Below are 44,874 nucleotides of genomic sequence, written 5' to 3' on the forward strand. Positions count from 1 at the left end.
TTTTTTTTTTGCTAAGAAAGATTAATTAACTACATTTGCGGTCAGTATGGGCACATTATACATCGTTCCGACTCCAGTTGGTAACATGGAGGACATGACAATGCGAGCCATTCGCATACTGAAAGAAGCGGATTTGGTACTCGCTGAGGACACTCGAACATCGAGTGTTCTGCTGAAGCATTTCGATATCAGAAATCGATTAGTGGCTCACCACAAGTTTAACGAACATGGCACATCTTCTGCCATCGTAGAGCGACTGAAGGGTGGCGAAACCATCGCCTTGATTAGCGATGCCGGAACACCGGGTATCAGCGATCCCGGTTTTTACCTCGCCCGCGAGGCAGCCAAGGCAGGCATCACGGTGCAGACTTTGCCTGGACCTACGGCATGTATTCCTGCCATCGTTTCATCGGGCTTGCCATGCGACCGTTTCTGTTTCGAAGGATTCATTCCGCAGAAAAAGGGCAGACAGACCTATCTTGAATCATTGAAGGATGAGGTGCGCACCATGATTTTCTATGAGTCACCTTATCGCGTGGTGAAAACCTTGCAGCAGTTTGCCGAGGTTTTCGGTGATGACAGACAGGTGAGCTGTTGTCGTGAAATATCCAAACTCCACGAGGAGAGTGTGAGGGGTACGCTTGCCGAGGTTATCGCTCATTTTGAGGAGACAGAACCAAGGGGCGAATTTGTCATCGTATTGGCAGGAAAAGATCCCAAACAGCTCAAGGAGGAGATGAAGGAAAAGAAGCGTGAAGAGCGCCGGCAGAAGAAAAACGGGGCTCGCAGGGATGAAGAAAGTAACTGAACTTTCGCATGTGAGGAAGTTAAGGGAAGTTAGGGAAGTTAGAGAGAAGTTAAGGGACAAATGTTCTACGTTTTACGCAAGATGACTATTGTCTCTTAACTTCCCGAACGACCGCAGGGAGTGATAACTTCTTTAACTTCAATCAATTCCCTCACTTGAGAAACTTCAATGAATAATAAATAGGAAGCGACGCGTTTTACGCGAAAAGATAATTTTTTAAATCAAACATTAAAAAGGAAAATGATTATGAAAAAGCTATTATTTGCGGCATGTTTAGCTGCTTTTTGCTTGACCAGTTGCAACAACGGCAAGAACAACACCCAGGATTTGGCAAATCAGCAGAATGATTCGCTAAACAGTATCATCGCTCAGAAAGATAGCGAAATTAATGATATGATGGGTACATTGAATGAAATCCAGGATGGTCTGAACCAGATCAGTGAGGCTGAACACAGAGTAACTCTCCTGAAGAACGGTGAGGGTGCCAATAAGAGACAGCAGCTCAAGGAGGATGTTCAGTTCATCGCTACCCGTATGCAGCAGAACCGCGAACTCCTGGCTAAACTGCAGAAGCAGATGGCTAACAGCTCTTTGCAGGCTGACCAGCTGAAGAAGGCCATCGCAAACCTTCAGGAGCAGATTGCACAGAAGGATAAGGAACTCCAGGTGCTTCGCGAGGAGTTGGACAAGAAGGATATTCATATTGCAGCGCTCGATGAGACAATCAACAATCTGAATACCAAGACCTCTCGTCTTACTACTGAAAGCAACCAGAAGACTGAGACCATCAATGAACAGGACAAGCAGATCAACACTGCCTGGTATGTATTCGGTACCAAGAAGGAGTTGAAGGAGCAGCATATCATGGAAGATGGTAAGGTAATGACCGGCAATTTCAACAAGAGTTATTTCACCAAGGTTGATATCCGCAACATTTCTGAAATCAAGTTGATGTCAAAGTCTGCTAAGTTGCTCACTACCCACCCATCCAGCTCTTATGCATTGGTACGCGATGCTAACAAGCAGTATACACTCCGCATCACCAATCCACAGATCTTCTGGAGCACCAGCAAGTATCTTGTAGTGCTCGTTAAGTAAATTAACAGAACTTTCGCATGTGGGGAAGTTAAGGGAAGTTAGGGAAGTTAGAGGGAAGTTAAGGGACAAATGTCCTAAGTTTAAGCTAGAAGACTATTGTCTCTTAACTTCCCGAACGACCGTAGGGAGTGATAACTTCTTTAACTTCTTTAACTTCAAAACTTGCGAAGCTTGAATAATTATCTCTTTCTCTGAAAGAAATCCTGCATGAGTGCGCGGCACTCATCTTCCAATACGCCCGATGTAACTGTCGTCTTAGGATGCAGTGCATCGGGCGCATATTTTGTATACCCCCTTTTCTCGTCGCTGGCACCATATACCACGCGGCTGATCTGTGTCCATCCCAGTGCTCCGGCACACATCACGCAGGGTTCTACCGTAACGTAGAGGGTGCAGTCTTTCAGATATTTCCCTCCCAGCATGTTGGCTCCCGAAGTGATTGCCTGCATTTCGGCATGAGCCGTAACGTCGGTCAGCATCTCCGTAAGATTATGGGCACGCGATATGATCCGGTCTTTACAAACGATGACGGCGCCTACCGGAATCTCGTCTTCATCGAATGCTGCCTGAGCCTCCATCAGGGCACGGCGCATGTATACTTCGTCTTTATTCTTATTATCTTCCATTGTTTTTCGTGCAAAATTACATAAAAAAGTTTGAAGTGTGGACTTTTTTTGTTATTTTTGCAAGGTAAAAGCATCTTTTGGTGCAAAATAAAGGAAATGGACTATGGCAGAGCATAATGAATTAGGCAAATGGGGAGAAGACGAGGCTACGCTCTATCTCGAGAATGAAGGCTATGTCGTCATCGACAGAGACTGGAGAGACGGCAAGCGGGATCTGGATATCCTTGCCGTTTCGCCGGATGGAAAGACTTTGGTTGTGGTAGAGGTAAAGACCCGCTCGGGTGAAGAATACCAGCAGCCCGAGGAAGCCGTTGATGCCAAGAAGATGCGTAATTTGGCAATGGCCGCCAATACTTACGTCAAGGAACATCAGGTAGACAGGGAGGTGCGCTTTGATGTTGTTACCGTGGTAGGGGTAGGGCATCAGGTGAAGCGCATCGAACATCTTGTGGATGCCTTCAACCCGTTGCTGATTTGATAATCCGTTGCTGATTTGATAATCCGTTGTGTATCGCTATACATTATTATATAGACATGGAAAAGAAGATTATACGTTTAAAGGAAGTGGATTCCACGAATGCCTTCCTGAAGAATTTGGGTACTTACGATGAAGATGCGCTGACCATTGCCATTGCTGACTATCAGACGGCGGGTAGGGGACAGGGCGTGCATACCTGGGAGAGCGAGCCGGGCAAGAACCTCCTCTTCAGTATGATGATGTGTCCTAAGTGGGTACCTTTGCGCCAGCAGTTCCTCCTTTCCGAGGCTGGTGCGCTCGCCGTGAAGGATGCACTGGATTCCTATACGGATGGCATTACGCTGAAATGGCCGAACGATGTGTACTGGTATGACAAGAAAATCAGTGGCACGCTGATAGAGACTGCCATCGACTCCAAGGGCATCAAGCGCTGCATCTTCGGTATCGGCATTAATGTCAATCAGACTGAGTTCCACAGCGATGCGCCCAACCCTGTATCTCTGGCTCAGATTCTGGGTCATGAGGTGGATAGGGAAGAGGTGCTGCAGAAGGTGATTGATGCTTTCTGCAGATACTACGAACTTCTGCGTCGTGCCGACTATATGGATGTGTCGGGACTCTATCATCTTTCGCTCTACCGTCGCAAGGGTTATCACTGGTATGAGGATAAGGACGGTAAGTTCGAGGGTGCCTTTGTAGAGGTGGAGGACGATGGTCATCTCATCCTTCATGACAAGAAGGGAGTGATACGATCTTATGCCTTCGGGGAAATCAAGTTTATAGTTAATAGTTAATAGTTAATAGTTTATAGGGGGCTACGCCTATAAACTGTTAACTGTAAATTGTAAATTAAAATAAAATGGCAAAGTTTAAAAGAATTCTTTTGAAATTGAGCGGCGAGAGTCTGATGGGCAAGCAGAGCTTCGGCATCGACCCAGAGCGCCTGAGTGATTATGCTAAGCAGATTAAGGAGGTCCATGAGATGGGCGTTCAGATAGGCATTGTGATTGGTGGCGGTAACATCTTCCGCGGTTTGAGTGGTAGCCAGAAGGGTTTCGACCGTGTCAAGGGCGACCAGATGGGCATGTGTGCTACTGTTATCAATTCCCTGGCATTGAGCAGCGCGCTCGGAGCCTTGGGCGTAAAGAACAAGGTACTTACTGCCATCCGCATGGAGCCTATCGGCGAATTCTACACCAAGTGGAAGGCGATTGAGGCAATGGAGGCAGGTTATATCTGCATCTTCTCTGCAGGTACAGGCAGTCCATACTTCACTACCGATACCGGTTCTTCTCTCCGTGGTATTGAAATCGAGGCTGATGTGATGCTCAAGGGTACCCGTGTAGATGGTATCTATACCGCCGACCCAGAGAAGGATCCTACAGCTACCAAGTTCAAGGATATTACCTATGATGAGATTTACACCAAGGGCTTGAAGGTGATGGATTTGACAGCTACCACCATGTGTAAGGAAAACAACCTTCCTATCTACGTGTTCAATATGGATGTAGTAGGCAACCTCAAGAAGGTGATGGATGGTGAGGAGATCGGTACGCTCGTACACAACTAACCCTCTCTCAGCAGGTAGAAAAAGCAAATGCGACTGGATTCACATCTAGCCGCATTTTTTTAAGTTAAAAACTAAATATCCCAATAAAGGAGAATTTCTTCTTATTTCTTCTTCAGATAAATAATCGCCGAGAGGATGACGTATGCCACGATGACAAGCCACCAGCCGGTGAGGAAGCCGGTCAGACCATCGAGTGCTACCGAAGTAGCGAGGATGATGAGGGTGAGAGCGGCAAAGCCATATTTCACCTCATTGCCCTTGAAACCCCACTGCTTGAACTTCAAGGCGAAAAGAGGCATCTCGCAAACCAGCAGGTAGCTGGTGATGAGAATCAGAGCCAGAATGATGAATACCGACCAGGCATAACCTTCGAGCCAGCTAGGATTGAAAACAATCAGCGAACCCCAGAACAGGGCGTTGGCTGGTGTAGGAACACCGATGAAAGAGGTAGTCTGGCGCTCATCAAGATTAAACTTAGCCAGGCGCAATGCCGAGAAGGCTGCGATGATGAAGGCTGCGTAAGGCAGCCATGGGCGCAAAGGCTCCAGAAAACCCGGATATTCCATCACAAAGAGCTGTGAGAATACGATGGTGGCAGGTGCCACACCGAAGGTTACGTCATCTGCCAGCGAATCGAGCTCCTTGCCTATTGGCGATGAAACGTGCAGCAGGCGGGCGCTCATGCCGTCAAAGAAGTCGAATACGGCTCCGATGATAATCCATAACAATGCCATCTTTGGGTTTCCGCCGAAGGCAAACGATGTTGCGATGCAGCCCGAAACCAGGTTGCAGCAGGTTACCGTGTTTGGAATATGTTTCTTGATACTCATTTCTTTACTGTATATTATGATAGAGTGAAAGCCGAAAGTAAGTTCCGGCTTGCCTTCTATCTGTCAATATGTTATTTCAATTTAGCGATGATGGTCTGGTCGCCCGTAGTTGACTGTCCCATCTTTACGCATACTTCTGTACCTACAGGCAGGTAGACATCCACGCGTGAACCCAGCTTGATGAATCCCAGATGCTCGTCGATGAAGCATTCTTCCCCTTCCTTGGCATAGGTTACGATGCGGCGTGCTACTGCACCGGCAATCTGTCGGCACAGTACATCCACTCCCTCAGGTGTGGTAATCATCACGTCGGCATGCTCGTTTTCCTCGCTAGCCTTAGGCAGCCATGCCTTGTGGTAGTTGCCGTCTACATGCTTCACGAATTTCACCTTGCCGTCTACCGGGAACCAGTTGGCATGAACATTCCAGAGGCTCATGAAGATGGAAATCATCAGGCGGCGGTCACCGAAGTAGGGAGCATTCTCCACCTCTTCTATCACCACAATCTTTCCGTCGGCTGGTGCTACTACCAGTTTCGAAGTATCCTCTACGTTGAGGTATCTGATAGGACTACGGTAGAAGTTGAGCACGATACCATATACCGTGCCGAACACAACAACAAAAGCCCAGAACGGAATCTTGTTGTCTAAGGTTGTCCACAATATAGCCGCAATGGCTACTAACGCTATCGCTCCGGTAACCAACTGATCGGTACCTTCGCGGTGCAATCTTATCTTTTTTAATTTCTTTATTTTCTGTCCCATATAGTAGGATTAAGTTTTTATTGGTGCAAAGGTACGTCATTTTTATCACTTTTGCAAATTTTTTGTGGGTTTCTTTTACCTTTTTCAATATTTTCGCATATTTCTTTTGGCTTTTTCAATATTTCGCCGTAACTTTGTTGTCAAAATTCGAATTTTAAACAGATAATGGAAGATTTTGTTCATTTGCATGTACACACCCAATACTCCATCCTCGACGGCCAGTCGAAGATACCGCATCTGGTAGATAAGGCCATCAAGGACGGCATGAAGGGTATGGCGGTAACCGACCACGGTGTGATGTTCGGCATCAAGGAACTTACCGACTATTGCGGCAAGATTAATAAAGACCGCAAGAAGGAGGGACTCGAACCTTTCAAGCCTATCATCGGCTGCGAGATGTATGTGGCACGCCGAACCAAAGCCGACCGAGAGAAGGATAAGGGCGATATGAGCGGTTATCACCTCATTGTACTTGCCAAGAATTATAATGGATACAAGAACCTCATCAAGCTGGTGAGCAATTCGTGGGTGGATGGTTACTACATGCGCCCACGAACCGACCGTGCCGATCTGGAGAAGTATCACGAAGACCTCATCGTCTGTTCGGCATGTATTGCAGGCGAGGTGCCATCCAAGATTCTGCATGGTGACCTGGAAGGAGCCCGCGAGGCTTGCCAGTGGTACCACAACCTCTTTGGCGATGATTACTATCTCGAGCTCCAGCGCCATAAAGTGCCCGATGATCCAAGTCTGCTTGCCAACCGCGAGGCTTACGAGTTGCAGCAGCGTGCCAACAAGGAACTTATCAAGATGGCAAGGGAGTTTAACATCAAACTGGTGTGCACCAACGACTGCCACTTCGAGGATAAGGAGACTGCCGAGGCTCACGACCATCTGCTCTGTATCGCTACCGGCAAGGATCTCGACGACCCTAACCGTCTGCGCTATTCCAAGCAGGAATGGTTCAAGACCCGCCAGGAGATGAACGAGGTGTTCTCGGATATCCCCGAAGCACTTTCCAATACCCTCGAAGTATTAGATAAGGTGGAGATTTACAGCATCGACCATGGTCCTATCATGCCTTTCTTCCCGATTCCGGAGAGTTTCGGTACCGAGGAGCAGTTGCGACAGAAGGTATCAGAAGAAGACCTCTACAAGGAGTTTACCACTGATGAGAACGGCAAGAATCCGCTGCCACCAGAGGAAGGACAGAAGGTTATCGACCGATTGGGCGGCTACGATAAGATATACCGTATCAAGTTTGAGGCAGAATATCTTCGCCACCTTGCCTACGAGGGAGCCAAAAAGCTTTATGGCGACCCGCTGCCCGAGAATGTTGACGAGCATGTAAACTTCGAGCTCCACGTGATGAAGACCATGGGTTTCCCGGGCTACTTCCTCATCGTATCAGACTTCATCAGGGCGGCGCGCGAGGAACTCGGCGTGATGGTGGGCCCGGGACGTGGATCTGCGGCAGGTTCGGTGGTGGCTTACTGCTTGGGCATTACCAAGATTGACCCATTGAAGTACGACCTCCTGTTTGAGCGTTTCCTGAACCCAGACCGTGTGAACCTTCCGGATATTGATACCGACTTTGATGATGACGGCCGAGGCAAGGTGCTGAGATGGGTAATGGATAAGTACGGTCATGAGAACTGTGCCCATATCATAACCTATGGTTCCATGGCGACGAAGAACTCCATCAAGGACGTGGCGCGTGTAGAGAAGTTGCCGTTGGATAAGGCGAATGCACTCTGCAAGGCTATCCCAGACCGTTTGCCTGACGGTGCCAAGATGAACCTGCCCAATGCCATCAAATATACCCCAGAGCTGCGCGAGGCAGAGTTCTCCAACGATCCCCGCGAGAGCAATACCATCAAGTATGCCAAGATGCTCGAGGGAACCATCCGAGGCACGGGTATCCATGCCTGCGGATTCATCATCTGCCGCGACCCTATCAGCAACTGGGTGCCTGTATCTACTGCCGATGACCCTGATTTCCCGGGACTGAAGACGGCGGTAACGCAGTACGACGGCCATGTCATCGAGACCACCGGTCTGATTAAGATGGACTTCCTGGGCTTGAAGACCCTCTCCGAGATGAAGGAGGCATGCAAGGTTATCAAGCAGACTACAGGCGATGTCGTTGACCTCGATACCATCCCTATCGATGACGAACTGACCTATCAGCTCTATCAGCGCGGTCAGACCATCGGAACCTTCCAGTTCGAGTCGCCGGGTATGCAGAAGTATCTCCGTGAGCTGAAGCCTACGGTATTCGAGGACCTCATCGCCATGAACGCCCTCTACCGTCCGGGACCTATGGATTATATCCCTGATTTCATTGCCCGCAAGAACGGAAAGCAGGCGATTACCTACGATATCCCGTGTATGGAGAAGTATCTGAAGGATACCTACGGCATCACGGTCTATCAGGAGCAGGTGATGCTTCTTTCCCGTCAGTTGGCGAGCTTCACCCGAGGCGAGTCTGATGCGCTGCGTAAGGCGATGGGTAAGAAGAAAAAGGCTATCGTAGATGCGATGAAGCCTAAGTTTATCAAGCAGGGACAGGAGAACGGCCACGACCCGAAGGTGCTGGAGAAGATATGGGGCGACTGGGAGAAGTTTGCTTCCTACGCCTTCAACAAGTCTCATGCCACCTGTTATTCGTGGGTAGCCTACCAGACTGCCTATCTCAAGGCGCACTATCCTGCCGAATACATGGCGGCGCTGATGACCCGACGCTTTGCACAGATTACCGAAATCACCAAGCTGATGGAGGAGTGCCAGTCGATGGGCATCAAGACCTTGGGGCCGGATGTGAACGAGAGTTACCGCGTGTTCGGTGTGAACGAGCATGGAGAGATACGTTTCGGTCTTTCAGCCATCAAGGGTATGGGTGCTCCGGCAGCCGATGCCATCGTGGCAGAGCGACTGAAGAACGGACCTTATAAAACCATCTTCGATTTTGCCGAGCGTGTAGATTACTCCAGCGTGAACCGCAAGGCTTTCGAAACCTTGGCGCTGAGTGGCGGTTTCGACAGCTTTGGCATCCGTCGCGAGCAGTTCTTCGGCAAGAACAACAAGGGCGAAACCTTCCTCGATACGCTGGTGCGCTACGGTCAGCTCTTCCAGCAGGAGCAGCACGAGGCTGCCAACTCACTCTTTGGCGGTACCGAGGCGATAGAGATAGCTACGCCGCCTATTCCTGATGCAGAGAGCTGGAGCACCATCGAACGTCTGAACCGTGAGCGCGAGCTTGTGGGCATCTATCTTTCTGCCCATCCGCTCGATGAGTACAGCATTATCCTCAATTCCCTCTGCAATACCCATTGCTCTGAACTGGGCGACAAGCAGGAGCTGGCAAAGAAGGAGGATGTGGTGCTGGGCGGCATCATCACGAGTGTGAAGTCGAAGTTTACCAAGACGGGCAAGCCGTGCGGTTTCGTTACGCTCGAAGACTTTGAGGGTTCAGGCGAGCTGGCTCTCTTTGGCGAGGACTGGGGCAAGTGGCGCGGCATCATGGTTGAAGGCAGCACCATCTACATCACCGCCAAGTGCGTTTCCCGTTACGGCAATGCCAACTATCTCGATTTCCAGATAGGCAATGTAGAGTATCTGCAGACGGTCAAGGAGAACCGCATCGACCGCTTCACCATCAATGTGGAGAGCGATGCGATAGATGAAACGATGGTCAGCGACCTGCAGACCATTCTGGAGAATGACGAGGGCAAGGCGCAGCTCTTTTTCCAGATACATGATGTAGACAGCAATACCTATCTGCTGATGCGTGCCCGTGAGCATACGGTAGGCGTGGGCCATGCCCTCATCCAGTATATCGAGCAGCATCCTAAGATGAGCTATCAGATCAATTAGAGATAATTTTAGTTTAATATTTAAAAGTTTAGAAAAATGGAAGTAACAATTACAACCGAGAATTTCGAGAGCTACAAGAATGGCGAACTGCCATTGGTAGTAGATTTGTGGGCAACATGGTGCGGTCCTTGCCGCCAGATTGCTCCTATCGTATCAGAACTTGCTGAGGAGTTTGACGGCAAGTTGGTAGTAGGCAAGTGTGATGTAGAGGAGAACGACGACATCGCTATGGAGTTTGGTGTTCGTAATATCCCTACCATCCTCTTCTTCAAGGGTGGCCAGCTGGTAGATAAGTTTGTTGGCGCAGCCTCTAAGGCAACCCTCACCGAGAAGTTCCAGGCTCTCCTGTAATCAGCCTGGATAGGAAATGATAAAAGCATCTGGCTTGAGAAAACATGCTCTCAGCCAGATGCTTTTTTTTGTTCGAGGCTGTCGGAGGCTTACCATTCTACGCTTCTGGTTCCGTCTTCTTCGGCGGTGATAGTCACTTTTGTGCAGTCTTCCGGCAGCAGGTCTTCTATCAGTTCCGGCCACTCCAGGAAACAGAGGTTGCCGCTGTAGAAATAATCTTCGTAGCCCATATCGTATACCTCATCGAGTTTCTTGATGCGGTAGAAATCGAAGTGGTAGACAGGTGAGCCGTCGCCCGCTGTATATTCGTTTACGAGGGCGAAGGTAGGAGATGTGATGACATCTTCTACGCCCAGTTCTTCGCAAATAGCTTTTACAAATGTTGTCTTTCCGGCTCCCATCTTGCCATAGAAGGCAAAGACCTTGCCGTCGCCCATGTTCTGCAGAAATTCCTTGGCTGCTTCATGGATCGTGTCTAATGAGTCAATTTTTATCTTCATATATGTTTACTATAAACTGTTAACTATCAACTATTAACTGACATTACCTTTTTCTCGGTGTCAGTGTGATGAGCGGTATGAGCATTTCCTCCATCGAGATGCCGCCGTGCTGGAAGGTATCCTTGTAGTATTGCACATAATAGTTGTAATTATTCGGATAGGCGAAGAAACTGTCGCCCGTGGCAAATACATACGAGGTACTCAGGTTAGGTGCCGGCAACTGGGCACGCTGAGGCTCCTTGATGGTGAACACTTCCTTGCTCTGGTAAGCCAGATTCTTGCCCAGCTTGTAGCGCAGGTTGGTGTTCGTATTGCGGTCGCCTACAATCTTGATTGGTTTCGATGCCCTGATGCTGCCGTGGTCGGTGGTGAGCACTACCTGGTAATCGCTCTGCGAAAGGAGCTTGAAGAGCTCGGAGAGAACCGAATGGCGGAGCCAGCTCTGCGTGATGCTGCGGTAGGCACTCTCGTTGTTGGCAAGCTCGCGCACCATCTTAGATTCGGTACGCGCGTGAGAGAGCATGTCGATGAAGTTAATCACTAGCACGTTCAGGTCGTTGTTCCGGCATTCGTTATAATGCTCCAGGAAACGGTCGGCACCCTGCGAATCGTTCACCTTGTGATAACTGAAGGTATAGTGCTTTCTGAATCGCTCTATCTGGGTCTGTATCAGCGGCGCCTCGTTGAGGTTCTTGCCTTCCTCCTCGTCCTCATCTACCCAGAGGTCAGGGAACATTTCGGCTATCTTGTTCGGCATCAGACCGCTGAAGATGGCGTTGCGTGCATATTGCGTGGCGGTAGGAAGAATGCTCATGTAGAGCTGCTCATCGATGTCGAACAGGTCGCCGATGTCTTCAGCCAGCATGCGCCACTGGTCATAGCGGAAGTTATCTATCACAATCAGGAACACCTTCTTGCCCTCATCGAGCAGCGGGAATATCTTGCGCTTGAAGATGTCGGGACTCATCAGATGGCGGTCTCTGTTGTCGGGACTCACCCAGTCGAGATAGTTCTTGGCTATGTATTTGGCGAAACCCTGGTTAGCCTCTTCCTTCTGCATGCCCAGCATCTCTGCCATCGGACTTGCCGTATCGCTCAGCTTCAGTTCCCAGCTTACCAGTCGCCTGTAAATCTCCATCCAGTCTTCCGCACTTCTGCATTCCATCATCTGCATGGCTATCTGCTGGTAGTCCTGCTGGTATCCGCTCTGCGTCACCTCCGCCACGATGTCTTTGCGGTGGATGTTCTTCTTGAGCGAGAGCAGAATCTGGTTCGGGTTTACGGGTTTGATCAGATAGTCGGCTATCTTTGAACCGATTGCCTGGTCCATGATGTTTTCTTCTTCGCTCTTGGTGCACATCACTACCGGTGTGGCTGGCTGGATGTCCTTGATGCGTAGCAGGGTTTCCAGTCCGCTGAGTCCCGGCATCATCTCATCGAGCAGGATGAGGTCGAAGGTCTGTTGGCGGCAAAGTTCAATGGCATCAGGGCCGTTGCTTACCGTCTGCACTTCGTATCCTTTCTTTTCCAGAAAGATGATGTGTGCCTTGAGAAGTTCTATCTCGTCGTCTATCCAAAGTAATAATCCGTTGCTCATATTTTATATCCTTTTTCTTTTCGGGGTGCTAAAGTACAAAGAAAAATGGAATGAGGAATACGACTTCGTGTTAAAGAGAGTTAATGATAAAGATTCTTTGGTACTTTTTATGAAAACGTTTGTATTACCTTGTGACAAAACCTAAAAACATAGGTTAAGTAAAACTTATTTGTATAACTAAACGTAAACATTATGATCAGACGCAATTACTTGAAAAGTTTGATGATCTTCATCCTGATGTGCCTTCCTCTCTTGGGAGCATCGGCACAGCAGAAAGTAACTGTCAATGTTGTGAATGCCTCCTTGAAGCAGGTGTTCAGTACAATCGAAAACCAGACATCTTACAGGTTTTCTTACAAGAGTGATATCATTGACCATCGCAAGGATATCACCATCAGGAAGAGTGGCGTTCCTGTAACAGCTGTACTCGATGCGGCTTTTGTGGGACGCAACTTGAAATACTCTGTGGTTTCACAGAAATCTATCGTTGTTTCTGAGAAGCATGCGAATGTTGCCGCTCCTCAGCAGACCAATAAGCGCAAGATGCAGGGTGTGGTGAAGGACGACAACGGTGAGCCTGTCATTGGTGCTACTGTTTCGGTAGTTGGTACTGACGAACTCGCAGTAACCGATATGGACGGCCGATTCACCATCAATGCAGCCAAGGGCGCTAAGGTGAAGGTTTCTTACCTCGGTTTCGTAGACCGCGAGGTGAAGGCTTCAGAAAACATGAACATCGCCATGAGCGAGGATACCCAGGCTTTGAGCGAAGTCGTAGTAGTAGGTTACGGTACCATGAAGCGTAGCGATATGACCGGAGCTCTTTCTTCTGTCAATACCAAGGAGATGGCTAAGCGCACTACTACCAACCCAGCTGAGGCTTTGCAGGGTAAGGTAGCCGGTGTGAACATCCTGAAGAGTGGTGGTAACGCCGGTGCCGGTGTGAGCATCAAGATTCGTGGTATCAAGACATTCGGCGATAACGAACCTCTTTATATCGTGGATGGTTTCCCTGGCGATATCAACAGCGTGAACCCTCAGGACATCGAGTCTATGGAGATTCTGAAGGATGGTGCTGCTGCTGCCATCTATGGTTCTGTAGCTGCCAACGGTGTGGTTCTGATTACAACCAAGAACGGTAAGAAGGGCAATGTAAAGGTGGATTTCAGTACCTATTTGAGCTTCACTCACGTTGCTAAGGACCTCGATATGCTTGATGCTGATGGCTATAAGGCTGTACATAAGATGATGTATGAGAACTATAAGACCCAGAATGGTGAATATCCTGGTGCCGGCTTACCTGCCTATATTACCCATGAAACTGGTGTGAATACCGATTGGCAAGATGCTATCCAGCGCAACGGATTGGCACAGAACTATATGGTCAGCCTCCGCGGAGGTGGTGATAAGGCACAGTATTCTGTATCTTACAACCATGCCGACGAGAAGGGTATCTTTATCGGTAACGAGCATCGTCATGATATCGCACGTATGAAACTCCATGCAACAAAGGGTATCATTGATTTGGATGCCAATATGGATTTCAAATATACCAATAGCCGTCAGCCTCAGTATTCTCTCAAGGAAACTTATATGATTTCTCCTCTCGTACCTATTTATAATGAGAATGAGAAGTATGGTTTCGGTTTGACTAACTTTGATGGTCTGCCAAACAACCGTAACGTTGTTGCAGATAACTACTATAAGAACGAAGTAGATAAGAAGTATCATACTTCTGCCAATGTAGCATTAACCTTCAAGTTCTTCCCTTGGCTCAACTTCAAGACCAGCTATGGTTATCGTGGTGAGCATGAGATAGATTCTTATCATGCACCTGATTATATAGCAGATACTAAGAGTCCTAACAATTATCCGTATAGCAGCGAGACTCGTGCTTATTGGGAAGAGCAGGTGTTCGAGAACGTACTCTCTTTCAACAAGGAAATCAAGAAGCACAGCATCAATGCCATGCTCGGTACTTCGCTCACCAGTCGCAAGTATAACTGGAGCTCTGTAGATGTAGAAGGCAAGACCATCGTCTATAAGGTAGAAAACGGACAGCTGCAGCAGAGTGAGAAGGCAGCAGGATTTCTGGATTCCAGCTTTGCTACCATCGGTGCCGGAGCAGGTGGTACCTTCAGTGGTAACGGTTCTTGCTGGAAGTATAACCGTGCTTCTTTCTTCGGCCGTTTGAACTATAATTACAATGACCGTTATCTCTTCCAGTTCACCTTCCGTGAGGATGGATCTTCTAAGTTCGGTGCCGATAGCCGTTGGGGTTTCTTCCCATCTGTTGCTGTAGGTTGGAGAATCAGCGAGGAACCATTCTTCCCTAAGAATACAGTAATCAGCAACTTGAAGTTCCGTGCCAGCTGGGGACAGCTCGGTAACGAGAATGCATTGGGCTACTACGATTTCCTGGCGCTCATTTCTACATACAATGACCTCTATCAGGGTTATGTTCAGGGTTCAGGCTCTTCTGCATGGCCAGGCAGTATTGCCCGTGGATTGGAAAACCGCTCTTTGAAATGGGAAACTACTGATACCAAGAACATCGGTTTCGATTTCGGCTTCTTCAATAACCATCTGAGTGGTAATGTAAACTATTATATCAACGAGACACGCGACCTGCTGATTACCCGTAAGCTGGCTCCTTCTGCTGGTATTGCCAACCCTACCATGAACGTAGGTAAGATGCGCAACCAGGGCTTTGAGTTGGAGTTGAACTGGAACGACAAGGTAAGTGATTTCGAGTATAATGTAGGTTTCAACCTCAGTACTGTATCTAATAAGGTGGTTTCTCTTGCTAATGAAGATCAGACCATTTACGGTATGGGTTTGAAGTATGGCTCAGAGCACTTCCCTACCCAGACCAAGGTAGGCAAGCCAATCGGTGCTTTCTACCTCTATCAGGCAGACGGTATCTTCCAGAATATGGATGAGGTAAATGCTTATAAAAACAAGGATGGCAAACTCCTTCAGCCAAATGCTCAGCCTGGTGATGTCCGTTTCAAGGATATGAATGGTGATGGTGTGATTAATGATAACGATAAGACCTACTCTGGTACAGGTATCGCTAAGGTTGAGGCTAACCTTAACTTGAGCACCAGCTACAAGGGCTTCGACTTCTCAGCAGTCATCGGTAGTGCATTCGGCAACAAGATTTACAACGGTATCCGCTACTATTACGAGGGAATGAACTCAGCTTCCAACTTCCTCAGCAGCACTCTGGATGCCTGGACTCCTACCCATACCAATACCAGCGTACCCCGTGCCATCTATGGTGACCCTAACGACAATACTCGCGAGTCAACCCGTTTCCTGGAGAATGGAGATTTCGTACGCTTGCGTCAGGTGCAGTTGGGTTATACCTTGCCAACATCGCTGGTTAAGAAGATTTATTGCGACCGCATCCGTTTCTACGTGAGTGCAGAAAATGTGTTTACCATCACAGGTTATTCTGGTGCCAACCCAGAATTCTCTATGGGCGTATTGAATAGTGGTATCGACCGCTTTACCTATCCGTTCTCTCGCTCTTATACAGTAGGTGCACAGGTATCATTCTAGTATTAACATAAAAAGGAAAATCTTATGAAAGCATTAAAATATATAGCAGGCATTTGCCTTGCTCTGTCACTCACATCATGTGATGACTATTTGACGCAGACTTCGCCAGATAAACTGACTTCCGATTCTTACTGGCGTGATAAAGCAGACGTAGAGTCGGCAATGTCATCAGCTTATTCCCAACTGTATTTTGCAGAATATTCCGGAGACCAATGGGATTTCGCAGAGGTGAAATGGCCTGTTGAGGCTTATCGCCAGGATGACGTAGATTTGGGTAAGGATGTACAGAACTATCCAAACTGGGTGCAGCTACGTAACTTCAGCTACAACAACGGAAACTCTCAGTTCTCTATCTACTGGAAGAGTTACTATCGCGGAATCAGTTTCTGTAACCAGATTATTGATAAGGTGGCTACCATGAGTGAAGGTCAGCTTGCTGCAGCAGACAGAAAGCAGCTCTTGGCTGAGGCTCATTTCCTTCGTGGCTTCTATCATATGCAACTCTTGCTCAACTGGGAGAAAATCATTATCCGTGATACATATATCACTTCTACCAGCCAGTTGGATAAGGCTCTTTCTGACCGTCCTGAGACTTGGCAGTTTATCGTAGATGACCTGAAAGCCGGTACGGAGATGAGTAACTCTCGCAGCAATGAAGAAGTGGGACGTGTTACCTCAGGCACAGCTTATGCCTACTTAGGCTATGCTTATCTAACGATGGCTTCTGAGCAGACTGATAAGAAAGCAGAATATCTGAATGCTGCTGTAGAGGCATTCAATAATGTAAAGGGATATAGTCTGGAAAACGATTATGCCAGCATGTTTAATGGTACAAACAAGAACTGTAAGGAGAGTCTTTTCGAGGTGCAGTTTTCTCTGAGTAGTGCCAATGGTGCCAACTATGCTACCCAGCTGCATCGCTGGATAGGTACAGAGGAGTTTGGAGGATGGGATGAGATTACCCCTTCAGAGACCTTGATGAACGAGTTTAAGAAGGAAGGCAAGTTGAATAATGGCAAGTATGATGCCCGTCTTTATGGCTCTGTATATTTCCAGGATCCTTACTTCAATGATGGAACCGGAAAGGTATATGGTTACGACTGGGATGCTTGGGTCATGCTGAATCCGGAGGTAGAAGAGGCTTACGACCGTCCTTCTTTCCGCAAGTTCATGCCTGCAACATATGAGGCCCTGGCACAGTCAACTACCGACGTGAACATTCCTCTGATGCGTTATGCCAACGTTCTTCTGATGAAGGCTGAGGCTCTCAATGATTTGGGACGTACAGGAGAGGCTATTCCGCTGATCAACGATGTGCGAAGAGTTCATGGCAATATGCCAGCCATGACCGGTACAACACAGGCTGAGGTTCAGGCTCAGATTGAGCACGAGCGTATGATTGAGTTCCCACTGGAGAACTTGCGCTGGTATGACCTGCGCCGTTGGGGTAAGACGGCTGAGGCACTGACTGCTGCCGGACGTACAGGCTTCGACAAGAGCAAGCTGTTCTACCCAACTCCTCTGACAGAGTTGAACTCAAACAGCCTGGCTAAGTAATAGGGGCGAGTTACCATTGAAGATTACTTATAAATATCATCAGGATTCTCGGTCTATTAAGCAATAATACGGCCGGGAATCCGTTTTTTATGGTAAAGTAACTGAACTTTCGCATATGGGGAAGTTAAGGGAAGTTAGAGAAGTTAGAGGGAAGTTAAGGGACAAATGTCCTACGTTTTACGACAAAAGACTATTGTCTCTTAACTTCCCGAACGACCGTAGGGAGTGATAACTTCTTTAACTTCATTTAATTCCCTCACTTGCAAAACTTGAATAATAAAAACGAACAATAAAAAGAAGAAGAAAAACAAGAAACAATGCTCAAGATAGTAATGATTATGCTATGCGGAATAGGTACCGGCTATCTGCTCCGCAACAAGAAAATGAGTTTTATCGGCCGTATCATCACGGCGCTGATATGGGTACTCCTGTTCCTGCTCGGTATCGAGGTAGGTTCTAACCCTCGTATCATCAGCGGTCTTCAGACCCTGGGACTTGAGGCGATAGCCCTGACCTTGGGAGGCAGTCTGGGTAGTGCACTCTTTGCTTGGGCATTGTGGAAGTATGTTACAGCAAAGCAGGCTAAATCGTCGGCTCACGCTGAAACCGGGAAAGGAGGCAAGGCATGAAAGGCAGTTTGATTATCGTAAGCTTCTTTGTTCTGGGTATCATCGTAGGCTTGTGTGATGTGATTCCGGCAGGTTTCCTGGATAGCGACGTGAGCTATTACGCACTCTGCTGCCTGATGTTCTGCGTAGGCATCAGCATCGGTTGCGATACCTCTGTGCTGAAGAGTTTCAAGAAGGTGAATCCACGCCTGATGATGCTCCCTGTGATGACCATTCTGGGTACGCTGGCAGGTTGTGCTGCCGTATCTCTCATCTTGAGCCACCGCCAGCTTACCGATTGTCTGGCTATAGGTTCAGGATTCGGATATTACTCTCTTTCTAGTATCTTCATCACCGAATACCGGGGCGCCGAACTGGGCACCATTGCCCTTCTTGCCAACATCTGCCGCGAGATTCTTACCCTGCTGTGTGCTCCGCTGCTGGCAAAATACTTCGGCAAACTGGCACCTATCAGTGTAGGTGGAGCCACGACCATGGATACAACGTTGCCAATCATCACCCGATATTCGGGCGAGAGTTTCATCATCGTTTCCATCTTCCATGGCTTCTGTGTCGACTTTTCTGTACCCTTCCTGGTTACCTTCTTCTGTTCTTTGTAGAAATAACTAAAAGCAGTTTTAAACCAAAACCCGTATGAGACATATTTTCAGTTCATTCATGATATGTCTGAGCCTTTGCTGTGCCCATACCTCAGTAGCCCTTGCGGCTCAGGATGGCAAGCAGACAGCAGCTTCAGACCCTTGGCAGGACGCCACCGTAACCCATATCAACCGCATGCCGATGACCGCTCATTACTTGCCTTTTACAAGTGAGAATGGAGCCTTGGCACAGTTGAAGATGGACGACGCCCGCCGTTTCCAGTTGAACACCCAGAATGAGCGCCGCCGCTCGCTGGATGGTGTATGGAAATTCAAACTGGTGAAGAATCCGAGTCTTGCCTTGACCGATTTCTTCAAGACATCTTATAACGTAAGCGATTGGCAGAACATCAATGTGCCTGGCAGCTGGGAGTTGCAGGGCTTCGATGCACCCATCTACACCGATGTAACCTATCCTTTCAAGGCAAATCCTCCTTTCGTGCCACAGGATTACAACCCTGTAGGACATTATGTACACGAATTTACCGTGCCTGAAAACTGGAAGGGCATGGATGTGATCATGGATTTCGAAGGTGTAGAATCTGCCTTCTATCTCTGGATCAACGGCAAGATGGTGGGCTATAGTGAAGATAGCCGTCTGCCTGCCCACTTCAATATCTCCAAGTTCCTGAAGAAGGGCAAGAACCGCCTTGCCATGAAGGTGTTCCGCTTCAGCGACGGCAGTTATCTGGAAGATCAGGACTACTGGAAGTATAGCGGCATAGAGCGCAATGTGTTCATCCAGGCTCGTCCTAAGAGCAGAATGAACGACTACGTATTGGGAAATAAACTAATCAATCTATATAAGGATGGCAATTTCACGCTCGATGTGAATATGCTCAATCCACAAAAGGGTCAGAAGGTTGAGGTGAAAGTGCTTTCGGCAACAGGCAAATCTCTCTTCAAACAAATCCAGAGCATCACCTCACCTGCTGATACCTTGATTCATTTCGAAAAGCTGTTGAAGAACGTGCAGCCTTGGAGTGCCGAGAGTCCTTATCTCTACACCCTCGTCATCAATACTACCGACAGGAATGGTAGAGTAGAGGAGAGTGTGGCTCAGCCTTTCGGCTTCCGTACCATCGAAATGAAGAACGGACAACTTCTGGTGAACGGTGTAGCCATTACCATCAAGGGTGTGAACCGACAGGAGCACAATGCCGTTCACGGCAGAACCCTCAGCATCGGTGAGATGGTGAAGGATGTGAAGATGATGAAGCAGTTCAACATCAATGCCGTGCGTACCTCTCACTATCCAAACTATTCGGAGTGGTATCAGCTCTGCGATAAGTATGGTCTCTACATGGTAGGCGAGGCAAACATCGAATGTCATGGTATCCTGGATACAGAATACAAGCAGCTGGCAGACAGAGAAGACTGGTATCCTGCTTTCCACGACCGCATGTACCGCATGATCAAGCGCGACCGCAACCATACCGCCATCATCATCTGGTCTATGGGTAACGAGAGCGGATATGGCAAGAGTTTCGAGAAACTCTATGATATGAGCAAGGCGTTGGATCCAACCCGTCCGGTACAGTATGAGGGCGGCGGTTACAATGCCAAGTCGGATATCTACTGTCCGATGTATGCCCGCATCTGGTCTTTGCGCCGCCATGTCAACCAGCGTGATGAGCGTCCGCTGATTCTCTGCGAATATGCCCATGCCATGGGTAACAGCGAGGGTAACCTCAAGGATTACTGGGATCTGATTTACAAATACGACCAGTTGCAGGGTGGTTTCATCTGGGACTGGGTAGACCAGACCATCGCCAAGACCGATGACAAGGGACACAAATACTGGGCTTATGGTGGTGATATGGGATTCGTAGGCGTAGTAAACGATTCCAACTTCTGTGCCAACGGACTTGTAGCAGCCGACCGCTCGTTGCATCCACATATCTGGGAGGTGAAGAAGGTTTACCAGAACATCGCCTTCGAGCCAGTAGCCTTCATGCAGAACCGCATCAAGGTAACCAACCGATTCGACTATACCACGCTTAACAATTATCAACTCGTATGGGCAGTAGAAGCCAACGGCGAAACCATCAGAAGCGGCAAGATGAACTTCCCGACCCTCCTGCCTCATCAGACGAAGGAGATGGAGATACCGATGGGTACACTTCCTGCTGCCGACAACAAGGAATACTTCCTCACCCTGCGCGCCTTCAGCAAGCAGGCTACCGGAGCCGTTCCTGCAGGTCACGAGGTAGCCATCGAGCAGATGCAGCTGCCTGTAAGACTGGAAAAGGCTCAGGAACAGGTAAGCGGACAGATAGAGAAGACCGAGACAGAAGAGGCAATCACCATCCAGAGTAAGACCCGGGATTTCAGCATCAGCTTCTCTAAGAAGTCCGGCGAGATGACCTCTTTGAAATATGACGGCAAGGAAATGCTGCTGGCAGGTTTGCAGCCAAACTTCTGGCGCGGTATCACCGACAACGATGTGGCTAACGGTACTCAGGAACGCTGCGCTACCTGGCGTGAGGCAGGAAAGAAGATGGTACTGAAGGGCATCAAGACCCAGGCAGACAACCAGAAGGCTACCGTCATCGCAGACTTCGATATGCCTGAGCAGGAATCACAGATGCAGATTACCTATCAGATGCTTGCCAACGGAAATGTAGAGGTAAACATGCACTTCATGCCTGGCAACAAGGCGCTGCCGGAGATGCCTCGTCTCGGTATGCGCATGATTCTGAAGGGCGACTACGACCAGATGACCTGGTTGGGTAGAGGTCCGCAGGAGAACTATGCCGACCGTAAGAGCGGTTACCTCATCGGTAAGTATTCTGCCAGCGTATGGGAGCAATATCATCCATACGTACGAGCACAGGAAACCGCCAACAAGTGTGATGTTCGCTGGTTCACCCTCGCTTCGAAGGCTGGAGCCGGTATCAGGGTGGAAGGTGCTGAGCCATTGAGCGTAAGTGCCTGGAACTTCCCACAGGATGATCTCCTCTATGTTCCTTCTACCATCGAGCACCGTCATGGTGGCTGCGTAGACAAGAAGGACATGGTATGGGTGAACATCGACCATCTGCAGATGGGTGTTGGTGGCGATAATACCTGGGGCGCTATGGTGCATCCGGAATATACCATCACACCAAAGGAGTGGAGCTATAGCTTTACTATTAAGAACTTAAAATAAACGATATGAAGACTAAGTCTATAGCTATATTGACTATGGGGCTTGCCATGCTGTCTATGGACGGCATGGCACAGACCACCCGTCAGGAGTATAAGGATATTCTTGACATCCAGCTGACACCGGGTGCTCCCCGCCGTCATAACGGATGCTTCACGGATATGGGTTCGTGGATGGGCTTCACCCTCTCTGAGAAGGAGAAACCTACCGCAGGCTTCTGCGGACCTTTCAGCATCTATTACCGCAACTGGTATGCCCGTTCGCTGGTATCTCTCATTGATGGTACCGTGCAGGAACAGAGCTATTATCCGGGCGAAATCAGGATGAGTCTGAAGAAGGATGGTGCCGATATCTGTGAGAGTCTGCAGTTTGTAGATGCCCGTACGGCGTTGCTTACAGTTACCAATCCATCCAAGGTTCCGTTCACGTTTACTGCCGACAGCATCAGTACCCGTGCCAACGTATCACGTTGCAAGAACCGTGTTACCATTGGAGACTTCTATGGTGAACGTGTCATCATCGACTTCCCTCAGGAGGTTCAGGTGACTGATATCGACCACAACTATCTGGCTGCCGTGCCAAGAGGTGTAGAGCAGCTCACCATCGCCATTTCGCTGGTAGAGCAGGATACCGAGGCTTCGGTTCAGCATGTGCATACAGCCAGTCTGCTTGCCAATCCATCAGCCGCTCTCCAGGCAAATGATGACCGCTGGAACGGTTATCTGAAGAAGGTGATTCGTGATGATATGCCTGCAGAATATAACCGGGTGGCTGCGAAATCCATCGTCACCCTGCTTTCCAACTGGCGTGCCAAGCGAGGTGCCCTGTATCATGACGGCATCGTGCCAAGTCATGCTGTAGGCTATTTCGTAGGTTGCTGGGCATGGGACTGCTGGCGTTTCTCTGCCGGTATGGCTTCCTTCTTCCCTGAGTTGGCGAAGGATAACATCCGTGTGATGTTCGACTACCAGCAGCCAGACGGTATGATTATCGATTGCATCTATCCGGATGCTTCGGAGAACAACTACCGCGACAGCAAGCCTCCTCTGGCAGCCTGGGCGGTGAACGAGATTTATGAACATACCCAGGATTTGGCTTTCGTGAAGGAGATGTATCCGAAACTCCTGAAATATCACAAGTGGTGGTATGAGAAGAGAGATCACGACAAGAATCATATCTGTGAGTTCGGCTCGGTTGATGGCACTCTGGAGGCTGCAGCCTGGGAGAGCGGTATGGATAACGCCATCCGTTTCGACGGCACCAAGATGTTGCAGAACGGCAAGGATGCATGGAGTACTGATCAGGAGAGCGTTGACCTGAATGCTTATCTCTCGCTGGAGTATACCTTGCTCAAGAAGTTTGCCGGATTGCTGGGCGAGCCTTTCGACTTGCCTGACTATCGTGGACTGGTTGCCGATTATTTCTTTGATAAGAAGGATGGCTTCTTCTACGACCGCCGTCTGGATGGCGACAGAACATTTGTGCGTGAGGCAGGTTGTGAGGGATATATTCCTTTCTGGGCGAACATAGCAACGCCTAAGCAGTTTGCCAAGGCAAGAAAGTTGCTCGACAATAAGAAGAAGTTCTCTACCTTCATCCCATTCCCAACGATAGCTGCCGATAATCCGAAGTACAATCCGCAGGGTTACTGGCGCGGTCCTATCTGGCTCGACCAGACCTATTATGGCATCAAGGGCTATCGCAACTATGGTGAGAAGAAAAAGGCAGATGCCTATACCGACCAGGTGTTCCGCAATCTGCAGGGCATTTCGGCAGGTACCCCAATTTATGAGAATTATGATACGCATACCGGCAAGCCTATGCAGGCTTCTCACTTTAGCTGGAGTGCCGCATGCCTGATCATGATGTACAATGATTATGGAAAATAAACGAGATTCTCATGTGTTAAACGTCATGCCAAAGGGATTTGGCACATCTTAAAACCTAAATAAAAAAGCCTTTGAGCGTATCGGTAATGATAGCTCAAAGGCTTACTTTTTTATTATCTCAAAACATACTTTCCGGCTGGTGTCTTGCTGAACTTCACCTGATAGGCTTCAGAGATAATCTGCAGGGCTTCGGTAAGGCTGTTGTTCGGCAGGGTTCCTGTGAAAGGTTCGATGGTATCCATTTCTACAGCAATCTCTACTCCGTAATTCTTCTCCAGACTTCTGATGACTCTGCCCAGCGATGCATCACGGAATACCAGCTGCTTCTTCTGCCATGCACAGGCATCCTCAATATGCGATACTTCGCGGACATCCATCTTTCCGGTCTGTTTGTTCACCACAACGATTTCGTTTGGTTTCATCGTATAGGTGCTGCCGTTGGCAAGGGAAGTGAGCATCACGCTACCGTTGAGCAGCGCAACTTCTGCAGTCTGTTCTTTCTTTCGGTTGATGACGTTAAACTCGGTACCCAACACTTTGATTTCCATTCCCTGCATGTGGATGATGAACGGATGCCGGGCGTCTTTGGCTACCTTGTAGTGAGCCTCGCCTTCAAATTCAATCTCGCGATTGTCCTTGCAGAAATCCTGTGGTGCATATTTGATGCTGGAGAGCGAATTGAGCGCTACCACACTCTTGTCGGGCAGGGTGATGCTCACCTGTTCGCCTTCCTGGGTGGTGATTTCTGTCAGCGGAATCGCGGCATATTGCCTGTTTTCCTTATACATCATTCCCATAATCACCATGCAGATAGGCAGGGCAATAGCTGCCGCTATCTGGGTCCACTTGAGGACGCGCTTCAGGGTGAATTGCTTACGGGTTCCTATCTGTTCATGAATTTCGGCCTTGATACGTGCCAAATCTTCGTCAGAGATACCGCTATCCGGGATGATGCCGTGCAGCCATTCCTCTTCCATGGCTGCAGCTAATTCTTCATCTGAACAGTTGTTAATCCGTTCCTTCAGATTAGCTAAGTCTGTACTATTCTTGATGTCGTCTAACATAAAACAATCCTTTTTTAGGTTATACATGGTTCGGTAGAGAATGTACCGTTAAATTATACTAAAAACAAGAGCCACATCAGGTTGGTGCGGTTGCTGATAAGCTGTCGGAGCTGTTTCAACCCCATGGACAGCTGGTTCTTAACGGTCTGTTCACTATAGTTGAGCTTCTCGGCAATCTCTTGATTGTTGAGCATCTCCAACTTGGAGAGTCGGATGATTTCCTGCTGTGTCTTGGGCAGTTTGGCAAGCATCAGGTTGAGCTGTCTGACGAAATCATCATACTCCAACTGACTGTCAGCAGTGGTGCTATTGTGATGGTCAAGATAGTCCATGTAGTCTTCGTACACGGGCGAATTGATGACCTTCCTGTAGGCGTTGATGAGATAATGCTTGGCTCTGAGGAAGAGCAGCGGCTTTACGCTTTCTGCCTCTTCCAGCGTGCTTCGGTTGTTCCAGAGCCACACGAAGGTATCTTCCATGATCTCTTCGGCATTCTCCTTCGACTTGGTATATTTCAGGCAAAAGGCAAAGAGTCTGCGGGCATATAGCTCGTAGATCTCATCGAATGCCTTCATAGATCCTTTTCTGAGTTGAAGGATAAGTTCTGTTTCTGTCTTTTTAAACATGATAACTATTCACTAAAATCCGTCTAAATCATATTCTTCGCTGTCCAAATCCAGACTGTCGTCGTTGTCGAAAGTTGTCTTTGGCGCTTTTTCTTCCTTTATATCCGCATCGGTTCCCTGGGTTCCGGTTGTTCCGGTACCTGCGGTTCCGTTATTTGTCGTACCATTATCGAAGGTTCCTGTTGTACCGTTGCTGAAAGTTCCGGTTGTTCCGGTTTCTATTTCATCGGCAGTTCCGGTTTCTTCTTCATTTTCTTCTGAATTATCCGTCTTTTCCTGCTGGATGATTTCCGCCGGTTCTTCAAGCAGTGGGTCCTTGCTGATTTTCAGCGGTGCCAGATGCTGGGTATAGAAGAGGGTATAATCGTCGTAGCTCAGACTGGTGCCCAGCAGCAGGAGGTTTGGCTCGCTGATGACGATACCGCGGGCTCCCTTTGACAGGAGCTGGGTGATAGCCTGGTGCTGGTAGATGTCGTTGGCATACTGGCGTGCCTCGTCGTAATTGCGGAATCCCTTTACCTGCATGCGGTGCAGACCATTCTGTTCATCGATGACGAGGTCGAAATTGCGCACGAGATAGGAGGTGAAATTGTATTTCGCCATCTCGAAGAGCAACTGGTTCTCGTTCACAGAATCGGGTACGTAGGCAAGCATGAAGACGAACGGCTCGTTGCGCTCAATGCTGAATACCTTGGCTTTAGTCTTGGCATCATCATTGAGTACGGCGTTGCGGCGCGACCATACATTGCTCAGGTCGAATGTACCGCCCTTGAGCTGTCTGCCGGCTTTCACTCCGTTGAGAATCATTCCCGCCATCTCGCTGAGTCGGCTGTTCGGATATTTCTCTACCACCTGCTGCATATCGTCGAGACATGCCTGGATATTTCCCTCGTGGAGCTGGGTGAGTCCACCGATAAAGAGGAACTTGTCGCGGTTGGCTCCTTCTGGATAGCGTTTGTCTGAGATTGCTCGGTTGTGTACCACCTTATTATATAGGTTAGCCTTGAAGGCATCGTAGGTGGCAGCATAGAGCGAATCTTCGAGATGAATGCCCATCTTCGCATCTTCCTCATAATAAGGAGAGGTGAGCAGGGCGGTCCATTGGCTCTCCGGATAATTCGCTTTCAACAGGTCGAGATAGCGGCTGGCGATGGCTGGCTGCTTCCGGATGTTGTAGAGCAGGTAGAGGTGATAGTAGGCATCATCGAGATGTTCGTATGATGAGTTCTTCTTCACCAGTCGCTGCAGCATGCGTTCGCTTTCGTCCAGATCATCGAGCTTATCTTTCAGGATGATGCCGGCATGCAGCAGTCCGTCATCCAGAATCTGATTGCTTTCTGCCATCTTCTCTTCGGTGAGCGGAATCTGAGCGAGATAGTAGGCACGCTGATGCGGATCTTCTTCTGCACTCAGGTTCTTCTCCTTCTCCTTTTCAATGTCTTTCTTCTGTGCCTCGTTGAGGAGAGAATCGCGCTGTTCATCGGTCATTTCTTCTACGCCTTTGGCATCGGCAACTACGGTCTGGTTGCTCCGTTGCCAGTTGTCGATATTCTTTCTCTTGCCCCAGAGACGTTCAAACTGCTGTTTGCCTTGGGCTACGGCAGATTGGGAATAGAAATACCAGGTACTGCTGTTGCCGAAACCGCCGTTGCCCTGGGCTCCGTTTCCGAAGTTGGATGAGGCATTGCTGTTTCCCTGATTCCTGTTATTTCTGCTGTTATTACCATTGCCGTTATTTCCGCCGGCACTTTGGTTGTCTTGTTTTTCTGCCAATTCCTGGTCGGCAAGTCTTCTCTTTTCTTCCTTTTCTTGCTTTTTCAGGGCATCTATCACCTTGTCAATGGCTACATTCCGCTCTGTTTCGCTCATGTGGGCGAGTGATTGCAGGGAGTCCTGCAGATGGATGGCGTCGGTATAAGGCACCAGTTCGTCGAGTACCTTCGAACGGTCGGAGAGCTGTTTGTAGTCTTTGCGGTCCTGGTCCAGGAGTCCGATGGCTGCATCATAGCATCTTTTGGCATCGCCATATCGGTGGCATTGCCAGTATACATTGCCCAGATGCAGCAGCAATACACCTTTCTCAACTCCGTTGCGGCTTGATTTCGCAGCTCCCTTTTCGTATGCAGCAATAGCCTGAAGCGTATCGCCCTGGTTGAGATGTATGTTGCCGATGGCATAATAAACCTGGTCGAGATACTCCTGGTTCTTGTCGCTCGCAGCCATTCGTTTCAATTTAGATACCATCTTCCGGGAGTTGTTGGTTGCCAGAACCTCGGTCATGGAGATGCGGGCATTGAACTCCAGTTCGTAAGGCGGATTGAGACGGATGACATGCTTGAAAGCGCGGTAGGCATTTTGGGCATGTCCCTGTTGTGCTTCTACCTGTCCCATCAGATACCATAGACGTGCTTTCTGCTTGCGTCGCATCTCATAGCCGATGGCTTTGCGGAGATACGGAATGGCTTCCTGATAGCGTCCGGTCTTCAGATAGTAGAGGGCATAGGTCTTGTCCCATTCCTTCTGGGCACGCCAGTGGATGGAATCGCGCTCGATATTACGGATTACATCTTCTGCATCGTATATCCAACCCGATTCCAGATAACTCTTGGCGAGCCAGGCACGTGCCTTGCCGTAAATGGCGGGTTGGGTAGCGTAGAGGCGGCTCATATAGGCAAAGGTGGCTGCTGCCGACTGGAAATCGCCTTCAAAAAACTGGGAACGGCCCATCAGCATCCATGCCTTCCAAAGGAACGGATTATATTCACGGCGCTGCAGCCATTCCAGGTCTTTAGCAGTCTTGCGGCGTTTCTTGTCCCATACCGGGCGGCGCTTGATGCTGTGCTGGTGAATGGCTTTCTCGCATTTCTCGATGGCGCGGTCGTAGTTCGACTTGCCCAGTTCGCGGCTGTTCTTGTTGCCTACAGTATAATAAGGAATCATTTCAGAGTAATTATCCTTATTCCCGTTTTCCTTTTCGAGCGAGCCTTCTATATAGGCTACGGTACCATTATAATAGGTGTTGTATCGGGCGTTGAAGGCATGCCACCATCTGCTCTTCGCCGTATTTTTCTGCGTAGAGCATCCTGCTATGGCCATTGCAAAGGCAAGGACAACCATAGCTGGCAAGAGGTTTCTGAATGGGAAATGCTTCAACATAAGTTTCTTCTTTATTTAAAATTATACTTTCCGTGTATGCGAAAGCCTTAGTGCTTTCTGGTTGCCAGTATCCTTGCTGCTGCAAACAGGATGATGCTGACGAAGATGATGGTTGCACCCGATGGCACATTGAGCAGATAACTGGCATAGAGACCCACGATGCAGTCGATGCAACCTATCACGATGCTGGCACCTATCATGCGCTTGTAGCTATAGGTGAAGAGGTTGGCTGTCATCTGTGGTATGGTGAGCAGACTGATGGCAAGTACGATGCCCACCATCTTGATGGTTGCCACGATGGTCATGGCGATGAGCGTCATCATCATATATTCTATCGCTGTAACCGGCAGATGTTGCGATTTGGCAAAGGTGCTGTCGAATGCGATGGTCTGGATAGGACGCAGCAGAAAGGTGAACAGCAATGCAACAAACAGGGTAAGACCTGCCAGTAGCCAGAGGTCTGTGCTGTCGATGGCAAGTATACTTCCGAAGAGGAAAGAGGGCAGGTCGGGCATGAAGCCAGGAGTAAGGAAGCAGCAGATGATGCCCACGCTCATGCCTAGGGTCCAGAACATGGCGATGGCAGAGTCTTTGCGCACATCTTTCTTCCGTGATACCCATTGCACGCCGAAGGCACTCAAGATGGCGAATACCATGGCAGAGAGTATGGGGTTGATGCCTGCAAATACGCCGATACCGATGCCGCCAAAAGAGGCATGCGTAATGCCACCGCTGATGAAGACTAGCCGGCGGGTGACGATGTAGGTGCCTACAAAGCCGCAAAGGATGCTTGCCAGTAGGGCGCCAATCAGCGCGTTCTGAAAAAATGTATATTGCAGTATATCCATGTCTTTACTTTGAACTTAAAACTTTGAACTTTGAACTTTGCGTATTGCATGTTACGCATAGCGCATTGCATGTTTAACTTAAAAAACTGATGACTTCGTCCTTTATCTGGTTGGGCAGGTTGATGCCTCTCAGTATCAGACTTCGGTTCCATCCCGCCACTTCGTCTGGCTGCATCGTATAGAGCACTTCCGAGAATTCCTCTACCTCCTCATCGGTATAGTCGTCGGCAGCTCTTCCTGCAAACCGGTCGAGTTCCTCGTCATCGTAGTATTCTATTTCCTTGGTGGCGGCTTCCATCATGCATTCCTGTTCGCATTTTGCGTTCTCTCCGTTGCATGTATTGCACGAAACTCCTTCCTGCAAAGGCTCTTCATCCTCTCCCTTGCGATGAGAGATGATGCCGAAAATGGCGCTTATCAAGCCTAGGACCACCAGGGCCAAAATCAGGTACAACATTTACTTTGAACTTTGAATATTGAACTTTATGATTAGCAAAGCTGTAGAACAATTAACTGTCAACTATCAACTATTAACTATCAACTATTAACTATCTCAAATCCCACCTTTTTGAGGTCTTCCCAATAATGAGGATAGGATTTGCTCACTACCTCAGGATTGTTGATTTCTATCTGAGGGAACTTGAAGGCAAGAGGGGCGAAGGCAAGTGCCATGCGATGGTCCTCGTAGGTGTCGATAGGCTCGAAACTAGGCTCGCAGGTCTCGCCATCCCAAATCAGCGTGTTATCGTTCTCGTCATAAATCACGTAACCCACCTTCTTCAGCTCCTTCTTCAATGCCTCGATGCGGTCGGTCTCCTTGATCTTGAGACTGGCAAGACCGGTGAACTTAAACTTTACGCCTAGGGCACAGCAGGCTACAACGATGGTCTGTGCAAGGTCTGGAGAACCGCTGAAATCGTAGTCGAAACGAGGCAAGAGACAGCGCTGGACTTTCAACTTGACAGGAGAAAGAACATCACGATTCTCAAATTCTGATTTCACGCCCAACAGACTGAAGATGTATTTCACTACAGAATCGCCCTGCTTAGAATTGTCGAACAAGCCTTCGAGTCTTACCTCAGAATCAGGGTTTCCGTTCAGCGCCATCATTTCATACCAGTAAGAAGAAGCGCTCCAGTCATTCTCGATGGTGTAGTCGGCTACGCAGCTGTAAGGTTGTGGCTTTACGGTGATGGTATCTACATCGGTCCATTCTGCGCTGGCTCCGAAGTTCTGCATCGTCCACAGCGTAAGGTCGATGTAAGGACGGGATGCAATCTCGCCCGTCAGCTTCAGTTCCAGACCGTTTTTCAGGATAGGACCAATCATCAGCAGTGCCGAGATATACTGCGAACTGATGTTTCCCACCACTTCGAGATGTCCGCCTTCCAATGGCTTACCAACGATGTGGAGTGGAGGATAGCCCTCTTTCTTTTCATACTGTATATCAGCTCCGAGGTAACGCAGGGCATCTACCAGGATAGCAATAGGGCGGTTCTGCATGCGTTCGGTACCTGTGATGGTATGCTCGCCCGGTGTAGCAGAAAGATAAGCGGTCATAAAGCGCATGGCAGTACCGGCAGCCTTGATGTTGATGACATCAGGCATATCGCGCAGTGCCGCAATGATGACTTCTGTATCATCGCAATCGCTCAGGTTGTGGGGCTGCACCTTGCATCCCGCCATGGCATTGATTACCAATGCACGGTTGCTGATACTCTTGGAAGCTGGCAAGTTGATACTTGCATTGAGTTGGCGTGGAGCCTTGATTGTATATTTCATGTTCTTCTTGTTTCTGTTTCTTTTAATACTCTTTTTTCTGATTTTGCTATTTCTCAGCCTTCAGCATCCGGATGTCCTTGATGCAGACAGCCTTCTCTTTGGCATATCGGATAGGGAGGTCATCTTCTGTTTCCGGCATCTCATCCCATGCACGAGTTCTCGGACGAATCTTCTTCGGACCCGGTATCAGGGGCGAATAATACAGAACCTGGCGGATGCGGTTTGCCTGTTCTGGGGTGAATCGCATGCTGTAACAGATGCTGTAGTCCATCAGATTGTCTGACTGCCATTTCTCATTCTTGCTGTTGGTGCGTTTGGCAAGCTCTTTCATGCTGAGCGTGGTATCCTTTTTGATGGCTTGTGCATTACTGACATATTCTGTCAGCCATTTGCCGTATGCTATTCGGTTGTAGCTCGGTGTATCATCGCAATAGTCTGAGTCGTCATCATCATCGGCAGCCTCTGATTTGTCTTTCACTGTCTTTTCTGAGAAACTGTGGAAGAGACCCAGATAATGTCCCAATTCGTGAGCCAGCGTAGCATTCGGGTCGGCTGTATTGTAGGTATATCCCTTATGATTCTTATCTGTAGTATATCGGGTTCCTTCTTTATCCCTTCCCACATAGATAGAATTAAGCGAAACGCAATACGGAAATTTGCCCGGTTTGCTCAGCGGATAGTTCTTGCCATTGCTCAAACCATCTATCTGTGGATAGCCGCCTACCTGATAAGGCAGATGACTGATGCCCAGCGTGGTGCTGTTTTTATCGGTCTTCTTGAAGGCATATACCATCACATTGATGTAATTGTTCTGGTCCCAGCAGTACTTTACATAATTCTTGTCCTTCATGAAGCTCTCGCAGTCGAACTCCGATTCTGAAACCTTGATATATTCCACACCCGGTGTGCTGAGTCTCTTGCCGCTCTCATTCTTCTCAGCCAGTTCGAACAGGATATGCAGGTTCTCGCTCGGGATGGTATCCATCTGATAGTTGTATACATCACCCTGATAAAGTTCGTTCACATTGGAGAGAATCTCCTTGAGGCGGGTATATTCGATGTATTGCGTGGTGTTACTGTAGAAGACATGGAAGATGACAGGCAGATGATAAACATAATCATCGCCCGTAATGATATCTGTGTCACGGTCTTGCCCGTTGGATATGATAGGGTCGCCGATAGAGCCTTCGGTATCCTTGCATGATGCAAAGCTGAGGACGGTGAGGGCGATCATGAAATAAAGAATTTTTCTCATGCGCGTACCTTATATTATATATTTTCGTGCAAAAATACAAAAATAAAAGAAGATAGGCGAGAAATATTCTGAAAAAGTTTCTCGAAATGCCAAAAAACTTGTGCTTTTATCTTCTTGATGTATGTCAATTCAGTTACATTTTGTAAACTTGACTCCATGAAAATAGCGTTTTGTAAGGCGTGTCTTCGTGCAATATGCGAAATTTTAGGCTATGAAATTGCAAATTGTAAGATTGCGTACGTTCAAAATCAAAAAGTATTACTTGCTCAAAAAATAAGATAAAATAGCGTTAAGGAATTATGAACTTTTCGGAAATCGTTGTATCTTTGCACCAGAAAAAAGAAACAAAGACAATTACAATAACATCCTAAAAATAAACGATATGAAACGAATGATATTATTCTCATTGATGGCTTTGATGACCATAGCAGCTTTCGGTCGTAAGCACGTAGAGAATGCAACAGTTGTAGCTGACACTATTTTCTATGCAGAAAATATGAGCAATGTAACCAGTGCAGATCAGGCTAGTTATTACAGACTGCTGATGACTACTGGTTCTGGCCTTAACAAGAAGGACGTTTTCCAGGACTTCTATATGAATGGTAATCTCCGTGCTGAAGGTGGTTATAGTTTTATCGACCTCGGCAACGATCGCAATACTATCTTTAATGGTGAGGTTACTACCTATTATAAGAATGGTAAGGAGAAGTGGCATGGCAAGTATATCAATGGTAAGCGCGAAGGCTACTTCACACTCCAGCTCCGTGAAGGAGGTGTAGCTGTCGTTCAGTTCAAGAATGGCAAGTCTGTTCACGATTACTTCATGGTAACTTACAAGGACGGTTCTTCTGAGAAGAGAAAACTCTCTGAGTTGAAGCAGTTCATGTAATTAGAAATAAGCAACTGTGTAGTTATGTTACTTCATTGAATTAGAAAAAATCTCTCTTATATAAATTAAAATTTTATGTTGATATGACCAATATGGGGATGGCTTCCGTGAGGAAGGTGCATCCCCTTTTTTTATGACCTATATTTACCAACAACAAGAAGAGGGTGAATCATAAACTTATGACACACCCTCTTCTGATTATTCTTATTGATGTTGGCTGAAAGATAGGATTAGAACGTTAAGTCTACTTCTACTGGACAATGATCGCTGCCCATGATTTCAGTATGAATTTTAGCTTCTGTAATCTGTTCCTTGATACGGTCGGAGACAAGGAAGTAGTCGATACGCCAACCGGCATTCTTCTCGCGCGCCTTGAACCGGTATGACCACCACGAATAGGTTACTTCATCAGGATGGAGATAACGGAAGCTGTCGGTGAAGCCATCATTCAGAAGAACGGTCATCTTTTCGCGCTCCTCATCGGTGAAACCGGCATTTCGACGGTTGGTCTTCGGATTCTTGATATCTATCTCTTCGTGTGCTACATTCAGATCGCCGCAGATGACGACTGGTTTCTTGGTATCAAGAGATTTCAGGAACTTGCGGAAATCGTCTTCCCAGGTCATGCGATAATCCAGGCGCTTGAGCTCTGTCTGAGAATTTGGGGTGTAGCAGGTAACGAGATAGAACTGGTCATATTCCAGCGTGATGATTCTGCCTTCATGATCATGTTCCTCTACGCCCATGCCATAACTTACGTTTAATGGCTTGTGCTTGGTATAAATGGCTGTACCGGAGTATCCTTTTTTCTCAGCGTAGTTCCAATAACTCTCGTAGCCCTCAAACTGAAGGTCGAGCTGTCCCTCCTGCATCTTTGTTTCCTGCAGGCAGAAGAAGTCGGCATCGAGTTCCTTAAACTGGTTCTCGAAGTCCTTGCCTACGCAAGCGCGCAGGCCATTTACGTTCCAGGATATAAACTTCATTTTTTGTAATAATGTTGAAAAAATTAAATTCTCTTCGTTTCTCCTCTCAGCAGACTCATGAATTCCTGGCGTGTGTTCAGTGAATTGAAGACTCCGCTGTAGTCGCTGGTGGTGGTTATGGAATTCTGTTTCTCTACACCTCGCATCTGCATGCACATGTGCTTGGCTTCTATCACAACCATCACACCCTGAGGATTCAATGTTTCCTGAATGCAGTCTTTAATCTGCTGGGTAAGACGCTCCTGTACCTGGAGACGATGGCTGTAGATATCAACCACACGGGCAATCTTGCTCAGACCGGTAATCTTTCCGTTCGGGATATAAGCTACATGCACCTTGCCATAGAAAGGAAGCATGTGGTGCTCGCACATCGAGAAGAAATCAATATCTTTCACGATGACCATCTGGTTGTATTTCTCTTCGAAGAGGGCATCGGTCAATACCTTGTGTGCATCCTGTGTATAGCCGCGAGTCAGTATCTGCATAGCCTTGGCTACTCGCATCGGCGTTTTTACAAGTCCTTCACGTTCAGGGTCTTCTCCCAAGAGCTTTAATACTTCAGTATAGTGTTCTGCGAGTTCGTCCAATCCCTCGCGAAATTCTGTTTCTGGATTCATATCTTATTTACTTTGAACTTTGAATTTTGAACTTTATGAATAGTAAGGCTGTTGAATTGGCTTTCCCTTCGGCCGCCGAACGTTGTTTCTTCACTATTCACTCTTCACTTTAGTACTGTACCGTAATCTGTCCCTTTACTAGGCATGCCTGTCTGTATCCCAGGGAACGAACCTTGGCGAGCATCTTCTGGGCTTCAGCTAAGCTGCGGAAGTTGCCCATTCGGCAAATCCATCTTGGAGAGTAGAAATGAACATAAACCGGCTGTTCAGGGAAATGAACTTTCAGCTGATTGCCAGTCTGTTCTGCTTTCAGGCGGTCGTTACGCGAATTGCCGCCAGCAAAAGCCTGTACTCTATATCCTGTAACCTTATAGCTTTTGCGCATCACTTTCTTGCGCATATCCACTACAGGTGTCTCTGTTTCTTCGTTTTTGTTCTCTGCCTTTTGGGCATTGTTCACGTGGGCATTCTCTCGGTTTGCCTCATGATGCTGTGGCTCAGTCTTCTTCAGGGAATCAGGCCCCTGCTTGCGCTGAGTTTCAGGCTCTTTTTCTTTTTTCTGTGGGGTAGTCTTAGTCTTGTCGTCTTGTGGAATCACTTGTTTGCCGTTTACCAGTTCATCAATCGCCTTACTTTGGTTCACGGTTACAACACCCTTTCCCGGTTCCTTCTGTTTGAGATGGTCCAGGTAGTTCTGCGCATTAGCTGTGAATGTTGAGCAGAGGATCATAATCAATAATGTGACGAATTGTTTCATGACTATTCCTTTTATATTTGTCGTCTTGTTTTAAAACTGCACCTTATTCTTGGATCTCTCTATATATAATAAGGTGTAATGAAGAATGAAGGGATGCGCTTCACGAAGAAGGCATCCCTTCGGGAAATGTAATATCCTTATGAGATTACTTCTTCCAAGCGTCGATGATACCCTTGAAATCAGCAGCCTTCAAAGAAGCACCACCGATCAAACCACCATCGATGTTTGGCTTAGCGAAGAGCTCAGGTGCGTTGCTAGCCTTGCAGCTACCACCGTAGAGGATTGAAGTCTCCTCAGCAGCCTCGTTGCCATACTTCTCTGCTACGATAGAGCGGATGTATGCCAACATCTCTTCAGCCTGGTCAGAAGTAGCAGTCTTACCTGTACCGATAGCCCAGATTGGCTCGTAAGCGAGGATGATGTTCTTCCAAGCGTCAGCGCTCAAGTGGAATACTGAACCTTCCAACTCAGCCTTTACTACCTCGTTCTGCTTCTCAGCCTCACGCTCCTCAAGAGTCTCACCGCAGCAGAAGATAACCTTCAAACCGTTAGCCAAAGCCAACTCTACCTTCTCCTTCAAGATCTCTGCTGTCTCGCCATAGTACTGACGACGCTCTGAGTGGCCGAGGATAACATACTGAGCACCTGTGCTCTTTACCATCTCAGCTGAAACCTCACCAGTGAAAGCACCCTTAGCCTTGTCTGCGCAGTTCTCTGCACCAAGACCTACTACCTTTGAATCCAAAACCTGAGCTACAGAAGCCAAGTGGATGAATGGAGTACAGATTACTACGTCGCAGTTTGGTTTGTCTGCTACCAATGCCTCGTTAATCTCCTTAGCGAGAGCAACACCGTCCTGCAGGTTCATGTTCATTTTCCAGTTACCTGCTACAATTTTCTTTCTCATTTTTCTTTTCTTTTTAAAAGTTGATAATATTCTGTTCGAATTCTCTTTCTTTCTAATCCAGGCGCCCCAAGCCCAGAGCCGGTCGGCGATGGTGAGGAGTACCAGTGGAATGATGAACCAGGAGATGACGCCAGCTATCTTCTTGGCGGCACTTACTTCCGGCATCTTGCCTATCTCGGTTTTCTCCAGTGGTTTGTCACCAATCTCTGCCATGTCTGGTAAATCATTGTGACTCCATTTCCGGATGATGGTTCCGTTCTTCAGCAGAAGAAGACCCGGATTGCTGCGGATTACCGTCTTCAGCGTAGTCTCGTCTGTGACATAGAAGGGATATTCCGCTCCTGTTATGTCCTGCCAGTGCTTGATGGCTTTCTCCGTACTTGCCGTGAGGCAGAGAAAACGGTAGCCATGGTCGTTGGCATATTCGTAAATCTCATCGATATTGCCGAAGTTGCTGTCATCGGCAAATTCCAGATGTGGCGAAACCAGGAGGAAGGTGTAGCCTTTATCGTGAATTACTTCCTGGGTAATGTCTTCTCCCGTCTTGGCATCAGCTATGCTGAAGTCGTGTATTGGAGGTACGTAACCTTCTTCGGTCTGAACCGTCTTGCTGTCGATGAAGGTCCAGGTAGAGTCGGGATAGTTGTCTATCGTAAACTCCTTCCGTTCTCCGTTCTTCTCCAGAATGAAGGTGGTATCAAACTTGGGTTGCTTGGCTCCTTTCGGAATCTCCATGCCCTTGGCGATGTTGACACCTATGTGATAAGGACGGAAGTCGAATTGCGGAAGATACCACAGACTCCAGATACTCATCACGATGGAGAAGAGGAAGGTGTAGTTGATCACCACCCACTGGGTCTGTCTCGAGATGAGTCTCTGCATCTCCAGTGGCTTTCTCCAAAGCAGGACGGCGAATATCAGGAGGATGATGTTCTTGATGAATGTCTCCATATTGGTGAGCACTACGGCATCGCCGAAGCATCCGCAATCCTTTACTGGGTCTGCGATAACGATCCACAGGGTAATCAGCGTCATCACGCTCATCACGGCAAGGGTGATCTTGCTCGTCAGTCTCCGTCGGATGGCGAAGAGGAGGAAGATACCGATGGCAAACTCTGCAGTGGCTAGTAATACCGACATCACCAGGGTGCTCCAGTCGGGGAACATCCAGTCGATGTGCAGCGCCTCCAGATAGTCGGTTATCTTGTATTGCGTGCCTAATGGGTCAATTCCCTTCACAAATCCTGAGAAAATGAAGGTTATTGCCATCAGCAGTCGCCCGATATTGACCGCTATCTTTGTTAATATGTGAGTTGCCTTATTCTTTATCATTTTATATTTTTACTTCTCGCTCATTTTGATGGCACCGAAGACGGCATAGTTGATGATGTCCATATAGTTGGCATCAATACCTTCAGAAACGAGGGTAGCGCCTGCGATGTCTTCAATTTCCTTTACGCGCTGAATCTTGGTCAGGATGAAGTCTGTATAACTGCTGACTCTCATCGAGCGCCATGCTTCATCATAGTCATGGTTCTTCCTGAGCATCAGTTCCAGTGCCTCCTTTGCATGGAGGTCGTATAGTTTCATAGCCTCTTCGGGTGTCATATCCACCTCATCCACGAAAGGCTTTTCAAGCTGGATGAGTCCTATGATACCATAATTGATAAGGGCGATGAATTCCGGACGGATACCTTCGCCAACCAAAGATTCTTTCTTGATTTCGAGCGAGCGGATGCGCTTCGCCTTGATATAGAGCTGGTCTGTCAGAGAAGAAGGGCGCAAGATTCTCCAAGAGGCTCCATAATCATGAAGCTTCTTCTCAAATAATGTCCTGCATTCACTCATGACATCCTTAAACTGCTGTTCTGTTTTCAATAAATCTGCCATAATAATTTCGAAATTCGGTGCAAATTTACGCATTTATTGTGAAATAACCAAATATTTATTTTGTTTTTCGCTTAAATTGCAGTAACTTTAAATAAGTTACGCTGCACTCGGAAGAAAAAATAAATCGTGATTTATTTTGTTTTTCGCTCATTTTGCAGTAACTTTGCACCCCTAAAGTAAAAAGAGTATGAGAAATTTGACCAATGCCGAACTGGCACAGATACTGGATAAGGATATATTTCATAAGATTTCAGAGGCAGCAGATGGGCTGTCTGTGGAGTGTTATGTAGTAGGTGGATATGTGCGTGACCTCTTCCTGGAGCGACCTTCCAATGATATTGATGTCGTTGTGGTGGGTAGCGGTATAGAGGTGGCTTCTGCCTTGAAGAAGATGCTCGGAAGAAAGGCGCATCTCTCTGTGTTCCGTAATTTCGGAACAGCACAAGTGAAGTATCAGGATACTGAAGTGGAGTTTGTTGGCGCCCGCAAGGAGAGCTATCAGCGCGATTCCAGAAAGCCTATCGTGGAAGATGGAACGCTGGAGGATGACCAGAACCGTCGCGACTTCACCATCAATGCGATGGCTATCTGCCTGAACAAAGACCGTTTTGGAGAACTCGTAGATCCTTTTGATGGTGTCTACGATATGGAAGATGGTATCATTGCCACTCCGCTCGACCCGGATATCACTTTTTCTGACGACCCGCTGCGTATGATGCGTTGCGTGCGTTTCGCTACCCAACTCAATTTCCAGATTGAGGAGGAGACCTATGATGCGCTCTCCCGTAATGCTGAGCGCCTGAAGATTATCAGTGCTGAGCGCATCTGCGACGAGATGAACAAGATTATGCTCTCCAAGCACCCAAGCAGCGGCTTTTATTATCTGAAAGATACAGGTCTGCTCGATCTCATTCTGCCAGAACTGGTGGCGATGGACAAGGTGGAAACGCGAAACGGCAGGGCGCATAAGAATAATTACGACCATACGATGGAGGTGCTCGAAAATGTCTGCAAGCATTCTGATAACCTCTGGCTCCGCTGGGCTGCGCTCTTCCACGACATCGGCAAACCGAAGAGCAAGCGCTGGGACAACAACATCGGCTGGACATTCCACAGCCATAATATAATAGGTGCAAAGATGATTCCGGGTATCTTCCGCCGTATGAAACTTCCGATGGATGCGAAGATGAAGTATGTGCAGAAGCTGGTAGAACTCCACATGCGTCCGATTGTGATTGCTGATGAGGAGGTTACCGACAGTGCCGTTCGCCGTCTGCTGAATGATGCCGGTGATGACATCAACGACCTGATGACGCTCTGCGAGGCTGATATCACCAGCAAGAACCAGGTACGCAAGCAGCGATTCCTGGATAATTTCAAGATGGTGCGCGAGAAACTGGTCGATCTGCAGGAACGTGATTATAAGCGACTTCTCCAGCCATGTATCGATGGAAATGAGATTATGGAGATGTTCCATCTTACACCTTGCCGCGAGGTAGGTACCCTGAAGCAGTATCTCAAGGATGCCGTGCTGGACAATAAGGTGGCTAATGAGCGCGAACCGTTGATGGAGCTTCTGATGAAGAAGGCTCAGGAGATGGGACTGGTAAATGCAGAAAACTCAAAATAGAGAATAATTTTTGTTAAATAACGGCTCCTTGCGAGCCGTTATTCATTTATTATTAGTACTTTTGCAGCGCTTTTAAAACTTAAAGGCGCATAAAAGTTTTCGCTGGAGGGTGAAAAAACATTTGAATAAGAGAAGATAAAAGATTAAATAATAAATTATAATATATAAAATAGGTATGAAAATTAAAAGCGTTTTGTTTGTTGCAGCAGTTTGTGTTCTTGCTGCGTTGACATCATGTGGTGGAAGTAAGAAAGGCGGTCTGCCTAACTTCGGCGACGATGAGTTCGCTGTGGCTACTATCGGTACTTCCAGCGCCGCATTGCAGACTACCTATCCTGCTACCATCAAGGGTATCCAGGATGTAGAGGTACGTCCTAAGGTTTCTGGTTTTATCACTAAGGTTTTTGTACACGAGGGTCAGACAGTATCAGCAGGTCAGGCTTTGTTCTCTATTGATAGCGAGACCTATCAGGCTGCTGTCCGTTCTGCAGCTGCCGCTGTAAACACAGCTAAGGCTCAGGCTAATACAGCCAAGTTGACTTATCAGAACAACAAGAAGTTGTATGATAGTAAGATTATCGGTGAATACGAACTCTCTACAGCAGCTAACAGCTATGCAACGGCTCAGGCTCAGGTAGCTCAGGCAGAGGCAGCTTTGGCTTCAGCCCGCGAGCAGTTGGCTTGGTGTACCGTTACCAGCCCTTCTGCCGGTGTAGTAGGTAGTCTTCCTTTCAAGGTAGGTGCTTTGGTAAGCGCTTCTGGTCAGGCTCTGACAACCGTTTCCAACATCAGCACTATGGAGGTATTCTTCTCACTCTCTGAGTCTCAGATTCTGAATATGTCTAAGACCAATGGTAGCGTTCAGGCTGCTATTGCTTCTTTCCCAGCTGTTAAGTTGCAGTTGGCAGACGGTTCTATCTATAATCATCCAGGTAAGGTTGTCAAGATGAGTGGTGTCATCGATGCAACCAGCGGTTCTATCTCTCTTATCGCTCACTTCGCTAACCCAGAGAAGTTGCTGAAGAGTGGTGGTGCAGGTTCTATCGTAGTTCCTAATGATCATAACAGCGCTATCGTTATCCCTCAGGAGGCTTGCTCTCAGGTTCAGGATAAGATCTTCGTTTACGTAGTAACCAAGGATAACAAGGTGAAGTATTCTGAGATCAAGGTAAATCCACAGGATGATGGCAAGAACTATATCGTAACTGCAGGTCTTCATGTAGGCGACCGCATCGTTCTGAAGGGTATCACCAAGTTGACCGATGGTCAGCAGATCAAGCCTATCACTCTGGAGCGTTACAATCAGAAGATTGCTGAGGCTACCAAGTTGAGTGAGTCTCAGGACAATGCTCATGCATTCGCTACTACCATGAGCGGTAAGAAGGATAAATAATGTATAATTAATAATGTATAATGAATAATTAATAGGCCTGTGGCAATTATTAATTGTTAATTATTAATTCTTGATTAAAATAAGATTATGTCATTTACAAACTTTATAAAGCGCCCGGTACTTTCGACGGTGGTTTCCATCTTCTTCGTCTTGCTGGGTATCATCGGCTTGGTATCGCTGCCTATCGAGCAGTATCCGAATATCGCGCCGCCTACCATCTCGGTGTCTACCACCTATCAAGGTGCTGATGCTCAGACGGTGTTGAACTCAGTTATCGCTCCTTTGGAGGAGAGTATCAATGGTGTGGAGAACATGACTTACATGACTTCTCAGGCTTCCAACTCTGGTTATGCCAGCATCACTGTATACTTTAAGCAGGGTTCTGACCCTGATATGGCTGCCGTAAACGTGCAGAACCGTGTGTCCCAGGCACAGTCATTGCTGCCAGCCGAGGTTACAAAGGTGGGTGTGACCGTAACCAAGCGTCAGAGTTCCAACGTGATCATGTTCGCTCTGACCACAGACGATGGCCGTTACGACGACCAGTTTGTTACCAACTACGCCTTGATCAACGTCGTTCCTCAGTTGAAGCGTATCAATGGTGTGGGTGATGTGCAGAGCCCTTCTACCCGTAACTACTCTATGCGTATCTGGTTGAAGCCAGAGAAGATGAAGGAATTCGGACTGGTTCCTTCTGATGTTTCTCAGGCTTTGTCAGAGCAGAATATCGAGGCTGCTCCTGGTAGCTTTGGTGAGAGTTCTGATATGCAGTATGAATATACCTTGCGTTATAAGGGTCGTTTGAAGACTCCATTGGAGTATGAGAACATTCTCATCAAGAGCAATACTTCCGGTCAGACTCTCCGCCTCGGCGAAATTGCCAAGGTTGAGTTGGGTGGTTTGCATTATAACGTAAACCTGCTCAATGATGGTCAGCCTGCCGTGATGGGTATGGTTCAGCAGATTGCCGGTTCTAACGCTACCCAGATTGCCAGCGACGTAAAGAAAACGCTTGATGAACTGGAGAAGAGTTATCCTCCTGGATTGAAGAATGTCATCCTGATGGATGTTACCGAGTTCTTGTTCGCATCTATTGAAGAGGTAATCTTTACCTTGATTATCACCTTGGTATTGGTATTCATCGTGGTATATATCTTCTTGCAGGATTTCCGTTCTACCTTGATTCCTATGATTGCCGTACCAGTGGCTTTGGTTGGTGCATTCTTCTTCCTGTGGGTGTTCGGATTCTCTATCAACTTGCTGACGCTCTCCGCTTTGTTGTTGGCCATTGCGATTGTGGTCGATGATGCCATAGTGGTGGTCGAGGCGGTTCATGCTAAACTCGACCAGGGTTACAAGAGCGCCCTTACAGCTTCTATTGATGCGATGAATGAAATCTCTGGCGCCATCATCTCTATTACATTGGTGATGTCAGCCGTGTTCGTTCCTGTATCATTCATCGGTGGAACATCTGGTTACTTCTATCGTGAGTTCGGTGTTACCATGGCAGTGTCAATCGTCATCTCTGCTGTCAACGCGTTGACTTTGTCTCCTGCTCTTTGTGCGGTGTTATTGAAACCACATGATGAGGAGCATGGCGAGAAGAAGTTGTCGCTTATCGACCGCTTCCATGCTGGGTTCAACTATCAGTTTGATAAGATTACCAATAAATATAAGAAAGGTGTACAGTGGGTTATCGGTCATGGCATTATCGCTGGTAGCTTGGTGGCTGTCAGCATCGTGGGCTTGGTTGCCCTGATGGGTACTACCAAGACAGGACTTGTTCCTGATGAGGATACTGGTACTATCTTCGCTTGTATCTCTACTGCTCCTGGTACTTCTCAGGAACGTACTGCCCAGGTGGTACAACAGGTGGATAAGATGTTGGCCAACAACCCTGCCGTAGCTACCCGTACTGCCATCATGGGTTATAGCTTTATTGGTGACGCAAGTTCTAACCAGGGTACTATCATCGTCAAACTGAAGCCATTCGAGGACCGTCCTGGTGGATTCTTCCATCGTATTAAGGCGGCTTGTACGGGTGGCGGTATTGAGGCGCTGTTTGTCAACCCTATGGAATATACTTCTGTGTTAGGTATGATCTACAAGCAGACTGCCACGATCAAGGATGCACAGGTTCTGGCCTTTGCTCCACCTATGATTTCCGGTTTCTCTGTACAGAATGGTATTACCATGACTATGCAGGATAAGACGGGTGGCGATCTGAACAGATTCTATACCAACGTGAAGGCTTTCTTGAAGGAACTGAATGCCCGTCCTGAGATTCAGACTGCGCAGACTCAGTATAACCCTAACTATCCTCAGTACATGGTGGATGTGGACGTTGCCAAGACCAAGCAGGCTGGTATTTCTCCATCTTCAGTATTGGCAGTGATGCAGGGTTATCTCGGTGGTCTCTACGCATCTAACTTCAATGCCTATGGTAAGCTCTACCGTGTCATGATTCAGGCAGGTCCTGAGAACCGCATGCGTCCTGACGATTTGAACAAGATTTATGTACGTTGTGCTGATGGCACCATGTCTCCAGTGAGCGAGTTTGTGAACTTGAAGAAGATTTATGGTCCATCCAACATCACACGTTTCAACCTGTTTACCTCAATGGATGTGTCTGTAACTCCTAACAGCGGCTATTCTACCGGTGACGGTATGAAGGCTATTGCCGAGGTGGCTAAGCAGACATTGCCAGAAGGCTATGGTTATGAGTACTCAGGTTTGACCCGTTCTGAGGCTGAGTCCAGCAACTCTACAGGTTTGATCTTCGCACTCTGTATCGTATTCGTTTACCTCATTTTGAGTGCCCAGTACGAGAGTTACATCTTGCCATTGTCTGTAGTATTGTCTATCCCATTCGGTTTGGCTGGTGCGTTCATCTTCACTAACCTCTTCGGTCACTCTAACGATATCTACATGCAGATTTCGTTGATTATGTTGATCGGTCTGTTGGCTAAGAACGCCATCCTGATTGTACAGTTCGCCCTCGAGCGTCGTCGTACGGGTATGGCCATCAAGTACTCAGCTATCCTGGGTGCCGGTGCCCGTCTCCGTCCTATCCTGATGACCTCTCTGGCGATGGTTATCGGTCTGTTGCCTCTGATGTTCGCATCAGGTGTAGGTAAGAATGGTAACCAGA

General features: G+C 47.8%; 34 protein-coding genes. 17 read left to right on the forward strand and 17 right to left on the reverse strand.

Annotated elements, in window-relative coordinates; genetic code table 11:
• The first annotated feature begins 46 nt into the window (after positions 1 to 46).
• Positions 47 to 808, forward strand: a complete 762-nt coding sequence (rsmI, locus tag ACWJAO_RS07640; protein ID WP_449139812.1) for a 16S rRNA (cytidine(1402)-2'-O)-methyltransferase — start codon at positions 47 to 49, stop codon at positions 806 to 808.
• Positions 809 to 1,054: 246 nt separating this feature from the next.
• Positions 1,055 to 1,906 carry a Cbp1 family collagen-binding glycoprotein adhesin gene (locus tag ACWJAO_RS07645; RefSeq protein WP_449139813.1) on the forward strand — a complete coding sequence of 284 codons (852 nt, stop codon included), beginning with the start codon at positions 1,055 to 1,057 and terminating at the stop codon, positions 1,904 to 1,906.
• Between the two features lie 179 nt (positions 1,907 to 2,085).
• On the opposite strand, the gene ACWJAO_RS07650 is transcribed toward ACWJAO_RS07645, so the two are convergent.
• Positions 2,086 to 2,532 (reverse strand): nucleoside deaminase, encoded by a 447-nt coding sequence (locus ACWJAO_RS07650; protein WP_449139814.1) that lies wholly within the window; start codon positions 2,530 to 2,532, stop codon positions 2,086 to 2,088.
• A gap of 103 nt (positions 2,533 to 2,635) precedes the next feature.
• On the opposite strand from ACWJAO_RS07650, the gene ACWJAO_RS07655 reads away from it, so the two are divergent.
• The 3 genes from ACWJAO_RS07655 to pyrH all read left to right on the forward strand — a co-directional run bounded on the left by ACWJAO_RS07655 (position 2,636) and on the right by pyrH (position 4,580).
• On the forward strand, positions 2,636 to 3,010 hold the full coding sequence (locus ACWJAO_RS07655) for a YraN family protein (RefSeq protein WP_449139815.1): 375 nt from the start codon (positions 2,636 to 2,638) through the stop codon (positions 3,008 to 3,010).
• A gap of 56 nt (positions 3,011 to 3,066) precedes the next feature.
• The gene (locus ACWJAO_RS07660) at positions 3,067 to 3,804 is read left to right on the forward strand and encodes a biotin--[acetyl-CoA-carboxylase] ligase (protein WP_449139816.1); all 738 of its coding nucleotides are present in this window, start codon (positions 3,067 to 3,069) and stop codon (positions 3,802 to 3,804) included.
• 65 nt (positions 3,805 to 3,869) lie between these two features.
• The gene (gene pyrH / locus ACWJAO_RS07665; protein WP_006847854.1) at positions 3,870 to 4,580 is read left to right on the forward strand and encodes a UMP kinase; all 711 of its coding nucleotides are present in this window, start codon (positions 3,870 to 3,872) and stop codon (positions 4,578 to 4,580) included.
• A gap of 101 nt (positions 4,581 to 4,681) precedes the next feature.
• Here pyrH and pssA read toward each other — a convergent pair whose 3' ends face one another.
• Positions 4,682 to 5,410 carry a CDP-diacylglycerol--serine O-phosphatidyltransferase gene (pssA, locus tag ACWJAO_RS07670; RefSeq protein WP_449139817.1) on the reverse strand — a complete coding sequence of 243 codons (729 nt, stop codon included), beginning with the start codon at positions 5,408 to 5,410 and terminating at the stop codon, positions 4,682 to 4,684.
• A gap of 71 nt (positions 5,411 to 5,481) precedes the next feature.
• Positions 5,482 to 6,174, reverse strand: a complete 693-nt coding sequence (locus ACWJAO_RS07675) for a phosphatidylserine decarboxylase family protein (RefSeq protein WP_449139818.1) — start codon at positions 6,172 to 6,174, stop codon at positions 5,482 to 5,484.
• 165 nt (positions 6,175 to 6,339) lie between these two features.
• On the opposite strand from ACWJAO_RS07675, the gene dnaE reads away from it, so the two are divergent.
• Complete coding sequence (gene dnaE, locus ACWJAO_RS07680) at positions 6,340 to 10,050, forward strand: DNA polymerase III subunit alpha (protein ID WP_449139819.1); 3,711 nt, start codon at positions 6,340 to 6,342, stop codon at positions 10,048 to 10,050.
• 36 nt (positions 10,051 to 10,086) lie between these two features.
• Complete coding sequence (gene trxA, locus ACWJAO_RS07685) at positions 10,087 to 10,401, forward strand: thioredoxin (protein ID WP_118066009.1); 315 nt, start codon at positions 10,087 to 10,089, stop codon at positions 10,399 to 10,401.
• 89 nt (positions 10,402 to 10,490) lie between these two features.
• On the opposite strand, the gene tsaE is transcribed toward trxA, so the two are convergent.
• Both tsaE and porX read right to left on the reverse strand, forming a co-directional pair.
• Positions 10,491 to 10,901 (reverse strand): tRNA (adenosine(37)-N6)-threonylcarbamoyltransferase complex ATPase subunit type 1 TsaE, encoded by a 411-nt coding sequence (tsaE, locus tag ACWJAO_RS07690; RefSeq protein ID WP_006847848.1) that lies wholly within the window; start codon positions 10,899 to 10,901, stop codon positions 10,491 to 10,493.
• 43 nt (positions 10,902 to 10,944) lie between these two features.
• Positions 10,945 to 12,498 carry a T9SS response regulator signal transducer PorX gene (porX, locus tag ACWJAO_RS07695; RefSeq protein WP_118190969.1) on the reverse strand — a complete coding sequence of 518 codons (1,554 nt, stop codon included), beginning with the start codon at positions 12,496 to 12,498 and terminating at the stop codon, positions 10,945 to 10,947.
• Positions 12,499 to 12,690: 192 nt separating this feature from the next.
• On the opposite strand from porX, the gene ACWJAO_RS07700 reads away from it, so the two are divergent.
• The 6 genes from ACWJAO_RS07700 (at position 12,691) to ACWJAO_RS07725 (ending at position 23,926) form a co-directional block, all read left to right on the forward strand.
• The gene (locus tag ACWJAO_RS07700) at positions 12,691 to 16,065 is read left to right on the forward strand and encodes a SusC/RagA family TonB-linked outer membrane protein (RefSeq protein ID WP_449139820.1); all 3,375 of its coding nucleotides are present in this window, start codon (positions 12,691 to 12,693) and stop codon (positions 16,063 to 16,065) included.
• A 24-nt stretch (positions 16,066 to 16,089) separates the two neighbouring features.
• On the forward strand, positions 16,090 to 17,622 hold the full coding sequence (locus tag ACWJAO_RS07705) for a RagB/SusD family nutrient uptake outer membrane protein (RefSeq protein ID WP_449139821.1): 1,533 nt from the start codon (positions 16,090 to 16,092) through the stop codon (positions 17,620 to 17,622).
• Positions 17,623 to 17,939: 317 nt separating this feature from the next.
• Positions 17,940 to 18,251 (forward strand): LysO family transporter, encoded by a 312-nt coding sequence (locus ACWJAO_RS07710; protein WP_022122090.1) that lies wholly within the window; start codon positions 17,940 to 17,942, stop codon positions 18,249 to 18,251.
• Entirely contained in the window at positions 18,248 to 18,850 is a 603-nt protein-coding gene (locus ACWJAO_RS07715; RefSeq protein ID WP_287819143.1) for a lysine exporter LysO family protein, read from the forward strand. Before ACWJAO_RS07710 ends, ACWJAO_RS07715 begins: the two co-directional genes overlap by 4 nt.
• A 34-nt stretch (positions 18,851 to 18,884) precedes the next feature.
• Entirely contained in the window at positions 18,885 to 22,040 is a 3,156-nt protein-coding gene (locus ACWJAO_RS07720) for a glycoside hydrolase family 2 TIM barrel-domain containing protein (protein WP_449139822.1), read from the forward strand.
• Between the two features lie 5 nt (positions 22,041 to 22,045).
• Complete coding sequence (locus ACWJAO_RS07725; protein ID WP_449139823.1) at positions 22,046 to 23,926, forward strand: MGH1-like glycoside hydrolase domain-containing protein; 1,881 nt, start codon at positions 22,046 to 22,048, stop codon at positions 23,924 to 23,926.
• A gap of 113 nt (positions 23,927 to 24,039) precedes the next feature.
• Here the strand turns inward: ACWJAO_RS07725 and ACWJAO_RS07730 are convergent, their stop codons facing one another.
• The 7 genes from ACWJAO_RS07730 to ACWJAO_RS07760 form a co-directional block, all read right to left on the reverse strand.
• The gene (locus ACWJAO_RS07730; protein ID WP_449139824.1) at positions 24,040 to 24,990 is read right to left on the reverse strand and encodes a FecR family protein; all 951 of its coding nucleotides are present in this window, start codon (positions 24,988 to 24,990) and stop codon (positions 24,040 to 24,042) included.
• A gap of 53 nt (positions 24,991 to 25,043) precedes the next feature.
• Positions 25,044 to 25,565 carry an RNA polymerase sigma-70 factor gene (locus ACWJAO_RS07735; protein ID WP_449139825.1) on the reverse strand — a complete coding sequence of 174 codons (522 nt, stop codon included), beginning with the start codon at positions 25,563 to 25,565 and terminating at the stop codon, positions 25,044 to 25,046.
• A gap of 63 nt (positions 25,566 to 25,628) precedes the next feature.
• Positions 25,629 to 28,772 carry a type IX secretion system periplasmic lipoprotein PorW/SprE gene (gene porW / locus ACWJAO_RS07740; RefSeq protein WP_449139826.1) on the reverse strand — a complete coding sequence of 1,048 codons (3,144 nt, stop codon included), beginning with the start codon at positions 28,770 to 28,772 and terminating at the stop codon, positions 25,629 to 25,631.
• A 47-nt stretch (positions 28,773 to 28,819) separates the two neighbouring features.
• Positions 28,820 to 29,620 (reverse strand): metal ABC transporter permease, encoded by an 801-nt coding sequence (locus ACWJAO_RS07745; protein WP_449139827.1) that lies wholly within the window; start codon positions 29,618 to 29,620, stop codon positions 28,820 to 28,822.
• 73 nt (positions 29,621 to 29,693) lie between these two features.
• Positions 29,694 to 30,077, reverse strand: a complete 384-nt coding sequence (locus ACWJAO_RS07750; RefSeq protein WP_118065987.1) for a hypothetical protein — start codon at positions 30,075 to 30,077, stop codon at positions 29,694 to 29,696.
• Positions 30,078 to 30,157: 80 nt separating this feature from the next.
• On the reverse strand, positions 30,158 to 31,402 hold the full coding sequence (locus tag ACWJAO_RS07755) for a 3-phosphoshikimate 1-carboxyvinyltransferase (RefSeq protein ID WP_449139828.1): 1,245 nt from the start codon (positions 31,400 to 31,402) through the stop codon (positions 30,158 to 30,160).
• 46 nt (positions 31,403 to 31,448) lie between these two features.
• Positions 31,449 to 32,657, reverse strand: coding sequence for a zinc-dependent metalloproteinase lipoprotein (locus tag ACWJAO_RS07760; RefSeq protein WP_449139829.1), 1,209 nt, complete (start codon positions 32,655 to 32,657; stop codon positions 31,449 to 31,451).
• Between the two features lie 382 nt (positions 32,658 to 33,039).
• On the opposite strand from ACWJAO_RS07760, the gene ACWJAO_RS07765 reads away from it, so the two are divergent.
• Positions 33,040 to 33,546, forward strand: coding sequence for a VCBS domain-containing protein (locus tag ACWJAO_RS07765; protein ID WP_144153627.1), 507 nt, complete (start codon positions 33,040 to 33,042; stop codon positions 33,544 to 33,546).
• A 230-nt stretch (positions 33,547 to 33,776) separates the two neighbouring features.
• Here ACWJAO_RS07765 and ACWJAO_RS07770 read toward each other — a convergent pair whose 3' ends face one another.
• From ACWJAO_RS07770 to ACWJAO_RS07790, 5 genes are all read right to left on the reverse strand, one after another.
• Positions 33,777 to 34,529, reverse strand: coding sequence for an exodeoxyribonuclease III (locus tag ACWJAO_RS07770; RefSeq protein ID WP_449139830.1), 753 nt, complete (start codon positions 34,527 to 34,529; stop codon positions 33,777 to 33,779).
• A 23-nt stretch (positions 34,530 to 34,552) separates the two neighbouring features.
• A complete protein-coding gene (gene folE, locus ACWJAO_RS07775) occupies positions 34,553 to 35,146 on the reverse strand; it encodes a GTP cyclohydrolase I FolE (RefSeq protein ID WP_117727317.1) in 594 nt (197 codons plus the stop codon).
• Between the two features lie 109 nt (positions 35,147 to 35,255).
• Positions 35,256 to 35,903 (reverse strand): SPOR domain-containing protein, encoded by a 648-nt coding sequence (locus ACWJAO_RS07780; RefSeq protein WP_144151955.1) that lies wholly within the window; start codon positions 35,901 to 35,903, stop codon positions 35,256 to 35,258.
• 145 nt (positions 35,904 to 36,048) lie between these two features.
• Positions 36,049 to 38,142, reverse strand: a complete 2,094-nt coding sequence (locus tag ACWJAO_RS07785; RefSeq protein WP_449139831.1) for a BT_3928 family protein — start codon at positions 38,140 to 38,142, stop codon at positions 36,049 to 36,051.
• Positions 38,143 to 38,151: 9 nt separating this feature from the next.
• On the reverse strand, positions 38,152 to 38,700 hold the full coding sequence (locus ACWJAO_RS07790; RefSeq protein ID WP_228112588.1) for a DUF1599 domain-containing protein: 549 nt from the start codon (positions 38,698 to 38,700) through the stop codon (positions 38,152 to 38,154).
• Between the two features lie 187 nt (positions 38,701 to 38,887).
• Between ACWJAO_RS07790 and ACWJAO_RS07795 the strand changes: the two genes are divergently transcribed.
• The 3 genes from ACWJAO_RS07795 to ACWJAO_RS07805 all read left to right on the forward strand — a co-directional run.
• Positions 38,888 to 40,330 carry a CCA tRNA nucleotidyltransferase gene (locus tag ACWJAO_RS07795; protein ID WP_022122075.1) on the forward strand — a complete coding sequence of 481 codons (1,443 nt, stop codon included), beginning with the start codon at positions 38,888 to 38,890 and terminating at the stop codon, positions 40,328 to 40,330.
• 175 nt (positions 40,331 to 40,505) lie between these two features.
• Positions 40,506 to 41,723, forward strand: coding sequence for an efflux RND transporter periplasmic adaptor subunit (locus ACWJAO_RS07800; protein WP_449139832.1), 1,218 nt, complete (start codon positions 40,506 to 40,508; stop codon positions 41,721 to 41,723).
• A gap of 87 nt (positions 41,724 to 41,810) precedes the next feature.
• Positions 41,811 to 44,874 (forward strand): efflux RND transporter permease subunit (locus ACWJAO_RS07805; RefSeq protein WP_449139833.1); only part of this gene is annotated, 3,064 nt, incomplete at its 3' end.

This window comes from Segatella sp. (assembly GCF_977051555.1).

Coding starts and splice junctions, on each gene's coding strand:
- rsmI (WP_449139812.1), top strand. CDS start 47: ATGGGCACATTATACATCGTTCCGACTCCAGTTGGTAACATGGAGGAC.
- ACWJAO_RS07645 (WP_449139813.1), top strand. CDS start 1,055: ATGAAAAAGCTATTATTTGCGGCATGTTTAGCTGCTTTTTGCTTGACC.
- ACWJAO_RS07650 (WP_449139814.1), bottom strand. CDS start 2,532: ATGGAAGATAATAAGAATAAAGACGAAGTATACATGCGCCGTGCCCTG.
- ACWJAO_RS07655 (WP_449139815.1), top strand. CDS start 2,636: ATGGCAGAGCATAATGAATTAGGCAAATGGGGAGAAGACGAGGCTACG.
- ACWJAO_RS07660 (WP_449139816.1), top strand. CDS start 3,067: ATGGAAAAGAAGATTATACGTTTAAAGGAAGTGGATTCCACGAATGCC.
- pyrH (WP_006847854.1), top strand. CDS start 3,870: ATGGCAAAGTTTAAAAGAATTCTTTTGAAATTGAGCGGCGAGAGTCTG.
- pssA (WP_449139817.1), bottom strand. CDS start 5,410: ATGAGTATCAAGAAACATATTCCAAACACGGTAACCTGCTGCAACCTG.
- ACWJAO_RS07675 (WP_449139818.1), bottom strand. CDS start 6,174: ATGGGACAGAAAATAAAGAAATTAAAAAAGATAAGATTGCACCGCGAA.
- dnaE (WP_449139819.1), top strand. CDS start 6,340: ATGGAAGATTTTGTTCATTTGCATGTACACACCCAATACTCCATCCTC.
- trxA (WP_118066009.1), top strand. CDS start 10,087: ATGGAAGTAACAATTACAACCGAGAATTTCGAGAGCTACAAGAATGGC.
- tsaE (WP_006847848.1), bottom strand. CDS start 10,901: ATGAAGATAAAAATTGACTCATTAGACACGATCCATGAAGCAGCCAAG.
- porX (WP_118190969.1), bottom strand. CDS start 12,498: ATGAGCAACGGATTATTACTTTGGATAGACGACGAGATAGAACTTCTC.
- ACWJAO_RS07700 (WP_449139820.1), top strand. CDS start 12,691: ATGATCAGACGCAATTACTTGAAAAGTTTGATGATCTTCATCCTGATG.
- ACWJAO_RS07705 (WP_449139821.1), top strand. CDS start 16,090: ATGAAAGCATTAAAATATATAGCAGGCATTTGCCTTGCTCTGTCACTC.
- ACWJAO_RS07710 (WP_022122090.1), top strand. CDS start 17,940: ATGCTCAAGATAGTAATGATTATGCTATGCGGAATAGGTACCGGCTAT.
- ACWJAO_RS07715 (WP_287819143.1), top strand. CDS start 18,248: ATGAAAGGCAGTTTGATTATCGTAAGCTTCTTTGTTCTGGGTATCATC.
- ACWJAO_RS07720 (WP_449139822.1), top strand. CDS start 18,885: ATGAGACATATTTTCAGTTCATTCATGATATGTCTGAGCCTTTGCTGT.
- ACWJAO_RS07725 (WP_449139823.1), top strand. CDS start 22,046: ATGAAGACTAAGTCTATAGCTATATTGACTATGGGGCTTGCCATGCTG.
- ACWJAO_RS07730 (WP_449139824.1), bottom strand. CDS start 24,990: ATGTTAGACGACATCAAGAATAGTACAGACTTAGCTAATCTGAAGGAA.
- ACWJAO_RS07735 (WP_449139825.1), bottom strand. CDS start 25,565: ATGAAGGCATTCGATGAGATCTACGAGCTATATGCCCGCAGACTCTTT.
- porW (WP_449139826.1), bottom strand. CDS start 28,772: ATGTTGAAGCATTTCCCATTCAGAAACCTCTTGCCAGCTATGGTTGTC.
- ACWJAO_RS07745 (WP_449139827.1), bottom strand. CDS start 29,620: ATGGATATACTGCAATATACATTTTTTCAGAACGCGCTGATTGGCGCC.
- ACWJAO_RS07750 (WP_118065987.1), bottom strand. CDS start 30,077: ATGTTGTACCTGATTTTGGCCCTGGTGGTCCTAGGCTTGATAAGCGCC.
- ACWJAO_RS07755 (WP_449139828.1), bottom strand. CDS start 31,402: ATGAAATATACAATCAAGGCTCCACGCCAACTCAATGCAAGTATCAAC.
- ACWJAO_RS07760 (WP_449139829.1), bottom strand. CDS start 32,657: ATGAGAAAAATTCTTTATTTCATGATCGCCCTCACCGTCCTCAGCTTT.
- ACWJAO_RS07765 (WP_144153627.1), top strand. CDS start 33,040: ATGAAACGAATGATATTATTCTCATTGATGGCTTTGATGACCATAGCA.
- ACWJAO_RS07770 (WP_449139830.1), bottom strand. CDS start 34,529: ATGAAGTTTATATCCTGGAACGTAAATGGCCTGCGCGCTTGCGTAGGC.
- folE (WP_117727317.1), bottom strand. CDS start 35,146: ATGAATCCAGAAACAGAATTTCGCGAGGGATTGGACGAACTCGCAGAA.
- ACWJAO_RS07780 (WP_144151955.1), bottom strand. CDS start 35,903: ATGAAACAATTCGTCACATTATTGATTATGATCCTCTGCTCAACATTC.
- ACWJAO_RS07785 (WP_449139831.1), bottom strand. CDS start 38,142: ATGATAAAGAATAAGGCAACTCACATATTAACAAAGATAGCGGTCAAT.
- ACWJAO_RS07790 (WP_228112588.1), bottom strand. CDS start 38,700: ATGGCAGATTTATTGAAAACAGAACAGCAGTTTAAGGATGTCATGAGT.
- ACWJAO_RS07795 (WP_022122075.1), top strand. CDS start 38,888: ATGAGAAATTTGACCAATGCCGAACTGGCACAGATACTGGATAAGGAT.
- ACWJAO_RS07800 (WP_449139832.1), top strand. CDS start 40,506: ATGAAAATTAAAAGCGTTTTGTTTGTTGCAGCAGTTTGTGTTCTTGCT.